Origin of the sequence: Paraburkholderia franconis (assembly GCF_009362735.1) — a bacterium.
Classification (GTDB): domain Bacteria; phylum Pseudomonadota; class Gammaproteobacteria; order Burkholderiales; family Burkholderiaceae; genus Paraburkholderia; species Paraburkholderia franconis.
Genome location: NZ_WHNP01000036.1, coordinates 1 through 55,862 on the forward strand (window position 1 = coordinate 1; position 55,862 = coordinate 55,862).

Here is a 55,862-nt window from a genome sequence, read left to right on the forward strand (position 1 = left end):
CCGTGAATCGATGAGGGAACCGGCGCCGCGCGCGGGAAGGCGCCGGAGCCCGGCAATGCGGGGGTTGTTGTTCATGGCCGCCTCGCAAACAAGGATAGAGCCGCATGCGCTCTGTCTGCGTGGTTACGCCTGGGGCGCACGTGCCATCACTTTCAAGGATAGGGAACAATCACGGAAATACAATTAGCCTTCCTCAGCGTTGGCTACCGCCTTTCCAGAAGCAAGACTGACCTGGGTAAAAGGCCCCGCGGCGGTAACGGTGGCAATCTGCGGCGCAGAAATGCTCCGACAAATGAAGCGCGGCTTCGACAGCCTGAGTCCGCGTCGCCAGCCTCACCCACGTACCAGGTCGTAATGATGCCGGATACTCGAGATGATCTTCGACGCGCTTTACGCATGGCAGGCCGTCGGCCGTGGTCAGGACTGCGCGGCACGCTCCTTCCGATTCGATGACACCCCAACAATGGACGACACTGTCGCTGACGATGAAGTTCTCCCGCGCAAAGGCCGAGGAAGCAACATTCGACTGCGCCAGTTGGACGGCCGTTTGCTGGATTGAGTCCGACGTCTGAGTGTCATAACGGCCGAGCGCGCGAATGACGGATCATGGGCCGCACCCCGCCGTCCATCCGCAAGCCGCAGCATGAAACGATGTGCGACGTTAAATGCAATGCGATACCGTGCTATCCGTGCGTCGCTCCTTTTACATGATCCCGAGCAGCATTGACTACGGCCGACGGATCTGTTGCCAGGTTCTCACGAGGACGTTTGCCCTGGAGCATGCTGTTCGTCGACTCGAACCATGAGGCAATCCGGAGCGGCATGTAATCGTGAAAGACCTTCAGAATCTCTGCGACTTCGGGGATGGGATTGCCGAGTTCGTCAAAAATGTATTCTGGGTACAAAGTGCGTCCGGCCCGCTCAATGGAAAAGACCTTGCCCTCCTTCTCCCAACGGCTCGTCACCGCCTGCAGGTTCGAGGCATCGGGATTCTGTCGCCTGCCCACGGATTGAGCGGTCAACCATGTCGTTCCGTTGAGCACGGCTGCAACCGCCTTCGACTCCATCCCGGCGCGCGAAAGGGGCAACAGTCTGACCGGCGAAGCGTCGACGAGTCCTTGCAGGGCGCTATGCTCCTGCTCGTTGATGTGTTGCCGCACCTGGCGCGTCAGCTCTGCCCTGGCTCCCTGCGTGATTGCACTCCCGAGGTTTTCCAGCCCGTTGAGAATCACCGACGCCGCGGCACGCGTCGTATCCAGTGCCATCACGATCCGGCTGATATCAGCGACGGCCGTCGGGCCGGTATCGGGCGACGGGTCACCTGTGCCGGAGGCAGTCGTGCCGGCCCCGACTGCGGCGTTCATTGCCTCGACAGACACGGCTATCGGCATACAAAAAGGTCCGCACTTTTCAGTGCGGACCTTTTTGTATGCCGATAACTATCACCCCCATAGAGGGTAGGGCCTTGCTCGCATATCGTGAAAATACGATATAAGATTCGACCCATAGCGATGCAGATGCCGACTTCCCAGTCAGAGAGTCTGCCCGCCGTTTTGTCGTCCCGTTTGTCATCTGTTTCATGAGCACGAAGCCTAACCCGAAGACCATCGACGTCGACGCGATCCACAAGGCGCTGGCGAACCCTGCGCGCCGCGCGATTCTTGCGAAGCTGCGCGAACCGGAGAAGTACTTTCCGGACCAGGAGCTCTCGTACGAACACGGCGTTTGCGCAGGCCAGTTCGACGCGTGCTGCGCCTTGTCGCAATCGACTACATCGGCGCACCTCGCCGCGTTGCAGCGCGCGGGGCTAATCACGTCGAAACGCGTGGGCCAATGGGTTTTCTTCAAGCGCAACGAAGCCGTCATCGCGGCGTTTCTAGCGCACATGAACGCGGATCTCTGACGGGCGCTCACGCGTCTTCGCTTTTTCCCCGAATGCAGTTTTGACACATACACACGGGCTCGCTGCCCGCAAGGATTGGACGTTATGCCGACTCTTTTCGACCCGCTCCAGATTGGCGATCTAACATTGAAGAACCGCATCGTGATGGCGCCGCTCACACGCCAGCGCGCCGGCAAGGTGCGCGTGCCGAATGCGCTGATGGCGAAGTACTATGCCGAGCGCGCGAGCGCCGGACTGATCCTCTCTGAGGCGACGTCCGTGACGCCGCAAGGCCTCGGTTACGCCGACACGCCCGGCATCTGGTCGGACGCACAGGTGGAAGGCTGGAAGCTCGTGACGGACGCCGTCCACAAGGCGGGCGGCAAGATATTCCTGCAACTGTGGCACGTGGGCCGCGTGTCGGACCCGATCTTCCTGGACGGCGAACTGCCCGTCGCGCCGAGCGCGATCGCGCCCCAAGGACACGTGAGCCTCGTGCGTCCGCAGCGTCCTTTCGTGACTCCGCGCGCGCTCGACATCCCGGAGATTCCAGGCATCGTCGCCGCCTATCGCAAGGGCGCGGAGAACGCGAAGAAAGCGGGCTTCGACGGCGTCGAAGTACACGGCGCGAACGGCTATCTGCTTGACCAGTTCCTGCAAGACAGCACCAACAAACGCACCGACGCCTACGGCGGCCCGATCGAAAACCGCGCGCGCCTGCTGCTCGAAGTGACGGACGCCTGTATCGACGTATGGGGCGCGGATCGCGTCGGCGTGCACCTCGCGCCGCGCGGCGACGCGCACACGATGGGCGATTCCGATCCGGCCGCGACGTTCGGCTATGTCGCGCGCGAACTCGGCAAGCGCAAGATCGCGTTTATCGCGGCGCGTGAAGCGGTCGGCGACGATCGCCTCGGCCCGCAACTGAAGAAGGCATTCGGCGGCGTCTATATCGCGAACGAAAGCTTCACGAAGGACAGCGCGCAGAAGCTGCTGGACGCAGGCGACGCAGATGCCGTCGCGTGGGGCAAGCTGTACATCGCGAATCCCGATCTCGTGCGCCGCTTCGAACTGGACGCGCCGCTCAACGAGCCGGTCCCCGCGACGTTCTATGCGGAAGGCGAAACGGGCTACACCGACTATCCGGCGCTGGAAGCAGTGAACTGATGCGTCAGTTGCACGCGCAAGCGGAATAGCGGTAGCAACGACAACGCGGCCGGAAATGTTCCGGCCGCGTTTTTTCATATCGGGTGCGCTGCGTCTGGCGGCATCAGTCGACGGGCTTCACGGCGCGACGCATGAACACGCGCTTCGTTTCGTCGACGCCACGCGCAATCCGCAGCGCGCGGATACGCTTCAACGCGGCATCGAGCTCGTGATCCTCCAGTACGCCGAAACCGAGCCGCCCGTAGTACGGCGCATTCCAGGGCACATCGCGAAACGTCGAGAGCACGAGATGCGTCGCGCCCCGTTCGCGTGCGCGCGCATCGACGTGATCGAGCAGGGCCGCGCCGATGCGCCGCCCCGCATGCTCGGGCAGCACGTCGAGCGCTTCGACGTAAATGCGCGCGCGCAGCATCGCGAACATCACGAAGCCGACGCACGCGTCGCCGCACTCCGCGACGATCACCTCGGCGGCGCGCACCTTCTTCAGCACGAACGGCGCATCCATCGGCCGCGCCGCCGCGATGCCCGTCAGGCCGACGCTCACGAAGCGCTGCGCGGCCTCGTATTCGACGAAGCGAATCGACGCGACATCGTCGGGCACGGCGGGCCGGTAGCGGACAGCTGACGCTTGCATCGGACTATGGGGTTGCATGCGACGGTTGCAGGTGAACGGTTGCGTACGAAGGGACATATTGACACCACCGACCCTCGCGAAACAACCCGCCCGTCACGCCGATATAATGCCCAGCACGACAGCATGCTTGTCAGGAGTCGCTCGATGGCACTTTCAGGTCTTCTCGTCTTTGCGCTCGCGCTGATCGTCGCCGCGGGCTCTCCCGGTCCGAGCATCGCGGCGCTCGTCGCGCGCGTGCTCACCAACGGCTTGCGCGACGTGCTGCCCTTTCTCGCCGCGATGTGGCTCGGCGAAGCGCTATGGCTCACCTGCGCGGTGGCCGGGCTCGCCGTTGTCGCACGTACTTTCGCGCTCGTCTTCATCGTGCTGAAGTTCTCGGGCGTCGCCTATCTGCTGTTCCTCGCGTGGAAGATGTGGCTCGCGCCCACGGACGTGCACGAAAGCACGCTGCCGAGCGGCCAGTCGCCGTGGCGCATGTTCGTCGCGGGCATGATGGTCACGCTCGGCAACCCCAAAATCATGGTGTTCTACCTCGCGCTCCTGCCGACCATCATCGACCTGTCGCGCGTCGGCACGCTCGCGTGGCTCGAACTCACGCTGACGATGCTCGCCGTGCTGATGACCGTCGACTTCGTCTGGGCGCTGCTCGCCGTCAAGGCGCGCGCGCTGCTGACGAGCCGCCGCGCCGTGAAGATCGCGAACCGCGCCAGCGCGACGATGATGGCGGGCGCGGCGGCCGCGATCGCGACCCGCTGATTTTCCTTCTTCCGCACGGAGCCCGCGCATGCGCGCCCACCTCTTCCGGCAAACGGGCCGCGACGCGCTGCTCGCACTTGGCCGCGAACTGAAGGCCTGGAAGCCCTCCACCGAACGCGCGCTGTTCGGCATCGAGGCGATGATCTCGGTTGTGCTGTCGGTGGCACTCGCGCATCTGCTGGATCTGCCGAACACGTGGTGGGCCGCGATCAGCGGATTCTCCGTCATGCAGACGCGCTTCTCCGCGTCGGCCGAGCGCGCGCTGCATCGCGTGCTCGGCACGATACTCGGCGCCCTGTTCGCCGTGCTCGCGGGGCCCGTCATCGGCGATCGTCCGTGGCTCTTCGTTCCCGTGCTGGGCGTGATCGGCGGCGTGTGCGTGTATCGCGCGAACGGCTCGTCGGCATCGTATGCGTGGGTGCTCGGCGGCGTCACGTCCGTGATGGTCCTGTATCAGGCGCACGAACTGCTCAGGTTCGGCCCGACCGCGTCGTTCGCGATGCTGCGCGTCGCTGAAGTGTGCGTCGGCACTTTCGCGTGCCTCGTCGTGTCGGGCGTGTTTCATCTCGGCATCCGCTGGTACGAGCGACGCCGTCCTGCATCGAAAGTCGTGGCGGCCGCCGCCGCATCCGCCGACGCGGAGCGCCCCACGTTCGAAACGCTGCGCCACGCGCGCATCGTGCTCGCCGTGCAGGCCGGCATCACCGTGTCGATCCTCGCCGCACTGACTTACGCGTTCTCGCTGCCGGGCTTCGCGCAGGCGCTCGTGACAGCCATCGCAGTGCTGATCCTGCCGCCATCGTCGCTCGTCGTGCGTTCGCAAAAGCCCGTCGCCGACAAGATGGTGCAACGCGTGGTCGGCTGCCTGATCGCGGGCGCTGTCGGCATCGCGCTGCTTCCGCTGATGCACGGCCAGATCGTGCCGTGCCTGCTCGCCCTGGCGGCGGGCGTGTGGGCGGGCTGTCACGTGCAGACGGGCAAATAGGGCGCAAGCTACATCGGCCGGCAGTTCACGATCGCGTTCATCATGGTCTTCGTGCAGGATCGCGCGTGGTCCGCCGATCCGCATCCCGCGCTGCTGCGGCTCTCGGGCATCCTGATCGGCATCGCAATTCTCACTTGCGTGATGCTCGCCGCCAGCCGCTTCTCTTTTCTGCCGCAATCCGAAGAAGCCACGCCTTGAGCGCGACGCTTTCTTCGTTCACGGCCCGCATCTGCGGTTCGCATTCACGGCTCGCCGAACAGCGCCTCGCAGAGTTCAAGCCCTTCGGCCGTCAGCGCCGCCGAGCCGCGCCCTTCCTCGTCCATCTGCACGTCCACGACGCCCGCCGACTGCAACTGCGTCAGATAGCGCCGCAGCGTGCTCATCGGCAGATCGGCGCGCTTGCTGAGCTTCGCGAGCGACCATGATTTGCCCGACGATTCGCGCGCCGCTTCCCACAGCAGCATCAGCAGCTGCTCGACGATGGGATCGAGTTCGCCGTCCTCTTCGGTGTCGTCGCAGTGCTTGTCGTGTGCCGGGTCATTCGGGTTCAAGTCGAATCTCCTCTGGTCCGTCTGTGGTCCGTTACTCATTGCCGCAAGCTCGCCGCCGCCAGCTTGCCGATCGTCGCCAGCGCGCGTTCGATTTCCGGCGACCATGCGTAACTGTAATTCAAACGGATGCAATGACTGTACCCGTTCGTCGTCGAGAACATATAGCCCGGGCCGACCGTGATGCCGTGCTCCAGCGCGAGCTTGTACAGCTGCATCGAATCGACGCCGCGCGGCAGTTCGACCCACAGCACGTAGCCGCCCATCGGATGCGACACGCGCGTGCCTTCGGGAAAGAAACGCGTGACCATCGCCGTCATCAGCCGCGCGCGCTGTGCAAAGCCCTTGCGCAGCCTGCGCAGATGATGCTCGTAGCCATCCTGCTTCAGATATTCGGCGATCGCGAGCTGCGGAATCGACGGCGTAGTTAGCGTGTTGAGGAACTTGAGCTTCTCGACCTGCTCGCGATAGCGCCCCGGCATCGCCCAGCCGATCCGGTACGCGGACGTCAGCGTCTTCGAAAACGACGCGCAATGCAGCACGAGCCCTTTGCGGTCGTAGTTCTTCAGCGCGCCGGGATGCACGTCGCCGAAATACAGTTCGTGATAGACGTCGTTCTCGATCACGGGCACGTCATACCGCACGAGCAGCTTGACGAGTTCGCGCTTTTTCTCGTCGGGCATCTGGAAGCCGAGCGGATTCTGGAAGTTCGGCATCACCATGCACGCGGCGATGCGGCGCTTGTCGAGTATCTGCGCGAGCGCGCCGAGTTCGATGCCCTCGCGCGGATGCGTCGCCACTTCGATCGCGCGCATGCCCATGCGCTCGATCGCGTGCAGCATCGCGTAGAACGTCGGCGACTCGACGGCCACTGTGTCGCCCGGCTTCGCGACCGCCTGCAGACACAGATTGATGGCCTCGGTTGCGCCGACCGTGACGACGATCTCGTTCGGATCGACGGCGACGCCGTTCTCCAGATAGCGCCGCGCGATCTGGCGTATCAGGTCGGGATTGCCCGGCGGCAACTCGTCGGTGACGCCCCATTGCGTCTTGCGCCGGCCGACCGCATGCGCGTAGCGGTTGATCTTCTGGAACGGAAACAGCGCGGGATCGGGATACGGCGAGCCGAGCGGCACGGCCTCGTCGCTGCCGATCGAGCGCAGCGTCGACAGCACGAGCCGGCTCACATCCACCTGCGCGGACACGGCGATCGGCTTCGACACATCCAGTTCCTGCACGGGCGCGGCGTCGTTCGCGCCGAGCCGCACGAAATAGCCGGACTGCGGGCGGCTCTGGATGATGCCCTTGCTCTCCAGCAGCACGTAGGCGCGCAGCACAGTCGTAATCGAAATCTGCCGGTGCTGGCTGGTCTGCCGCACGGAGGGCACGCGCTCGCCCGGACGGAACACGCCGCGCCTCACCTGCCCTTCGATCTCCTTCGCGAGTTCTTCGTAGAGCTTCAACGGATGCCTTTGATGTGAGCGAGGCCGCCTGGCGTCGAACGCATGACGGACACGCGCGATGAACGAACCGCACAAAACGAGCCACACAAGACACGCGAACGACAGGAACCACATGTACCGCGATTGTGCGCGCCGCCCGCTTTTTAAGCACAGTTCATCGTGATTGATCATTTTCGTCGATAACAGTCGAAACTGTACTCTTTTTCTTTCGCGCATTGTGTACATGCCGGCTACGTGTAATCCCCACTACGCTTGATCCACATCACGCACCACCGGACGCATCATGGACAAGACCACCAAGCCAGGCCGCATCGAACCGTACACAGGACCCGCCGCGGGATGGGGCGCGCTGAAATATGTGGCGATCAACCTGATCAAGGAAAAGGTCGCGGGCGGCAACTACAGGACGCTGTTCAGGCAGAACCAGCCGGACGGCTTCGACTGCCCGGGCTGCGCGTGGCCGGACCGGCAGCATGCGTCGACCTTCGAGTTCTGCGAAAACGGCGTAAAGGCCGTCGCAGCGGAAGCGACCACCAGGCGCGTGACGCCCGGATTCTTCGCGCAGCACACGGTCGACGAGCTGATGAAGCAGGACGACTACACGCTCGAACAGCATGGCCGGCTCACCGATCCGATGGTGTTCGATCCGCTGACGGACAAGTACAGGCCGATTTCGTGGGACGACGCGTTTCAGTTGATCGCGAAGCATCTGAAGGGACTCGACAGCCCGCATCAGGCCGCGTTCTATACATCGGGCCGCGCGAGCAACGAGGCCGCGTTCCTGTACCAGCTGTTCGTGCGCATGTACGGCACGAACAATTTCCCCGACTGCTCGAACATGTGCCACGAAGCGACGAGCCGCGGCCTGCCCACGACCGTCGGCATCGGCAAGGGCACGGTGACGCTAGACGACTTCGAGCACGCCGATACGATCCTGATCTTCGGCCAGAACCCCGCGACGAACCACCCGCGCATGCTCGGCGAACTGCGCGAATGCGCGAAGCGCGGCGCGACCATCGTATCGATCAATCCGTTGCGCGAGCGCGGGCTGGAACGCTTCGCGAGTCCGCAACATGTGACGGACATGCTGTCGCCATCGGGCGTGAAGATTGCATCGACATTCATCCAGCCGAAGATCGGCGGCGACTTCGCGCTGCTGAAGGGCGTTGCGAAGCGCGTGCTGGAACTGGACGATGCCGCCATCGAACAGAACGCGGAGCGCGTGCTCGACGTTGCGTTCATCGAAGCGCACACGGCCAACTTCGAAGCGTTCGCCGTCGATCTGCGCGAAGAAAGCTGGGAAGCGCTCGTCGAAGAATCGGGCGTCGCGCGCGAAGACATCGAAGACCTCGCGCGCATCTACGCGAGCGGCAAACGTGTGATCTCGACGTGGGGCATGGGCCTCACGCAGCACAAGAACTCGGTGGCGACGGTGCACATGCTGTCGAACCTGATGCTGATGCGCGGCAATATCGGCCGCCTGGGCGCGGGTCTGTGCCCCGTGCGCGGCCATTCGAATGTGCAGGGCAACCGCACGGTCGGCATCGAGGACAAGCCGGCGCAGGAGTTTCTCGACCGCCTCGGCACGGTGTTCAATTTCGAGCCGCCGCGCATGCACGGTTACGATGTCGTCGAGACGATCGAAGCGATGCTCGAAGGCCGCGTGAAGGTGTTCATCGGACTGGGCGGCAACTTCTCGATTGCGACGCCCGACACGCCGCGCACATGGGATGCGTTGCGCGCGTGCGATCTGACCGTGCACATCACGACGAAGCTCAACCGCAGTCATCTCGTGCACGGCAAGGACGCACTGATCCTGCCGACGCTCGGGCGCACCGAAATCGATCTGCAAAACGGCGTGCCGCAAGGCGTGTCCGTCGAGGACTCGATGAGCATGGTGCACGTCTCCTACGGCATGAACAAGCCCGCTTCCGGGAACCTGATGTCGGAGACGCGCATCGTCGCGCAGATCGCGCACGCGACGCTCGGCAGCACGAAGGTCGAATGGCTCGCCTATGCGAACGACTACCCGAAGATTCGCGACGCGATCGAATGGTCGATCGACGGCTTCTACGACTACAACAAGCGCATCGCGCAGCCGGGCGGCTTCCATCTGCGCGTCGCTTCACGCGAGCGCGACTGGAAGACGGACACGGGCAAGGCGAACTTCGTCGTGCATCAGATCCAACGCGACACGCCGATCACGCGCGCGCGCAAGCTGCACGGCGAACGCGCGATGACGCTGATGACGACGCGCTCGCACGACCAGTACAACACGACGATCTACGCGCTCGACGATCGCTATCGCGGCGTCTACAACCAGCGCCGCGTCGTGTTCGCGAACGCCGCCGATATCGCGATGCTCGGCTTCAGGCCCGGCGACTGGGTCGACATGGAAACGATCTGGGATGACGGCATCGAGCGCCGCGCGGCGCGCTTCCTGCTGGTCGAGTACGACATTCCGCGCGGCTGCCTTGGCGCCTACTATCCGGAGACGAATCCGCTCGTACCACTGTCGAGCGTCGGCGATGTATGCAATACGCCGACGTCGAAGTCGATTCCCGTGCTGCTGCATCCGTCCGCTGCACCCGCTGCTGCCGCGTGACGAAACTGCGCAACAGGCCAGGCCGACTACTTTACGCGGAGCGCTCGACCAGCCGGCGGATCACGGTTTCCACCGTCACGCTGCCCTTCAGCGACGACGCGGGCACCTCGAACTCGATCCAGCCTTCGTTGAAGCCATCGAGCATCTGCATGCGCGGCAACGGGTTCTTCATCCCTTGCGCGCGAAAGAGCGCTTCCCATTCGCCGCGCGGCACGATCTGCATGCGCACCGGCCTGTCGAGCGCGCTCGCGAAGGCGGCCGCGATTTCATCCGGCGTCACGCGGCGCGGGCCTTCGAGTTCGACGACGCGCGCGCCCGTCCACGTGTCCTGAAACAGGTGCGCGGCGACAAGTCCGATATCGTCGGTAGCGACCATCGGCACGGGCTTATCGAGCGGTTGCAGAAACGCGGGGATCACGCCCGACGTGCGCGCCGGCTCGACATCCCACGCGCAGTTCTCGAAGAACCACGCGGCGCGCAGAAACACGACGGGCATGGGCAGCGTGCGAAGCTCCTGTTCCATGATGCCGAGCTGGTTCAGGAGATTCGGCTGTGTGGCTTGCGCGCCGATCGTTGACAGCACGACGACGCACGATGGCTTCGCCGCGTTGAGCGCCGCACGCAACGCGGCGATATTGCGTCGCGACTCCGCGAAATCCGGCGACGGATCGAACACGGGCGGCAGCAGCACGAACACGCCCTCGGCGCCTTCGAATGCGCGGCGCAGCGCCGCTTCGTCATGCATTTCGGCAAGCGCCACTTCACAGCCGCGCGCCGCCCACGGCGCGCCCTTCTCCGCGCTGCGCACCACCGCGCGCACCAGCTTGCGCTGCGCGAGCAGCGTGTGCGCGACCACGCCGCCGACTTGACCCGTAATACCCGTAATAGCGAACATCTGCAGACTCCCGTTCAATTGAAAATGCTTGCGACGGGATGCATTCTGGTCGCCGGCAGCGCTTTACACCATGACATGAATATCATTTGACTCATGACACGATGGCATCATGAGCAACGTCACGCATAACGCGGAAGAAAGGAGCGCGCGATGTCCTTCGACGAACGTATTCTCAACGGCATGGGCGTGCTGACGGCGATCGTCGACAGCGGGTCTTTCGCGGGCGCGGGCGAACGGCTCGACATGTCGCAGTCGGGCGTGAGCCGCTCGGTCGCCCGGCTCGAAGCGCGGCTCGGCATACGCCTGTTCGACCGCACGACGCGCACTGTCACGCTGACCGACGAAGGCCGGCGTTTCTACGAGCAGATCGTGCCGCTGCTGGGCGGGCTCGAAGAAGCGGCGGCCTCGGCGGCGGGCGGCGCGACGGCCGTGCGCGGACGGCTGCGCGTGAATGTCGATCCGTTCTTCTCGAAGATCGTGCTGAGTCCGCAAGTGGGCCAGTTCGTCGAACACTATCCGGAACTCAGTCTCGATCTGATCACGCGCGACCAGCTGGGCGACATGATCGCCGACGGCTTCGATCTCGCCGTGCGTTTCGGCGAGCCGCGTCCGTCGACGCTCGTCGCGCGCAAGCTGCTGGAAACACGCATCGTGACGGCCGCGTCGCCGGGCTATCTGAAGAAGTATGGGCGTCCACTCAAGCCGACCGATCTGGAGCGCGAGCCGCACAACTGCATTCACTATCGCGACCCGGAAACGGGACGTCCGTTCGTATGGGAATTTCACCGGCCGCGCAAGAAAATCATCATTGCGGCACGCGGCCGGCTGGTGGTCAACGACGTTTCGACGATGCACGGCGCGTGTCTCGCCGGACACGGCATCGCGCAGATCATGGCGCTCGGCACGCAGCCGCTGTTCGACAGCGGCCGTCTCGTCGATCTCTTTCCCGACTGGCCCGACGAGCGCTTTCCGCTCTATGCGCTTTATCCGTCGCGGCGTCATCCGTCGGCAAAAGTGCGCGCGTTCCTCGACTTCATCGTGAAGATCACGGGCTCTGCGCTCGCCGATACGCCGTGGTACTGACGCATCGGCGAGCGCCGGCTCATTTGCCGTTCTTCGCCCGCGCCTGCTCGGCGATCGCCTTGTAGTCGTAAGTCGGGTAGAACTCCGTGTGATAGCCGCCCCACGCGGTTTCCTCGATCGCGCGGTTCACTTCGCGCAGCCGGTTGGCGGGCACGCGCAGCGTGACGACCTGGCCGACGCCCATCATCACGTACCACGACACGACCTCGATGCCGGCGGCGGAAACGCCTTGTAGAAGCCCTGATCGGCAAGCGCCTGGTTGATCTTCGGCAGCGGCTTCGACTGGTCGTGCTTGAGGAAGATCGTCAGCAGGAACGTGCCGTCGGCGGGCGGCGGCGGCATCGCACCGGCGTTCGTCTGCGCGGCGGCGTGCAACGGAGCCATCGCGGCGAGCATTGTCATCAAAGTGACTCCTGTAATCCATTTGCGAACAGCATGCATCGGTTTCCTCCTTGGCTTCGATGGAAAACGGAACGACGGATGAAAACGGGCCCGTTGCATTCATCATGCCATCGCCATCCGGCGCGCACACGACCGCGCGCTTTCGTGAACGGTCGGACGCCCGCGGCATTAAGGGTTAAACATATGTTGCAATTAATTTTGTTGTGGCAACATCTGTGCACAACCGCTCCGGACCGCGCTTCGCCCGTCCAAAACCGACCGATCCAGATTCAACAGGGGACTTGCAATGAAACGACTGAACTCGCTCGCGCTGGCCTTGTGCGTCGCAGCGACCTGCCTCACTTCCGCAGCGAATGCCACCGCGCAGGAATCGCAGCCCACGCTCACCAAGATCGAGTCCGCGAATCTGATCGCCATCGGCCATCGCGAGACGTCGGTGCCGTTCTCGTATGTCGATACGAACAATCAGGTAGTCGGCTTTTCGCAAGACCTGTGCAACAAGATCATCGACGCGGTAAAAGCAAAGACGCATAAGCCGAACCTGCAGGTGCGCTTCATTCCCGTGACGTCGCAGAACCGCATTTCTCTGGTGCAGAACGGCACCGTCGATCTCGAATGCGGCGTGACGACGAACCTGACGTCGCGACAGAATCAGGTCGCTTTCGGCGACACGTTCTTCGTCGCGACCACGCGCCTGCTCACGCGCAAGGACTCCGGCATCAAGGACTTCCCCGATCTCGCCGGCAAGACGGTCGTGACGAACCAGGGCACGACGTCCGAGCGCATTCTGCGCAAGATGAATGAAGACAAGAAGATGAACATGCAGATCATCAGCGCGAAGGACTACGGCGAAGGGCGCATGACGCTCGAGACGGGCCGCGCCGTCGCGTACATGATGGACGACGTGCTGCTCGCTGGCACGCGCACGCTGACGGCGAAGCCCGCTGACTGGGTGATCGTCGGCACGCCGCAATCGTCCGAAGCGTACGGCTTCATGCTGCGCAAGGGCGACCCGGAGTTCCTCAAGGTGGTCGACGAGACGCTCGCGCACGTGATGAAGAGCGGCGAGATCAACGCGATGTACGACAAGTGGTTCATGAAGCCCGTGCCGCCGAAGAACATGAACTTCGACTTCCCGATGAGCGATAACCTGCGCACGCTCTACAAGAATCCGAACGACAAGGCTTTCGAATAACGTCTGTATCCAAGGCTCGCCAAACGCGCACCGGAGGCCTTGCCAGCCGCCCTTGCGGGCGGCTTTCAGGCCGGTCCGGTGCGCCGCTCGCGTAGCGCCGAACGCACGCTGCCGGAGTAGAATTGTACGAATCGAAACTCGTGACGATCTGCTCCGGAGCCGCAATGACATCGCCCCCGCCCAACGAGGAACACAAGCGCTGGAAACCGTCGCCCACGCTGCTGAACGTCCTCACCGCGCTGATCGGCATCGGAACGCTGTGCGCCGGAATCGGCTGGCTCGTGTATAGCTGGTTCGTCGATCTCGAAGTGCCTTACTTCGCGATTCCGCTCGTGTTGTGCGTGCCCGTCATCGTGGCCGTCACGTTCAGGAATATGTTCGACTGACGGGGTTCGGTTCGCGCGAACCCCAACCTGATTACGCCGCCTTCGCGGAAGCCATACCCTCACCGAGCTCGCCGCCGAGCGCATCGACAATCCCTTCCAGCAACTTCGCGAGTTCCCCTGTCATCAACATGACGTCGGAATCGAACTGCTCGTCGTCGTTGAGCGCGGTCGGATCGGCGGCTTCCTTGATCACGTCGAGCGGCGTCACGCGCTTGATCGTCAGCGACGGCGTCAACACGAACGACACGCGGTCGTTCCATGTCATCGCAAGCCGCATGCACTGCTTGCCCGCTTCGATATGGCGGCGCATGTCATCCGCTTCGAGCGCGTGGCCGACGTATCGCACCGTCGCGTTGCCTTCGGCGGGCGAGCGCAGTTCCGTATCCTGATCCAGCGTGAAATTGGCAGGCCCTTCACCCGCTAGCAGCCAGTTCGTCATCGCCGAAACGGGCGCCTGCGCGACGCGCACGCTGCTGATCGGCAAGCGGTCGATCGACTTGACCAGCAGCCCGAGCACATCGTCGCCGAGCGCCTGCGACGCGGCATCGATCACGAGCCAGCCGTTGACGGTGTCGATCCATACGCGCGTGTCGCGCTGGATGCTGAACGCGCGCGGCAGCAGTTCGTCGGTGACTTGCTCCTTCAGATCGCGCATCTGCTTGCGGCCGGGCTTGAAGCCCTGCTGCTCTTCGAGTTCCAGCGCACGCGCCTTCGTCACCTGCGTCACCACCGATGCCGGCAGCAGTTTCTTTTCCGCACGGAACGTGAGCAGCATCTGCTTGTTGATCGAGTAGACGAGCGCGCCGTCGTTGCGCGGCGACGCCCAGCCCTGGCGCTGCACCTCGACGCTATTGGCAGGCTGGAACGCATGCGGCGCGAGCCATTTTTCCATTTGCTCGACGTTCACATTCCACGGAGCGGGAAGACGGTGAAGCTGCAGATTCTTGAACCACATGGCGAGATCGGCAAAAGCGCGTCATTCTATATGACGGCGGGTCTCCACGTGGGGTTTGTCCGGATCAGCGGCGATCAGCGCGCCTGATAGCAGAAGCCATAGTCCTCGCAACCGGGACAGCCCGGCGCGGGCGCAGGCGCGCGGCCCTCCGCGAGCGCCAGTTCGCGCGCGAGGAATTTCTTCCAGCGCAGGCCGTCGACATTGCGCGCGACGCGCTGCGGATAATGGCGCGTGAGAATGTCCGTCACATCGTCGCGCCCATCGAGACCAAGATCGCGCCATAGATGATCGGGGCGCAGACACGCCGTCGCGATGATCGTCGCGAGACATTGCGCGTCGTGGTCGGCGGCTGGAAGCGCCGCTTCATGGCGCAGCAGCAATGCGCGCATTGCATCGACGAAGCGCTGATGTTCCGATGAGGCGATGTGTTCGGATGCGGAGTGCAACGGCCGTGCACCAGGAAAGTGACGCGAGAGCAACGCGTCGAGCGCATCGCGCGTGAGGCCGAAATGCAGCAGCTCTCCGCTCGCGAGCTTTGCACCGATCAGGCGCGCGAACATCACGGTATCGGCTGCATCGCGATGCAGTGCGTGATCGAGCAGACGCGCTACTGCTGTATCGCGTGCGCCAATCGGATCAGACGTCATGTCATTGCTCCCGTTCGTGTCCTGCCTCGCGCACTTCCACGTGCGCGCCTTCATTTTCACATGAGCGAGCTTCGCATCCGCACGCTTCGGCGCTTGCCGGCCATGTCGAACCGCTGGTATGACCACCTCCAATTGATCGCCGCGTTCCTGCGACCACACGGCGTCAATCGTTACGCGTACTGGTTGAGTGTCCATCGAGTCATCCGCACCTTCGCACAAACTGGTATTACCACGTCCGCAGCGGATAGACACTGCACGGCGATGCAGTAAAAATGCGCCAGGTTTGGGGCACTGCGGAATCGAATTACACAAAGAAAGCAAGCTGCAAACGCAGCTCACCAGGCGCCCATGCGGTAAAGACACTGCGGTTCCCAGACCAGCAACAAATCGAAGACCCAGTTCGCCGATCCCGGGAACGGACATAGGAGACAGAGACAATATGGCATTACCAACCGCCGTACCGCCAGGAGTACTTTTCGCACAGCCGCTGACGCCCGTCGGCAATTCGCTTCTCTTTTCGTTTCTCGTTGCGGCCGTGCCGATCGCGGTCGCACTCGTCATGCTCGGCGTGCTTCGCCGGCCCGCATGGCAGGCGTCGCTGGCGGGCCTGATCGCCGGTCTCGCGATTGCGACAGGCGTATGGGGCATGCCCGCCGGCATCGCGTTCGATGCGGTCGGCGCAGGCATGGCGCTCGCGCTCGTGCCCGTGATGTGGATCGTGGTCAACGCACTGCTGCTCTACAACATCGCGGTCAAGTCCGGACGCTTCGAGCAGTTCCGTCAGTGGATGCTGGACCATCTGCCCGACGACAGGCGTCTCGTGCTGCTCGTCGTCGCGTTCTCGTTCGGATGTCTGCTCGAAGGCATTTCCGGCTTCGGCACGCCCGTGGCGATCACGAGCGCGCTGCTCGTCGGCCTCGGCTTTCCCGCGCTGGAGGCGCTCACTTTCACGCTGATCTTCAACACCGCGCCCGTCGCATTCGGCGCGCTCGGGGTGCCGATCACCGTGCTCGGCGCCGTGACGTCGCTGCCCGCCGCGACCCTCGGCGCGATGGTGGGCAGGCAGTTGCCGTTCTTCGCGCTGCTGCTGCCGTTTTACGTCGTCGGCATCTACGGCGGCTTCCGCTCGATCCGGCAACTGTGGCCGGCGCTCCTCGTGTCGGGCGGCAGCTTCGCGCTCGCGCAGTTCGTCACGTCGAACTTTCTCGGCTACCAGCTCACGGACGTGCTGTCGTCGCTCACGTCGCTGATCGTGACGATCGCCTTCCTCAAGGTCTGGCGCCCCGAGCCCGACCCTAAGTTCGCCGTCGTGCGCAGCGCCGGCATCGAGAAGAACGGCGCGCGCGTCGGTTACGGCGGCTGGCTGCCGTGGATCATCGTCTCCGTGGTGGTGATCGTCTGGGTTCATGCCGACATCGCGTCGATCGGCGATATCAAGATCAAATGGCCGGGCTTGCACAACACTGTCTATGTGACGCTCTACAACAAGCCTTATGCCGCCGTCTGGGATTTCCAGCCGCTCGGCACGGGCACGGCGATCCTGCTCGCGGCCGTGATTACCGCCGCGTGGACGTGCTCGGGCGTCGGCAGCTTCTTCGAGTGTGTGTTGAAGACGTGGCGTCAGACGCGCATTGCAATCGCGACGGTGATGATGATCGTCGGCCTCGCGTATCTGCTGAACTACTCGGGCATGAGCTACACGCTCGGCATGGGCGTCGCGTCGACGGGTGCGCTGTTCCCGCTCGTTTCTGCAACGCTCGGCTGGGTGGCCGTGTTTCTGTCGGGCAGCGACACGTCGGGTAACGCGTTGTTCGGCAACCTGCAGGTCGTGGCCGCGCGCCAGGTGGGCCTGGACCCGGTGTTGATGGCGGCGACGAACTCGTCGGGCGGTGTGATGGGAAAGATGATCTCACCGCAGAACATCGCAACGGGTGTCTCGACGACGGAACTGAAGGGCCAGGAAGGCGTCGTGTTTGCCCGCACGTTCTGGCATAGCGTGTTCCTGACCCTGCTGCTCGGCCTGCTCGTATTCCTCCAGCAACACGTGTTGAGCTGGATGATTCCGACTCTGCCGCATTGACGGCTGGCACTGCATTCAATTCAGTCTGTCGAACGGGGGTGCATCAGTTGTGGCCCTCGTTCGCTCTCTTGCTGTTTTCTTCCTGCTTTCTTACTGCCTCCCTCCTGCTTCCTTCGCTGCCGGTGGCTGAGTTCTATCGGCCGAAAACCTCGGCGCGCCACAGGACGCGGCGAAGATGGCCGACGCCGTGCTCGAATGGATGCGCAAGGGCATCGACACGGCAAACCAGACGCTGCAGATCATGCCGAGCATCGGCATTGCGCTCTATCCGCAGGATGGCGATTCCGTCGACGAGTTGTTGAAGCACGCCGACGCCGCGATGTACGAAGCGAAGCGCGGTGGCCGCAGCGCGTATTGCTTTTTCGAAGCGCACATGAACGAAGCGGGCATGCGCACGCTCAAGATTCAGAGCGCGCTGCATGAAGCGCTCGACAGGGGCTATTTCTCGCTACATTTCCAGCCGAAGTTTCGCGGCGACAGCGGCGACGTGGCAGGCGCGGAAGCGCTGATCCGCCCGAATCACCCGGAGCTCGGCGCGCTCGTGCCGATGGACTTCATCCCGGTCGCCGAGCGCTCCGGGCAGATCGTGCAGATCGGCTATTGGGTGCTGCGCGAGACGTGTCGCCAGATACGCAACTGGGAAGCGTGCGGCCTGCCGTCGACGAAGGTCGCGATCAACCTGTCGCCGCGGCAGATGGCGCAGCCGGATCTCATCGAGAAGATGCTGGAGATCGTGCACAGCGAAAACGTCGATTGCAGCCAGATCATGTTCGAGATCACCGAATCGGTCGCGATGCAGGACGCGGCGAGGACGACCGACATGATCCGCGAATTCCAGAACAGCGGCTTCGAAATTTCAATCGACGATTTCGGCACCGGCTATTCGAGCCGCGCCTATTTGCAGCGCTTCCGCGTGAAGCAGCTGAAGATCGACCGCTTTTTCACGAACGGGCTCGACGCACACGGCCATGAAGGCAGCGCGATCGTGCAGGCGATCATCGCGCTCGCGCACTCGCTGGAAATGGACGTGGTTGCGGAAGGCGTCGAAACGGTCTCGCAACTCGACAAGCTCAAGGACCTGCAATGCGACGAGATGCAGGGCTTTCTGCTCGGCAAGCCGCTCACGGCCGACGCATTCAGCGAACTGCTTCACGACCGCATGACGGCTGCCTGATTCGCGCTTGCGCATGGCTTGCCGCCTTGCGCCACGAGTGACAAGCGGCAAGCCTTTGCGGACCACGTTATTGATCGACGGCTTGCGATTCGATGCCTGCTTGCGGCGCATGCTCTGTCGCGTGCCCGATGCATGGGCTCGTGACTGCGGGCGTCACTTCGCGGCGAGTCAGCTTGCCGTCGACGGATGCGCCGACATCCATCCGCAACTGCTGGTAGTAGATGTTGCCCGTGATGTGCGCGTTCTCCTGCAACTCGACGAAGTGATCCGCGATCACGTCGCCCGTAATGGTGCCGTTGATGATCACGTCGTGGCCGTACACGTTCCCCGTGATCGAGCCGCGATTGCTCAGCACGAGCAGCGTCTCGCATCCCGCCTTGCCCGTGACGTTGCCTTTCACATGACCGTCCATGCGCAGGCCTTCGCTGAACTCGAGGTCGCCCGTCAGATACACGTCGTGCGCGATCAAAGTGGCCAGTTTGCTCTGGGTGACGCCGGGTGACTTCTTCTTGCTGAACATGATCGATATCGGATTGAGGTTGAGAACGCGCCGGGCCGCGGCGCACAGCGCGCCGCACTAACGGCGCGAATGACTCTGGCCTTGCAGGAACAGCACCTGAGCCTTGAGCCGGCCGACTTCGACAGCGAGTGCGTCGGCCGACTTCTGCACCGTCGCGCGCGATGCCACTTCCTGCTTCAACGCAAGTTGCGCGCGCATCAGTGCGTCCTGCATGTCGTCGCGCGAAGCCGGCGTCGTGGGCGTCGTCGCTGTCACGCACGACGCGTGCGTCGCCACGATGTGCACGTCGTACCCGCGCACCGCCGCTCCGCCCGCCACGAGACACGCGATGCAAGCGAGCGTCCACGTCGCGATGCGCGCGGCCCGCGAGCGCACGGGCTGCAGCACGTATGCGCGCTGCGTGATGCCGCGCCCGGGCAACCGGCGCAACGGGCGCGCCGGGCGCAATGAGCCGATGCGATCAGCCATGAGACGGCTCCATGAAAAGTGCGAGATAGTCGGCGGGATCGACGGGCGCGCCATTGACCAGCACCTCGAAGTGCAGATGCGGCCCCGTCGAACGGCCCGTCGAGCCGATGTCGGCGATATGCTGGCGCGGCAGCACGAGGTCGCCTTCCTGCACGTCGAGGCGCGATGCGTGCCCGTAGCGCGTGATCAGGCCGTTGCCGTGATCGATTTCGACTGCGTTGCCATAGCCGTTCTCCGGGCCCGCGTGGATCACGCGGCCGCCCGCCGCGGCGAGAATCGGCGTGCCAGCCATCGCGACGAGATCGACGCCCGGATGAAAACTGAGGTGATGTGTGAACGGATCGACACGATTGCCGAACGGCGATCCGAGGCGCGCGCCGTCGACGGGCATGCGGCCCGGAAACGACTCCCAGTTCGCGACATGCATCGTCGTTTCCTGCTCCAGCGCGGCGAGCGTCGCGACGAGACAGCCGATCTGCTGATGAATCGCGACGGCATCGCGCGCCCGTTCAGACGCAAGCTCGTCGCAGCGGCGCGGCGGCAGCGACGGACCGCCTTCGCCCGTTATCGCGGCGGCGTCGCTGGCCTTGCCGTTCTTTGTTTCGCCGGGTTTGCCGGGGGATGCGGGATTGTCGTCGTTGTCCTCGCCCGCTTTTGCCCGGACTTCGCTGGCGGCTTCGTGATCTTTGCCGCCGCCCGCCTTCCCGGCGCCTTTCGCCGCCTGTGCGCGGTCCGCCTTCTTGCCGGCGCCGTCGACGAACACATCGTCGCCGAGCACATCGCTCGCGGAAAGCACCGGCGATGCGAACACGGGACGCGGCAAGGTCTTGATCGTCTTCAGCCGCGTTTCGAAATCGTGCAGCGTCGCGACCTGCGATGCGAGCCGCGTCAGGCGCGGCTGCATCTGTTCGATTGCCGCATTCAGCTTGCCGAGCTCGGCGATCGTGTAGTCGCGCCGGACGCGGCTGTCGCCCGACTGCGCGGCTGCGTCGCGCTTCGGCCACGCGCGGCCGATCATCACGCCCGCCGTCAACGCCAGCGCGCAACTGCCGCACGCGACCAGCACCGCGATCACGAACGCCGTGCGCCGCGTGACGAAACGCACCGCGCCGTTCGTCAGATTCCGGCCCGTGCCCCAGATGAACGACATCAGAACGCGCCCCTCGCCGGGCTCGCATTTTGACGCGGCACGCACACGCGATGCAGTGCATGAGACGTCGGCGGACGCACGATGAGTTGAACGATGAATTGCACAGCAAGTGGCACGGCGAAGCGATGAATCAGCATACGCAGGATGACGAATCGATCTGAGTGTGATGAAAAACGGGTGGCGCGAATTATCACGCCGCCCGCCAAACGCACATCTCAAATTGGAGGACATCGGATTCGTCGCAGTCCGATGCCAGGCCCCCGACGCGCGCGACTCGCAGCGCCCAGACAGCCGAATCGCAATCCGGCGAGTGTCACATGCCCGTCATCGGCCGATCATGTCGGCCAATCGCTCGCGCAAGGTTTCGCTTGCACGCGTCATCGGCGCGCGCAGCTCGTTTTCGATCAGGCCCAGCGCGGCGAGCGCGGCCTTCACGGGCGCGGGATTCGGCTCGAACGTCAGCGCACGGATCAGCGGCAAGAGTGCATGAAAGAGCGCGCGGCCTTCGTCGAGGCACCCCGCCTTCAGCGCACGGTCGAGCGCGACGAAGCGCTCCGGCCACACATGCGCGGACGCCGCGATTGCGCCGCTGCCGCCCATGCAGAGCGTGTCGAAGATGCGGACGTCGTCGCCGGCGAGCACCTGCAGGCGGCCGTCGAGTATCAGCGTGTGCGTCGCGTCGAGCGAGCCCGCGCAATCCTTGACCGCCTGAATGCGCGGATGCGCGGCGAGCGAGAGCAGCGTGTCCGGCTCGATGCGCACGCCGGTTCGCGCGGGAATGTCGTAGAGCACGACGGGATGCTCGCTGGCGTCGGCGAGCATCTCGAAGTGCGCGGCGATGCCCGCTTGCGACGGCCGCACATAGTACGGCGCCGAGATCAGCAACCCCGCGAGCGGCAGGGCGTTCAGGCGCAACACGCGCTCGCGCATGCTGCGCGCGTTGTTGCCCGACACGCCGACGATCACGGGCAACGCGCCACGCACGGCATCGAGCGTGGCTGCGAGCACGGCTTCCTGCTCGTGCGCGTCGAGCGACGACGGCTCGCCCGTCGTGCCGAGCGCCACGATGCCGGCGACGCGCGCTTGCGCGTATAGCTTCACGAGCCGGCTGAGCGCGCTTTCATCGACTGAGCCGTCAGCGGCAAACGGCGTGACAAGGGGAATCCAGATACCCGAAAAATTGGACATGACTTTTCTCGAACGCGACCGTATGGAACCGTTCAGCGGCGAGGAAGCAGTATCAGAGCGGGAGTTTGAAAACCGGGCTGGATAGGACTGTTCCGTCGCACATCTGACGGAACAGCAGCTCCGGTCAGATGAGCGGCTGTTTTTTGGCTTTGGAAGCGGCGCATGCCTGTGCAGCGGCGACGCGCGCGAACGCAGCGGGCAAAAGCGCGCTGGTTTCGAGATGATCGCGGAGCATCGAGGCCGTTTCCATGGACGGCAGTTTAACCGCAAAGCGGCGCGGTTTGCTGCCGCCGTTGCATCCGGCGTGCCCGAGCGCCGCACGCCGGGCGAATCGATACACGAATTTGCTTGACTTCCTCGCACAGCGAATTAATATACGCACCGCGTATATCGATCAATCTCACGACGAAAAAGAGGCAACCCATGAGCGTCCCGCAACAAGCCTTTCTCCGTGACGCGATGCGGCGTCTGAACCTCACCCGCGACGGCTTCGCGACGCGCATCGGCGTGTCCAAGCGCGCGCTCGACACGTGGCTCCTGCCCGACGACTCGCAGGAATCGCGGGCGATGCCGGAAATCGTCGAGCGTTTCGTGTCGGAGATCGTCGTCAATGGGGCGCCGGCGGAAAAATATACGCAAAGCGTAGATTCGCAGTCGCTCGCCAGCCAGATGCTGTTCGAAGGCAAGCCGCAGTTGCTTTCCGTCGATCAGTTCTCGCGCGACTCCGTCGAGGCGCTGTTTCGCGTCGCGGACATCATGCAGCCGATCGCGCGCCGCCGCAAAATCTCGCGCGTGCTCGAAGGCGCGGTGCTCGGCAACCTGTTCTTCGAGGCGAGCACGCGCACCCGCGTGAGCTTCGGCGCGGCGTTCTGCCGCCTCGGCGGCTCGGTGTGCGATACGACGGGCTTCACGTTCTCGTCGATGGCCAAGGGCGAATCGATCTACGACACGAGCCGCGTGATGGCCGGCTACGTCGATGCCCTCGTGATCCGTCATCCGGAACAGGGCTCCGTGGCCGAATTCGCGCGCGCGACCAACATTCCCGTGATCAACGGCGGCGACGGCCCTGGCGAGCACCCGAGCCAGGCGCTGCTCGACCTGTACACGATCCAGCGCGAGTTCTCGCGGCTCGGCAAGATCGTCGACGGCGCGCATATCGCGCTGGTCGGCGACCTGAAGTACGGACGCACCGTGCACTCGCTCGTCAAGCTGCTCGCGCTCTATCGCGGCATCAAGTTCACGCTGATCTCGCCGCCGGCGCTCGAAATGCCCACGTACATCGTCGAGCAGATTTCGCGCAACGGCCACGTGGTCGAGCAGACGCACGATCTCGCGAACGGTCTGCGCGGCGCGGACGTCGTCTACGCGACGCGCATCCAGAAGGAGCGCTTCGCCGACGAATCGTTCGAAGGCTACACGCCCGACTTCCAGATCAACCAGGCGCTCGTCGATACCGTGTGCGGCCCCGACACGCTGATCATGCATCCGCTGCCGCGCGACAGCCGCCCTGGCGCGAACGATCTGAGCACGGACCTGAACCACGATTCGCGCCTCGCGATCTTCCGCCAGACGGACAACGGCATTCCCGTGCGGATGGCGATTTTCGCGGTGCTGCTCGGCGTCGAAAAGCTGGTCCAGCATTCGATGCGCGATGCGGCCTGGCGTCCGCCCACCTATCTCGGCCCGGACGATGCCGTGTTTCATGGCATCGACTGAGCGAACGCCGGGTTCGAAGAAAAACGCGCCTCGAAGTTGGAGGCGCGTTTTGTTTTGGTCGCTATGGTCGCCGTGGATCAAGCCCTGACGCTAATTTGCGTTCATCGAACCGTTGCGCCTCGTCATCGAAACCGCCGGCTCTTGTCGGCGGTTTTGGTTTTTCGAAAAACGTTCTATGGTTAAACGTGCGTCGGCTTTTACACGCACGGGGCTCACCGGCCCATGACGATTCTTCGGGTGCTTCTGTCACCTCGAACGCCACACACGTCTCGCAGCTTCGCCTGTTGCCAAAGCCAAAGTCCGAGCAAGTTCTCAAACGCGATTCGGCAGTAAAGGAGAGTGAGTCATGAAGATCGTTGTCATCGGCGGAACGGGCCTGATCGGCTCGAAGACCGTCCCCATTCTGCGCGAGGCGGGCCACGAGGTCATCGCGGCGTCGTCAAGAAGCGGCATCAATGCAATCACCGGCGAGGGGCTCAACGAGGCCATGACGGGCGCACAGGTCGTGATCGACCTCGCCAATTCGCCGTCGTTCGAAGACAAAGCGGTGCTCGAATTCTTCGAGACATCCAGCCGCAATCTTCTCGCCGCCGAAGCAGCAGCGGGCGTCCGGCATCACGTCGCGCTCTCGATCGTCGGAATCGAACGGTCGCCAGACAATGGCTATTTCCGCGCCAAGGTCGCGCAGGAAAAACTGATCGTGACCTCCGGCGTCCCTTACACCATCATCCGCTCGACACAATTCTTCGAGTTTCTCGGCGGCATCGCCGATTCGAGCACGGACGGAAACGTCGTCAAACTTTCGCCTGGCCTCTTCCAGCCCATCGCATCGGATGACGTGGCTGCCGCCGTCGCCGATGTCGGGATCGTGCCGCCGCGCAACGGCATCGTCGAGATCGCGGGCCCCGAGCGCGCGCCGTTCGACGAATTCATCGCCCGCTATCTGAAGGCCGTCGGCGATCCGCGTGAAGTCGTGAGAGATTCCAACGCGCGATACTTCGGAGGCCTCGTCGAAGAGCATTCGCTCGTGCCACTGGGTGAGGCGCGCCTGGGCCGCATCGGCTTCGACGAATGGCTGCGCCGCTCAAAGGGAGCGAGCTGATCGCGCAACCGCCGGCGATGGCGGGATGACACGCATGTGACATCCCGCCCAGCATCGAACGGTCGACTTCGAATGCTCGACTTCGAATGCTCGACTTCGAATAGTCAATTTCAAACGGTCAATTCGAGGCCCGGTGATAGGTCGCGACGTAGCGCGCTTGCGCGATCACTTTCCCATGCATCTGATAAGCGACGAGCGCGGGACTCGACGCCGTCTTCACGTCGATCTGCGGAACCGTGAGCGCCGATGCCGTGACGACATATCGATGCGTCTCTCCTTGAGGTGGGCAAGGTCCGCCGTACTTCGACTCGCCGAAATCCGTCAGCGTTTCGATAGCGCCCGTCGGCAACGCGTTGGGATTGCCGGAAGCGCCCTTCCCGATCGACGATTCCGACGCGGGTATGTTGACGACTTCCCAATGCGTCCAGCCGAGTCCGCCCGTCGGCGCATCGGGGTCGTGGATCGTCACGACGATGCTCTTCGTTCCGGGCGGAACATTCGACCACGAGATGTGCGGCGAAACGTTATCGCCATGACAGCCGAATCCGCCATACACCTGTTCGTTCCCGAAGCGCCCATGGTTCAGGTCATCGACTTTGACCGTGAACGGCCCGGCAATCGCCATCGCCGGCATGATCGTCAGAAGCACTGAAGAGCAAAGAGTCGTTCGCAATAGGACGTTCAATCGCATGGTGCGCTCCGTTGAGGGATAAGAGTGAACTTGCGATCGAACGATAGCGATCAACGGAACGTTGCGGAAGCGAGCCTCGCGAATCATCGCGTTGTCTTGCGCGCAACGTCCCGATACGATACAGGCCGTATTCGAACTCGCTTCGCGCGAACTCATATCAGGCTTCGACAATGGACAACAATGCGCAGCCCCAGGTCGGCGTCGGGGTCATCATCGTTCGTGATGGATTGGTTCTTCTCGGGAAGCGGGCCGGCTCGCATGGCGCGGGCACCTGGGCGCCGCCCGGCGGACACCTGGAGTTCGGCGAAAGCATCAAGTCTTGCGCACAGCGTGAGGTGCTGGAGGAAACAGGCCTCACATTGGAAGCGGTCTATCCGGCGCCCTACACGAACGATGTGATGCCCGATGTTCACAAGCACTATGTCACCTGCTTTGTCGAGGCTTCGATCTCGATTGACGCGCAGCCGCAGCTCATGGAGCCGGACAAGTGTTCCGCGTGGACGTGGTTTCGCTGGACCGACCTGCCGGAACCGCTTTTTCAACCGATGAAGAGCCTCGTCCGGACGGGATTCGTACCGACTGTCGCGAGCACGACCGAAAACCGTACGGATCGGTCGGGCCATCGCGGCACGCAATGACCGTCTTTATCCGCCTGATCGCGTCGTTACGATGATGCGCGCCCGCGCATCGCTTCGGCATGGCCGTTGCTTTATTAAGGACAGGCACGCCTGATTTCGATTGCGCGCCGTTGGATCAGAGACAAAGCGGAAAGGAGACGGCCATGAAAGGCGATACGCATTCGCTGCGCGCACAGATAGAGAAATGGTTCGGCCCCGCGCAGCCGATCTCGATTCACATCTCGCGCACACGGGGCCAACTGCACGCGATGTCGGGCTGCAAATGCGTCAGCGTATCGCAGACGTCCGGGCCGTACGCGATCGTCTTCTTTCGCCATGGCGACAAATCGTGGCGCGTCTATCCGCCCACGGCAACGCGCCCCACATTGAATGCCGTTTCGCGCGTCGCGTGAACGGCCACGACGTCGTCAAAGAACAGACGAAGAACCCTATGCTCCGCGCCGGCGCACATCGCTCACTGCGGCAAGCAGGTCGTATCGGCGCAACTTCTCATACAGCGTGCTTTTCGCAATGCCCAGTTGCGCGGCCGCTTGCGTGAGATTGCCGCGATGCCGCGCCAACGCCTGGCGGATATATTCGGCCTCGGCCATCCTCAGCGATTCGCCCGTTGCCGCAACCGCTTCGTGCGACTCCCGTTGCTCGATCTGCCCCGCAGGCGGACACGCTGCGCCCACTTCGGCAGGCAGCTTGTCCGCTGTGATCGCGGGACCATCGGCGAGCAGCAGCGCGCCCTCGATCGCATTGCGCAACTCGCGCACGTTGCCGGGCCATGCGTAGTTCAGCAGGCACGCGTACGCTTCGTCGTCGAATGACCTGGGCGGCAGGCCGTAACACTCGCACAGGTGCCTGAGCCAATACGCGATCAGCGCGGGCAGATCCTCTCTGCGTTCGCGCAGACTCGGTATCGACACCGTCGTCACGGCGATCCGGTAGAACAGGTCCATGCGGAACGCGCCCTTTGCGATCGCATCCTTGAGGTCGCGGTGCGTCGCGGCGACGAGCCGGAAGTTCACCTTGCGCGGCGTGTTCTCGCCGAGCCGGTAAATCTCGTTCTCTTCGAGCACGCGCAGCAGATGCGGCTGAATGTCGAGCGGCATTTCGCCGATCTCATCGAGAAACAGCGTGCCGCCATCTGCCGCCTCGATCTTGCCCGCCGCGCCCGACTTGCGCGCGCCTGTGAAGGCGCCCTCCGCGTAGCCGAACAGCTCGCTCGCCAGCAGGTCTCTCGACAGCCCGCCGCAGTTGAGCGCGACGAACGGCCCATCGGCGCGTTCGCTCGCCTGATGGATGCCCTGCGCGAACAGCTCCTTGCCGACACCCGTATCGCCGAGCAGCAACACGGGCACCTTCGATGGCGCAAGCTGGCGCGCCTTGTCGACGGCCGCGCGCAACGTACCGCTGTCGCCGACGATGCGCCCAAATGCACTCGACGCATCACGCGGTCTGTCACGTCCGCGCACGGACGTCGCCGACGTGATTGCGCCACGCACGTGTGCCGTCCCCGGTATCACGACCATGAACCCCAGCACGACGGACCCTTCGCGCAGCGTCTCGACGTGCGCGTAGCGCAACCACGCGGGCGCATTTGCCGTCACGGGATGATGGGCCTTCGGATCGATTCCGGGCAGCATGAAGCTCGCATCGAGTTGCACGTCGAAGCCGAGACGGCGCAGCGCGGGCACGACCTGAGCGTTCGCCTTGACGAGGCGCCCTTCGTCGTCGACGACGAGAATCGCGTCCGACGCATGCGAAGCGAAGCCCGACGTGCAGCGATCCAGCAGCCGTAGACGCCGCTCCATCGCGTCCTTCGCGAGACGGCTTTCGATTCGCCCCGCAAGCGATACGGCGAGCGCAAGACTGTAGCGGCTATACGTATCGGCGAGACCCGACACGTCGATCACGCCGAGCACGTGGCCGTCGATGGGATCGCGTATCACCGTCGCGGAACAGGTCCACCGTTTGATCCCCGCGCAAAAGTGTTCGGCGCCGTGTATCTGCACCGCCTGCTTCAGCGCGAGCGCCGTGCCGATCGCGTTGGTGCCGCAGTTGAGCTCGGTCCAGTTGCAGCCGGGTATCAGCCCGACTTCGCGCGCGGGCTCGACGATGCGCATCTCGCCTTCCTGTTGAAGGATCGCGCCATCGGGGTTGGCGAGCAGCATCACCGTGCCCGTCTGCGACAGCAGTTCCCGCGTTTGCTGCATCAGTGGCACGCTCGCGTTGAGAAGCCGCACGTTCGTCTCGCGCCACTGCATCAACTGGTCTTCGCCGACGGGCGGCGGCGCGTGATTGGCGGCGGGATCGACTCGGCTCACGAGGCAGCGCTGCCACGAATGATCGACGACGCTGCGCACGTCGGTTGAATGCCATTCGTCTCCGCCCACCAGATGCTCCCACGCGGCCATGATGCTGGCATCGTGCTGCGGACTGGAAAACCAGTCCATCGGCGTTCCTGTCTGTTGCATGCGTGTCTCCTGACGGCCCGCGAGAATGCGAGCCGCGAGGCCGTGTGATCGGCCTTTTGATCGAATTGTGAGGTTGCCCGGCTATCGTCGAGCGGATCTTCGCTCTGCATATCCTACTCCGATAGCGGCCGCCTCCGGGCGCGGCGGCGAAGTCTGAAAAGCAATGGCCGCGCCAGCCGGTCGACGCATGCAGGCGACCGGCATGTCGTTACATCACGCGTTGACAGTGCGCATTTGCGGCGCCCGAAAACAAACCGGCCGTCCGAGAATCGAACGGCCGGAAATCGAACGCGCTGCTTCACGCCCCACTTCAAAAGCGGAAGCAGCCGCTGCGACGCGTCAAACAGCAGACTAATCGACCCGCTCGGGCACAGGCAGCTTGACCCATTCCGAGTAGAACGCGTCGATGTCGGGCTCGAAGTCGTGGATCACGGGATACCACGGCGTCGGTGCTTCGACATCGTGCATCGCGCCGCACGTGGGGCAGTAGTACTCGCGATACACCTGCCATTGCGTGTCGGGCGACATCAGGCGCGGATAGACCTCGTCCATCGCCTCTTCCGATTCGCGCACGAAGATGTTCGCGTGCAGCTTCCAGTTCTCGCGGTAATCGCAGAACACGTGGCCGCAGTCGCACTGCGTGACCCACTTCTTCGTCGCCGACTGCTGCACGATGTACAGATGCGGCCCGAGCGGCAGCACGATGCGGTCTTTCCAGCCGAGCTTCTGCTGCAACGAATCGACGTACATCTGGAAGCGCTCGCTGTCCTTGGGCATCGACAGCATGCGCAGCGTCGTGTCCCAGTCGAGCTTGCCGTCGACCATGTTCCTGATCTGTTCCTTGGTGTAAGTAGACATCTCCAGCCTCTCTGATGGTTACGGTTGGATCGCGTGGCTCATTCCTCGACGAGCACGACGGTGCTGACATCCGGCATCTTCGACAGGTCCATGCGGAACTTCGAGCCATAGGTCGGCACATCCAGTTCGTCTTCGGTCAGCGTCCACGAATCGGGCAGCTCCCAGAACGCGCGGAAGTGCTGTTCGAACTTCTTCGACAGACCGAAGCTCGTCGCGAACATGTGCTGCACCTGCGTCGACGCGTGCTTGAGCAGAATCCGCTCGCGTTCGCCCTTCATCCATTCCTGGGTGGGCTGCGAGCGCGCGAGGCGCTGGTTGCGGATCTCGATACGCAGCAGCGCCGTCTGCTTCGCGTCGACCTTCCATACGCCGTGCGCGTCCTTCGTCGCGATCGCGCCGTACACCTTCTGCGCGTATTCGGGCAGCAGCAGCACGTTGTTCAGGTCGCGCTCGATCGACTCGATCTCGCGATCGAGCGGATCGCCGAAGCCGGGGCCGCCGCGCAGATAGTTCAGGTACAGGTCGTAGTTGCTGTAGCAGTCCTCCGTGGTCATGCACTGCTGGTCACGCTTGATGACGGCGCCCGCGTTCAGGTGATTCTCGTAGTCGGGGAACTCCGGGTTCGTATCGCCGCCGAGCGGCAGGCTCTCGTTCAATGCGATGCGTTCCTTGAGCCCCGTGCGGTGTGCCTCGAAGCGGTAGCCGGTCGCGGGCGGATAGCCGCCCATCAGCCCCCAGTCGCTGTTCATGTAGCCGTTGCCCATGAAGAACATCGTCCAGTCCTGCGCCTTCCAGACCATCCGCAGCGTTTCGAAGCCGCAGCCGCCGCGATACTTGCCGTAGCCGCCGGAATTCGCCTTCACGTTGCGGCCGAGGTACAGCAACGGCTCGGCCATTTCCCAGATCTCGATGTCGCCCATGTCGCCTTCGGGATTCCAGATCGCGGCGGCATGATTGAGGCCGTCCTTGATCGCGCATGCGCCCGTGCCGCACGACGACGCCTCGAAGCTGTTGACGGCATGGATGTCGCCATCCTGATTGATGCCGCCGCCCTGCAGCCAGTTCGACGTATTCGCGTTGCCCGCATTCACTTCCTCGAGATAGCCGCGGCTGAAGTACGCCTGCGACAGGCCGCGCCACATCGCGCTCCAGCCCGACACCAGGAAGTGCCATGCGTACGCGTGCCCTGTGCGGCGATCGTCGGGGTTCATCCACGCGCCCTTGGGCAGATGGAATTCCGTACCGTAGTACGCGCCGTCGTTGATACGCTGCGTGGGCACGAGCGTCTGCGTCATCATCACCCAGATGCCGCTCGTGAACGCGACCTGATGCGCGTTGTACGAGTGCCAGCCCCAGCGGCTAGCGCCGTCGAAGTCGAGCCGCCACGAGCCGTCCTTGCGGATTTCCATTTCGACGGGCGAGTGCATGATCGAATCGAGCTTCGCGAACGCCGACGACGTCTGCACATCGGGATGGTTGTACGGCACATCGACGAACGCGACCTTGCGATACTTGCCGGGCAGCGTCATCGCCTTGATGCGGGTCTGCAGGCCACGGCGGCCTTCCTCGATCACCTCGTAAGCGAACTTCTCGTACGCGTCGAGCCCTTCGTCTTCGATCACTTCTTCGATCAGGCCGCGAATCATATGGCAGCCGGCGATGCGCGTGCGCTCGTCGAGAATCCAGTACTTCGGCGTGCGCACCGAGCGCTGGCTTTCGTGCAGCCAGTCGCGCAGTGGCGTGTCGTTCACGCCCGTCTTGCGGCAGGTGATCATGTAGCCATCGCCGAAACGCTGCACCTGTCCCGTCGACATCGAGCCCGGCGTCACGGCGCCCGTGTCGATCACGTGCGTCACGCCGCCGACCCAGCCAACCAGCTTGCCGTGCGCGAAGATCGGCACGATCGTGGCGATATCGCAAGGGTGCACGTTGCCGATCGAGCAGTCGTTGTTGGTGAACATGTCGCCGGGGTTGATGCCGGGATTGGCTTCCCAGTTGTTCTCGATCATGTACTTGATTGCGGCGCCCATCGTGCCGACGTGGATGATGATCCCCGTCGACGTCAGCACGCAGTCGCCCGCTGCGTTGTAGAGCGTGAAGCACAGTTCGCCTTCCTGCTCGACGATCGGGCTCGCGGCGATCTTCTTCGCGGTTTCGCGCGCGTGAACGAGGCCACCCCGCAGCTTCGAAAACATCTTCTCGTAGCGGATGGGGTCGCTCTCGCGCAGTTCGAGCCGTTCGAGACCGTTGTAGTGGCCCGTCTGCTCGGTGCGCGACAGGATTGCGTCGCGGAACTGCTTGAGCGTCTGGCCGTTCTTCAGCAGATCGGCAAAGCCGACTTCCTTGCTGGACATCATGTTCATCGCATGTCTCCTTGTGTCGTCGTTACTTGACTTCCCTGAGATGGAAGAGGCGGTGCTTGTCGAGCGTGGTCGCGAATCCCTTCGGCACCACGAACGTCGTCGCATCGGACTCGATGATCGCGGGGCCCGCGATCTCATTGCCGGGCTTGAGCGACTCCATCTTCCACAGCGCGGCGTCATGCCATTGCTTGTGCCGGTAGAGCGGTCGCGTGCCGATGCGCGCTTCCTTCGGCGGCGTGCGGCCGCCTTCGGGGTCTTCGGGCAGCACGGGCTTTTGCGTGACCACCATGCCGCGCATGATCGCGCCCGTGACCGAGAAGCCCAGCTCCGGAGACCGCGCCGCGCTCGCATAGACACGGCCATAGGTGTCTTCGAATGCTTCGACGATGCGGTCCCAGTCCTGCGCGGTCGATGCGCCCGCAATCGGCGATTCGATTTCGAGGTCGTTGAGCTGGCCCATGTACTGCATGCGGAAACCGGGGCGCAAGATCACGTCCTTCTCGTCGAACCCGTTGATGCGGAATTCTTCGATCACCTTCGCGGCCAGTTCGCCCCACGCCTTCTGGATCGTCCGCGCGGCTTCCGTCTTGTCGTCGTCGGACGCGAGCTGCGGCAGCGCGAGATCGACGCTCTTGTCGTAGCGGTATTCGAAGTCCGCGCACGCGCAGCCGAACGCCGAGAAGCCGGCGGCCCACGCGGGCACCACGACGTCCTTGAAGCCGAGACCTTCCGTGTAGCCATACGTATGCACGGGACCTGCGCCGCCGTACGAGAAGCACACGAACTCCGTCGGGTTGTAGCCCTTCGCGCTCACATTCGAGCGCAGGTATTCGCGCAACTGAAGGTCGAGCAGTTCGATCACGCCTGCTGCCGCGTCTTCGACGGAGAGCCCGAGCGGATCGGCGACTTGCACCTTGATGTGCTCGCGCGCGCGGTTCACGTCGAGCTTGATCTGGCCGCCGAGGAAGTTGTCCGGGTTCAGATAGCCGAGCACCACGTGACAGTCGGACACCGAGACCGTCGTGAGTCCGCTGTCGGGCCAGCAGGTGCCGACGCGATAGCCGGCGCTGTCCGGCCCGAGCTTGATCGCGCCGCTGTACGGGTCCAGCCGCACGAAGCTGCCAGCGCCCGCGCCGACCGAATCCATCGTGACGAGCGGCAGCGACAGGACGAGACGCGCCATGTCGGGGTCGGAGGCGATCGCGAAGTTGCCTTTCGTGATCAGCGCCATGTCGAACGACGTGCCGCCGATATCCGAACACGCGATGTTGTCGTAGCCGAGCGCCTCGCCGAGCAGCTTCGAGCCGATCACGCCGCCGATGGGCCCCGACACGATGGTCCGCGCAAGCTCTTTCGCTTTCCAGCTGATCGTGCCTCCGTGCGTCGCCATCACGCGCAGATCGAACTTCGCGCCGTGCTTGCGGAAGCGGTCGCTGACCTTCTTCAACGTCTGCCGCGACGGCTCGGCCGCGTACGCTTCGAGCACCGTCGTATTCATCCGGTGGCTTTCCTTGCGCTGCGGATAGTAGTCGACGGATGCGAACACGGGGATGTCCGCACGCAATGCCTTCAGCTCGTTGCGCACGATGTCGCGTGCCTGCTGCTCGCTCGTGCCGTTCTTGTGCGATTGAAGCAGGCAGATCACGATCGCCTTCGCGCCGGATTCGACGAGCTCGCGCGTCGCCTGCCGTACTTCGCCCTCGCGCAGCGGAATGACGATTTCGCCCTGCACGTCGGTGCGCTCGGTGATGCCGCGCGTGCGCGACAGCGGCACGAGTGGTTCGTCGTAGCGGTGCGTGTTCAGGTGAATCCGCTCCTCGAGCGCATAGCCGAGGTAGCTCTGGATCGCGCGGCCCATCGAGTGAACGTGCTCGAAGCCCTTGTTCACCAGCAGCCCGACCTCGAGGCCCTTGCGCTGCACGACGCGATTGAGCATCGCCGTGCCGGAGTACACGCACGTGACGAGCTCGGGGTAGACCTGATCGACGTCGCGCTTCCAGTGAGCGAGCGCATCCTGCGACGAATTGAAGATCGCGAGCGACTCGTCCTCGGGATTGCTCTGTGCCTTGCCGACCACGAACCGTCCGTCGTCGCGCACGAAGAAGGTATCGGTCATCGTGCCGCCCGCATCGATGCCCAACACCTGGACTTGCGAATGCCCTTCCATGTCGTTGTCTCCTGTAGTCGAAGTAGTCCGGACCGGATGCGGCCGCGAGGCCGGGTGCGCCGCATCGTGGACGACGGTCCGCGCCCAACATTGCAATGGCTATGCCATTCGTGCAGCGAGCACGCGCACAAGTCCGTGCAGCAAGGCTGCGGGCGACACAGGGAGATCGTTGAAATGCATCGGATGGGGGCTTGCGAAGCGGCGAACGACCGGCTTTCGATCAGCGTCGGCGTTCGAATGCCGGACGGCGCGATTGGCTTTTCAGAATCGAAGCCGCTTCGATGGCTTCGAACGAATCGGTTGATGCAATGCGAAAAGATGAGCGCGCAAGCAATACAACCGGCGATCGAGCAGGAACAGGCCATCGAGGCAAGATCGCCATGACCGTGCCATGTTCGCGCCATCTGCACGCCATGTCGGCGACACGCATGACATGCATCGATGAAGATTCGCTTTCAACCCTGCAAGAAAGACGCCTCACCCATTTACTTTGTTCTCCGTTAAGTGCAACGTGAAGCAGTGACGCGTGATGCATATCGTTTTTGCAGCACTTCTTTTGTCGCGGAATAGCGCGTGTCGGGTCATCGTTCGTGAGAGGAACGGGCCGCCGTCGCGGGTCGTTTCGTGTTCCACGCGCTCGCGGCATCGAAATTGATCATTGAAAAGGCTTTGCCTGCATCGAATGCCGTAAAAGCTTCGCTGCGGCGCAAGCCTGCATCGACCTCTGCGACGGCCCTTCGCGCCGACATTATTTGGAGCAAGCAGAACATCATGTCCAGACACACTGACTGTCCGGGTTCGTGCTCGCATCATGACGCGCACGCGCCCCATCGTGACGAGCACGACGCTGCGCCTTCCAGTTCGTCACGCCGCCGCTTCCTGCAATCGGCCGCGGCCGTCGCCGCAGTCGGCAGCGCGCCCTATGCTCAGGCGCAGACGCAGACACCACCCGCAGCCGAGCCTGTTGCGCGTGCAACGGTGCCGCCGCGCGCCGTGACGCTCAACATCAACGGACGCGACTACACGATGCAACTCGAACCGCGCGTGACGCTGCTCGACGCGCTGCGCGAATACGCAGGGCTCACTGGCACGAAGAAAGGCTGCGACCGCGGACAATGCGGCGCATGCACCGTGCTCGCGAACGGACGCCGCATCAATTCCTGCCTCACGCTGGCCGTGATGCACGAAGGCGAAACGATCACGACGGTCGAAGGGCTCGCGAGCAACGGCAAGCTGAGCCCCGTGCAACGCGCGTTCATCGAACAGGACGCGTTCCAGTGCGGCTACTGCACGCCGGGACAGATCTGCTCGGCGACCGCGCTGCTGTCGGAGTTCGATGCCGGCGCCGCGAGCACGGTCACGGCCGACGTGCGGCGCCGCCCGTCCCAACTGACGGACGAAGAGATTCGCGAGCGCATGAGCGGCAACATCTGCCGCTGCGGCGCGTACGTGAACATCGTCGCGGCCGTGCAGTCCGCGCATCGCGGCACGGTCGGCAGCGGCACGGGCGATACATACACCACGTTCGTCATCAAGACGAGCGAAGTCGCGTAAAGGAGGCCACGATGGATGCGATCTCCTACGAACGCGCCGCCGATATCGCGGGCGCCGTGCGCGCCGCGCAGCAGCCGGGCACGATGTTCATCGGCGGCGGCACCAATCTGCTCGACCTGATGAAGGGTGGCGTCACGCGCCCCGTGAAGCTTGTCGATATCACGCGCATACAAGGGCTCGATACGGTCTCGACGCTGCCCGACGGCGGCCTGCGCATCGACGCGCTCGTGCGCAACAGCGACGCCGCGAATCATGCGCTGGTGCGCGAGCGTTATCCGTTGCTGTCGCAAGCGCTGCTTGCGGGCGCATCGGCGCAGTTGCGCAATATGGCGACCGTCGGCGGCAATCTGATGCAGCGCACGCGCTGTCCGTACTTCTACGACACCGCGTTCACCGCCTGCAACAAGCGCGATCCGGGCAGCGGCTGCGCGGCAATCAGCGGCCACAACCGCATGCATGCGATTCTCGGCGCAAGCGCGCAATGCATCGCCGTGAATCCGTCGGATATGAGCGTCGCGCTCGCGGCGCTCGATGCGAACGTACGCGTGAGCGGTCCGCAAGGCGAGCGCGTGATTCCGTTCAGCGAGTTTCACCGGCTGCCGGGCGAGCGCCCCGATCTCGACACGACGCTGCGTCCCGGCGAGCTGATCACGGCCGTCGATCTGCCGCCTTCCGTCTATGGCGAGCACGCGCATTACCTGAAGGTGCGCGACCGCGCGAGCTACGCGTTCGCGCTCGTGTCCGTCGCCGCTGCGCTGCAGATGGACGGCCATACGGTGCGCAGCGCGCGCATCGCATTGGGCGGCGTCGCGCACAAGCCGTGGCGCGCGAGCGTCGCCGAGCAGATGATCACAGGCCACCCGCTCTCCGACGCGACGCTCAGGCACGCGGCAGCCGCCGCGCTGAGCGAAGCGAGGCCGCAGCGCGACAACGCGTTCAAGGTGCGCCTCGCGCAAAACGCGATCGTGCGCGCGGTCAATCAGGCAGCGGGACGCGTGGGAGGTTTCGCATGAGCACGATGATCGGTCATCCACTGGACCGCACCGACGGTCTGCTGAAAGTCACGGGCGAAGCGCGCTACGCGGCCGAGTTTCCCGAAGCGCGTCTTGCGCATGGCGTGCTCGTCACGAGCACGATTCCGCGCGGCACGATTCAGGCAATCGACACCGGCCGCGCGGCATCGCTGCCGGGCGTGCTGCTCGTGATGACGTATCAGAACGCGCCGCGTCTGCCGAACGGCGGACGCCCCTCGCTCGCGCCGCCTGCGGGTCGCCATCTGTCGCTGCTGCAGGACAACCAGGTCCACTACAGTAACGAGCCGATCGCGGTCGTCGTCGCCGATACGCTCGAACATGCGACGGATGCCGCGCGCCAGTTGCACGTCACGTATGCCGCGCAGCCGGCGACGCTCGATTTCTCGCAGGCGAAGCCGAACGGGCACGCGCCGGACAAGCCGCAGGGCCGTCAGACGGACACCTCGCGCGGCGACTACGACGCGGGGCTCGCGGCGGGTGTGGTGCGCGTCGACGCCGTCTACACGACGCCGATGGAGCATCACAACCCAATGGAGCCGCACGCGACGATGGCCGTCTGGGACGGCCCGCATCTGACACTCTACGATGCGACGCAAGGCGTCACGGGTACGAAGACGGCCGTCGCGAAGACGCTCGGCATGTCGCCCGACGATGTGCGCGTGATCTCGCCGTTCGTCGGCGGCGGCTTCGGCTGCAAGGGCTCCGCGTGGTCGCACGTGGTGCTGTGCGCGATGGCCGCGAAGCAGACGGGGCGGCCCGTCCGACTCGCGCTCGAGAGGCCGCAGATGTTCGGCCCCGTCGGCGGCCGGCCGTACACCGAGCAGCGTATGGTGATCGCCGCGAAGCACGACGGCACGCTGACCGCGATGCGTCACGACAGCTTTTCGAACACGTCGATGATCGAAGACTGGACGGAGACCTGCTGCATGGTCTCGCGGATGATGTACGCGGTGCCGAACCAGGTGACGACGCACCGGATCGTGCCGCTGAACGTCGGCACGCCGACTTTCATGCGCGCGCCGGGCGAGACGACGGGTTCGTGGGCGCTCGAAACGGCGATGGACGAACTGTCGTATCAGTTGAAGATGGACCCGGTCGCGCTGCGTCTGAAGAACTATGCCGAGGTCGATCCGCAGGACAACAAGCCGTGGTCGAGCAAGGTCTTGCGCGAGTGCTACAGCATCGGCGCGCAGCGTTTCGGCTGGTCGCGGCGCGAGCAGCAGCCGCGCTCGATGCGCGACGGCAACACGCTGATCGGCCTCGGCATGGGGACGGCGACTTATCCGGCGAACCGCAGCGAAGCGTCGGCGCTTGCGCGCATCCTGCCCGACGGCACGGCGACGGTCGTCTCCGGCACGCAGGACATCGGCACGGGCACGTACACGGTGATGACGCAGGTGGCGTCCGACGCGCTCGGCATCGCGCCGGAGAATATCCGCTTCGGCCTCGGCGATTCGTCGCTGCCGAAGGCGCCTGTGTCGGGCGGCTCGCAGTCGGTCGCGAGCGTGTCGCCTGCCGTGCGCGACGCGTGCGAGCAGGCGCGCGCGAAGCTCGTTTCGATGGCGCTCGCGGATCGCGGCTCGCCGCTGTACGGCCTGTTCGCAAGCGACGTGACGGTGCAAGGCGGCTGGGCGATGAGCAAGTCGGACCAGACGAAGCGCGATCCGATCGCGGCCATCCTCGCGCGCGCGGGCGGCCAGCCGATCGAAGCGAACTCCGACACGAAGCCCGGCGACGAGAAGCAGCGCTACTCGTTTCATTCGTGGGGTGCGATTTTCGCGGAAGTGCATGTCGACGCGGACCTCGGCACGATTCGCGTGGCGAAGATCACGGCCGTCTATAACGTCGGGCGGATGCTGAACGTGAAGACGGCGCGCAGCCAGCTGATGGGCGGGCTGGTGTGGGGCATCGGCGCGGCGCTCGAAGAGCAGACGATGCTCGATACGCAGTACGGCCGCTTCATCAACGCGAATCTCGCCGAATACCATGTGCCCGTGAACGCGGATGTCGGCGCGCTCGATGTGGTCGTGCTCGATGAGCCCGATCCGCATATCAACTCGCTCGGCTCGCGCGGGATCGGCGAGATCGGGATTACGGGCGTGGTGGCTGCGATCGGCAATGCCGTGTATCACGCGACGGGCGTGCGGGTGCGGGATTTGCCGATTACTTTGGATAAGGTGATGCGGGTTTAGCGCCGCGCGGGCTGGTGTTTGGTTTTTTTGGCTCGCCGCTGGCATCCGCGTATGCGGTTTTGTTGTCTCCGACGGTTCTTTTGTGGTGGTGCTTTTGTCTTTGCGTTGGCATCCGCGAGGCGCATACGCGGATGCCGGCAGCACGCCAAGACAACCACAACAGAAAAACCGTCGGAGACACAAACCGCATCGCGGATGCCAGCAGCACGCCAAGACAACCACAACAGAAAAACCGTCGGAGACACAAACCGCATCGCGGATGCCAGCGACAAAGACAAAAAACCAACCAGCGTCGCAGACAAAAAAAATGAACCCTTGCCTGCCACTCCGTTGCGCCGCACAATCTCTGTTCACTCCCCTTCTGGTGCCGCCCATGGCTTATGCTTCGCTCGCCACCGGCGTGCTGCTCGCCGCCGGGTATGGATCGCGTTTCGATCCGGAAGGCGTTCACAACAAACTGCTCGCCCGATTGCCCGACGGCACGCCCATCGCCTATGAATCCGCGCACCGGCTGCTGCTCGTCGTGCCGCATGTGATCGCGGTCGTGCGCCCCGGCTCCGAAATGCTCGCCCGCGCCCTCAACGACGCCGGCTGTCATGTGATCTTTTCCGCCCACGCCGAGCGCGGCATGGGCGCGACCCTCGCGGCCGCCATCGAGGCGAGCGAAGACTCGGACGGCTGGATCGTCGCGCTCGCCGATATGCCGCGCGTCGCCGCATCGACAATCGAGGCCGTCGCGCGTGCGGCCGACACAGGCGCGTCGATCGTCGCGCCGTACTATCGCGGACAGCGCGGGCATCCCGTCGGCTTCGGCGTCGAACATCGCGACGCGCTGCTCGCGCTCGATGGCGACACGGGCGCGCGCGCGCTCTTCGCCACGCACGCAGTGACCCACATCGACGTCGACGATCCGGGCGTGCTGAGCGATATCGATACCCCCGAAGACTTGCGCAGCCTGTAGCGCGCTCGACTGTCCGCCCGCGTTTACCGAAGACGCGCCGCCCGCGTACACGTGAGAAGGTTCCTTCGGTTGAGAGGCTCCGCCTGCGGCGACACCTACCGGCTTCCTCGACACGGCCGTATCCGACCTGCGGGGATCGCGATGCGCCTCCGGTAAGCGCATGCGGGAAGGCTGCCTCGCCGGCTTTCGACACCGGCATGCAAGCGCAACCGGGCCCCAGGCGTGGCACAAGCAAGCACCGACCAGGCACGCCACTTGCTGCCCGCTGCTGCGCCGCGAAACGGGCGAGCAGGCTTTGCATCGTTGGTCTAAGCTGTCCACGATGACGTCAGCTCTCGCCACCGCGCAGCGAACGCGGCACGCCGCCGACCGCGCCAGCCGCATCCGCCACGAACCCGCCGCACTCTTCTGCCAGGACCTCATGAGCGAAACCAGCCCGCGTCTGTTCATCGTGTCGCCGCATTTCGACGACGCCGTCTTCGGATGCGGCGCACTGCTCGCGTCGCATCCCGACGCCGCCGTCTGCACCGTGTTCGCCGCGCCGCCCGAACAGGAAATGCATACCGAATGGGACGGGAAAGCCGGCTTCGCGAGCGCGCACGAGTCGATGCGCGCGCGCACGATCGAGGACAACCACGCGCTCGCCGTGCTCGAGACGATTCCCGTGCGGCTGCCGTTTTGCGGCGCGCAGTATCACGACTCGCCGTCCGTCTCGAAGCTCGCGGCGACACTGGAAGAAACGATCTACGGCTCGACGGCGAACACGCTGCTGATGCCGCTCGGCCTCTTCCACGACGATCATTGCCTCGTGTTCGAAGCGTGCTGCGAAATCCTGCCGCGCATGTCGCATCTCGAGTGGTTCGCTTACGAAGAGGCCATCTATCGGCAGATTCCGGGGCTCGTGCAGCAAAGGCTCGTCGATCTCGCCGAACGCGGAATCGTCGCGACGCCTGCGAGCCCGTCGACCGATCATGCGCCCGACCACGAGCGTCAGACGCTGCTCAAGCGCGAAGCTGTGTGCGCGTACGAGAGCCAGTTGCGCGCCTTCGGGCCGCACGGCTACGACGACGTGTTCGCCGCCGAGCGCTACTGGCGCCTGACCGTCGACCGGCAGCACAACCGCAGACACAGGCACTGATCCGCCCGACAACGCGCGGACATGCGCCGTGCCCATCGAGCCAGCACGCTCGCCCGTCATCGCCTACGCTAATGTAAGCAGGACGCTTCGCACCGTGCCGCCGAGCCGGCGAAAGGGTCCGCCATCCACTGCCACGAGGTCATGCCATGCACACGAGTCCGATTCCCGACCCGCACGCCGATCCCACGCGCGATCCCGAGGGCGATCCCCTCACGCCGCCGTCGCCGGGCCACCACAACGACGAGCCGCAGCGTCCCGAAGGTCCGCCCGACAAGGACCCCGTCACGACGTGACAGTGCAGTGATGGCGTACGCTCGCCAAAGCACGCACGTCGTCGGCCATGCGTGGCTCGCGCGCGTTCAGTCCAGCTCGATCGGCTGGCCGTGTGGCGTGCGCCGCGCCGCCTCATCCCATGCGTTCTTCCGGTCGATCAGCCCGTCGCTTGTCACGCATCCCTTCGCCGTCGCGATGCGTTCGAGCGCGGCCAGCCAGTGCGCGTAGTATGTGTCGCCGTGATCGGGGTCGCCTTGCGCCTGCGCGTCGCGGATCGCGTCCGCCAGTTGCGCAGCCCATTCGGACCACGTGAATACGCCGCGCTCATGCAGCGCGAGCGTCATCGCAAACGCCGCCGCCTGCCAGGGCGCGGCGAAGACGGGGCCGGCGTCGTCGCGCGGCAAGCCGGGCAATGCGTCGAGCAACGCGCGAGGCGCAGTCGTGAAAGCCCGCGCGCTCATGCCGGGCTCTCCGCTTCCAGATACGGCTCCCAGCAATCGACGCACACGCAAGCCGCCGTCGTATCGCGGCCCCACAGTTCGGCGGCGTCGAACCGTACCGTGTACAGCCACTGCGGATCTTCGCCGCGTCCGAGCGCATTCGAATCGGGAAATACATGCGCGCCGTGCACGGCGACGATCTGGCCGCGCTTGTCGCGGCAGTAACGCGGCAGGCGCGTATGCGTCGGCGGATTGATGATCTGCGTGCGCACGGTATCGCCGACGGCAAAGCGCGCCGCCCGGGGCGCGGGCCGGGACGCGGCGCTGCCGCGAAACAGCATCGGCTCGACCTGATCGGCGGCAAGCACGCGCGGCAACGGCGCGGCAGGATGCCGGGACTTGCCGCTGTCGATCTCGTCGGGCGTCGCGAGGCTCGTGTTGATCAGCAGCTTGCGCAAGCCCGCGAACCAGATCTGGTAATAGCTGCTCGACAGATACTGCGCGGGCGGAAGGCTCTCGCGCGCGGCGCGCGACATGTCGATGTTCCATTTGCCCGTTGCGCCCATCGCGATCGTCAGCGCGAGGACGTGCCGTTCCCAGTCCGCGTGGAAGTACGGCTCGTCGGCTTCGTGCACGACGGGCCCGAACGACTGCATGCCGCCCAGATCCTGTGCGCCGTTCATGGCCGGCCTCCGCTGCGCGCTGCGGCTTCGTGCGGCGAGAGCGGCAAGCCCGTGCCGATCATCGAATCGCGCGTGACGAGACCAGCGAGTTCATCGTCGCTCAGCGCCTGGGTGCCGGGCGGGCACATCGGCAGCACCAGATAGCGCACTTCGGCCGTCGAGTCCCACACGCGGATTTCCGTCTCGTCCGGCAGCGCGACGCCGAATTCTTCGAGCACGCCGCGCGGATCGATCACGGCGCGCGAGCGGTAAGGCGCCGACTTGTACCAGACAGGCGGCAAGCCGAGCACAGGCCACGGATAACACGAGCACAGCGTACAGACGACCATGTTGTGCACGCGCGGCGTGTTCTCGAGCGCGACCATGTGCTCGCCCTGCCGCCCCGTGTAGCCGAGCGACGCGATGGCCGCCGTCGCGTCGTCGAGCAGCCAGCGGCGGAAGTCCGCATCGCGCCATGCCTTCGCGACCACGCGCGCGCCGTTGCGCGGACCGACCTTCGTCTCATACGTTTCGATCAGCACGTCGAGCGCTTTCGGATCGACGTAGCCCTTCTCGACCAGCAGCGATTCGAGCGCGCGCACGCGCAGATCCATCTCGGGCAGCGCGCTGCCTTCGTGCGCGTGACGGTGATCGTCGTGATCATGCGTGGCGTCGTGGCTCATCTGCTTTGCCTGAAGAATGCGACATCAAACCAGTATGGTCGGGCAAAGCAGCGAATGCAAACGGGCGCCATCGCCATGCCGCAAGGCCTGCTCGGAATGCGCGCTGCCCCACATATTTCTGTTCTGCTTAGGGAAGTGGATTGACTTGACTTCCCGAGCAGGCATAAAATTCTCCTATCTCAATTTGAGGGGCGTTGCCTTGGACAGTTGCAGTAGTACGTTTTCGAACAGATTCGCCGCCTGAGCGGCAAGACGTCCGCGCTTCTCTCATCTAGCCGCCGTCTTGCCAGCAGGTAGACGGTGCGCGTCGCAGTTTCATTCCTCGTGCATCCTGTTTAGCGCCATTGGCGCGTAGCGCATTCGCGCACGATCGCGGTCGCCCGTTGCGGCGTCGCGTTCGCGTGGGGCGCTTGCGCTCACGTGCGCGTACGCCGGCGCATCGCGGCCATTCGCATCCGGTTTGGCCGTGCATGTCCGCCGCGCCGTATGCGTCGCGTGCGCGGGGACAGGCATGCATGCGCGTGTCCCGACGCAATTCGCCGCGAGCCGTTCGAAATCGTGCGTCCTGTGTGTGTCCGTTGTGCCGCGCGCATTACACGGCGTCTCGCGACGCCGTCAACGGATCATCAACGATAGTGGAGCCGCCATGCCCGACAGTGACAGTCAGCCGATGAACCCAGATACGCCTTTACCGACCTGAGGCAGGCACGCCGAGCGCATTCGATCACCTCGATTCTCCGGCCCTTGCCGCCTCGCATGCACGAGCCTTCGTGCTGGAGAACCGACATGCACTTCCTGCTTCTTTCGACATTGCCGCAAACCCGCGAAGCACGCGCGCACTACGACGCGTTCCTTTCGCTGAAGGATGGACGGTGCCGCGTATTCGCGACGGCCGTTCGCGCGTTTGACGAGATCGTTGGCCGCCTGAGCGGGCGGTCAGCGGTTTAAACGGAAATCATTCGACCAATATCCGTTCAAGGGAGAATAAAAATGGCTACTCCACCACAAGCCCTGCCGACGCGCACCGCAGTTCTCGACGACGCGCACATCGGCGACATCCGCGGCGCGTTCGGCACGATCGCGCATCACGACACCGCCCCGCGCAATAGCTGGGGCGCGCGTCTGCGCACGCTGCTCGCGATCGTCGGGCCCGGCCTCATCGTGATGGTCGGCGATAACGACGCGGGCGCCTTCGGCACCTACACGCAAGCCGGACAGAACTACGGCACCACGCTGCTGTGGACGCTGCTGCTGCTCGTGCCCGTGCTGTACGTCAACCAGGAGATGGTGCTGCGTCTGGGCGCCGTCACAGGCGTCGGTCATGCGCGCCTGATCTTCGAGCGCTTCGGCAAGTTCTGGGGTGCGTTCAGCGTCATCGACCTGTTCATTCTCAATGCGCTCACGATCGTCACCGAGTTCATCGGCATCACGTTCGTGCTCGACTTCTTCGGCGTATCGAAGATTGCGGGCGTGTGCATCGCGGCCGCATTGACGATGGCAGCCGTCAGCACCGGCGACTTCAAGCGCTTCGAACGCTTCGCGATCGTGCTGTGCGTGATGAGCCTGCTGCTCGTGCCCGTGCTCGTGACGATCCACCCGCCCGTCTCGCAGATGGCGCATCACCTCTTCATGCCCGCATGGCCCGCGCACGCGAAGCTCTCGGATGTGATGCTGCTCGTGATCGGCATCGTCGGCACCACGATTGCGCCGTGGCAACTGTTCTTCCAGCAGAGCTACGTGATCGACAAGCGCATCACGCCGCGCTTCATGAAGTACGAGAAGGCCGACCTGTGGATCGGCATCGTGTTCGTGCTGATCGGCGCGATCGCGATGATCTCGTTCAGTGCGGCGCTGTTCGGCGGCAAGCCCGAGCTCGGCCAGTTCACCGATGCGGGCGGCATCATCGCCGGCCTCGAAAAGTATGCGGGCCGCACGCCCGCCGTGCTGTTCGCAGTTGCGCTGCTGGACGCGTGCATCATCGGCGCGGCGGCTGTGTCGCTGTCGACGGCCTATGCGATCGGTGACGTGTTCAAGATCCGTCACTCGCTGCATCGCGGCGTCGGCGACGCGAAGGGCTTCTACCTGGTGTACTTCGGCATCGTGGCCGCAGCTGCGGGACTCGTGCTGATTCCGGGCAGCCCGCTCGGCCTGCTGACGGAAGCCGTGCAAACGCTCGCGGGCGTGCTGCTGCCGAGCGCGACCGTGTTCCTGCTCCTGCTGTGCAACGATCGCGACGTGCTCGGGCCGTGGGTCAACTCGAAGCGGCTGAACCTGTTCACGGGTTCCGTGGTGTGGGCGCTCGTGCTGCTGTCGATCGTGCTGACGGCGTCAGTCGTGTATCCGGACATCGGCGGACACGCGATCATCGACATTCTCGTCGGCGGCACGCTGCTCGCTGTGATCGTGCTCGCGGCGACGACGGCGTTGCGCCGCTTGCGCGGCGTGCTGCCGGCCGCTGCGACGGCCGGCATCGTCGGCAAGGTTGAGCGTGACGCGTGGCGCACACCGCCACTCGCCGATTTGCCGAAGCCCGTGCTGACGCTGTCGCGGCGCATCTGGATGGGCGCGTTGCGCGGCTATCTGGTGGTGGCCGTCGCGCTCGTGATCGTGAAGGTCGTGCAGCTCGCGATCGCTTGAGCAGGAAGCTTCTCGCGCTATTTTCGAAGAATCCTGATACTCGCTGACAGGCGGTTGTGACACAGTATCGACCGTCGGTCCATGGTGCAGGTCACTGCCGGCGCGATGCGGAGCGACAGCACAAAGCCATGAGCGTCGCATCGCGGTTGATGGGACGTGGACCGGCGCCGATCGCTTGATCGAATACGACCACGCATACGAAAACGAGGCGAGCCGCGCTGCGGACTCGCCTCGTTGCATTTGCGGATCAGTTCTGTGGACAACGCGCCATCATTGCAGACGCGGGTCCTGCGGCATCGGCCCATCGTACGGCATGACGACCGGATGCAAGGGCAGCGTCACGTGGGCGGGCATCGTCACGTCGGGGAGCTTGAGCCATGCCGGCGGTTCCGGCGCTTTTATCGTGAGCATGCCGCCACGCACGGTCTTGGCGGTTTCGCGATCGAGTTCATCGACCCTCGGCAGGTCTTTCACAAGCAATGTGTTCATGATGTGTCTCCGGCAACGGTATGTGGAATGGTGAGCGCGAGCGGCGCCGTGCTCGGTCCACTTGCTGCACGCACCATGCCATCACGCGGTGAAGCCTTATGCGACGGGGTTTGCGTCGACTTCATCACGCGAGGGTGATTGCTGCGGACCAACTGTCGCTTGTCGAAGTGTTGTCTGGCGGACGGATGCGGGCGTGCTGCCCGCATGGGCCCATTCATCCGATGTGATGCCGATAAAACAGCGCGCTAATTGAACGGACTCGAACGGGCGCGGCGCGGATTTTTCGCGCGTCTATCGCGGCAGCCACCCAAGCGGATCGACGGGCTTGCCGTCCTTGCGCACTTCGAACTGGATCGACGGCACGCCGTTGTTGTCCGTGCCCACCTCGCCGATTGGCTGGCCTTGCGCGACGGCATCGCCTTCCTGCACGAGGAGCCGGCTGTTCTGACCATAGGCGGTGATCAGCGTGTCGTCGTGCTTGATGATGACGAGCGGCCCATACGCCTCGATGCCCGTTCCCGCGTAGACGACACGTCCCGCGGCGGCCGCTCTCACCTGATCGCCCGGACGTCCGCCGATCACGATGCCCTTGGTCCTGCCGGGCACGAACGGCTTGAGAATCGGCCCGCGCAACGGCCACACGAGCACGCCCTGGACGGGCCCGGCCGGCGCGGCGGCGGGCGGCGGCACGGGTGTCGTCGATGGCGTGGGCGTCGGCACAGGCGTCGTCTGCGCGAAGGACGGCGGCCCGACGCGCAGCACCTGGCCGGGCGCGACGGGCGATGACAGCGTCAGCCCGTTCCACGTCGCCACGTCCTGCGCATGCTGACCGAACGCGCCCGCGACGCTTTGCAGCGTATCGCCTGGATTCACGCGATAGAAACCGGCGGGCACGCCATTGGCCGCGGCACCGCCCTGCGTCCGGTACGTGGGCGCCGGCGCCTGCGTCGCTTCCCACGGATACGTCGTGCACGCGCCGAGCATGCTCGCGGCGGCGAGCGGCACCAGAAGCTGCGTGACGACGTGTTGCCGTTTTACTGTCATTTTTGTGGCCCTCGACGCGGTATGAGACAGCGGCTCTCGAAAGCCTGCCGTCGTTTGAACGTGTAGCGGGATCGAAAATGCAATCTGCGGTGCAATTATTATGCCTCGCTCATCGGTCGGCAAAATGACGATCGGCCGACGTCAACGTGTCGGGATTGCCCGACTCGACGCATCCGCCGCCGCGTCCATTCCGTTTGCAATCCCAATCAATTTACGCGATCCGGCGAGCGGTCATACGCTGCCTTCCGACTCGATCACCAGAATGCGCGCCTCGCCGATGGGATGCGCAACGTGCTCGGTGCCGATCGATGCATGGAACACGTCGCCCGTCTCCAGCACCGTCGAGTGCTCGACGCCCGCTTCGCGATAGCGCATCTCCACGCGGCCATCGAGCACGGCGAACACTTCTTCGCCGTCGTTGACATGCCACTTGTACGGCTGATCGGTCCAGTGCAGACGCGTCGTGATGCCGTTCATGTTCGCGATATCGAGCGCGCCCCACGCACGCTCGGCGGTGAAGGTTCTGCTGCGGACGATTTTCATGACCTGCTCGCGCGATGTCGGTGTCGGGAGGGTCATTATAGTGGCCGTCCCCATCGTGCACGCTGCTTGCTCGCATCCCGCAGACGACCGTTTCATGCGGTTCGCAAGCCATTGCATAGCTGAAGTGCTCGTCTATACTGAACCTGGTGTCCTGTCAGACGAATAGGCGTGCGCGGATGGCAATGCGCGGCGAGACGGTCGGTCCACCATCAGTGGTTCGATGCCAGCGAGGAGGTCCGATGAACAAAGCCCTGTTTCTTGCCGTGCAATTGAACGTCGACGAGATGACGGCGTCGCCCGCGCTGGTCGAATTGCTCAATGCGCATCTCGTGTTCGCCGTCGATGTCGCCGAAGCCGCCGATGCCCTCGTGCAACTGGCGAGCGTACGCAAGCTGTCGAGCGGCGTCGAAGCGAGCGTCGAGATTCCCGCCGTCGCCGTCGAGCAACTGCGGCAAGCGCTCGAAACCCTCAGCGAATACGACCAGTCGTGGCTCTTCGCGCTGGAACCCAACCATGCGCTATTCGACGATTTTGCGCGTCCGCAACGCACGCTGCATTGATGCGCCCGCAACCCTGAAGAGGTCGGGCATTTCGCCCGCCTATCGAGGATTCATCGTGAAAAGTCTTCTGCACATGCGTCGCGCGCCGGCCGGCAATGGCGCCGCGCATCAGTTTCACTTCGAGGCGCCCGACGTCCCGCACAGCCAACCCGCCCAGATCGACGAGGAACCGATGAGCGACAGCACGCCGTCCGACACGCTCGGCCCATCGCCCGTCAATCCGCCGTTGCGCCCTGTGACGCCGCTGCATGCAGTACAGCTCGCGCCCGTTCAGCCCAACGGACGCGCCGTGCAACTGGCGGACGCAGCCGAAGTCGAGCGCATGCTCGACAACGAAGAGCTCACCGTGTTTCATGTATTTCGCACTTTTGACTATTCGGTGAACCTGCTGTTCTATCCGAGGGAACTGAAATACTTCGTCGCGCTGTTGCAGGACGATCAGTTGTGGCGCGTGCTGACCACGAGCGATCTCAACATGGCGAAGCAGCTCTTTCACCACATGCAGGAACAGGCGACACGTCTCGCCGACGGCCAGACCCGGCGCTTGCAGCTCGAAGCGCAGAACGAACAGCTGAAGCGCCTGATCGCCGAATCCGAGACGCAGGCCGAGCGTCTGCGCCAGAGCCTGCAACGCACGGCCGCGCAGGATCAGACCGTCACGAGCCGTCAGCATCAGTTGCGCAAGGAAGTGGCGCAGCTCGAAGCGCAGCGCACGGCCGCGCAGGCCCAACTGAACAAGATGCATCGCCAGGTGCATCAGCTGAACGTCGCGAGCAACGAGGCGATACCGCATATGCCGCGTTGAACGTCGGCTTTTCGTTTTCTTCTCTTCAGGCGTCAGACGCGGCAACGCCGGCCAGGACAATCCTGGCCGGCGTTTTCTTTTACCGCCTTGCGACGGTCGATGTGTTCAGTCCGGCTTAGTTGCCGAAGAACACCGAGCGCGGACCCTTTTCATCGGCCAGCGAACGAGCCGACGCTTGCGACGTGCCGTTCGTCTGCGCGCCATAGCCGGTCGTGTCGGCTTGGGCGACCGTGTCTTGCGCGTGGACGCGCGCTTCGGCGGCCTGGATGTGCTTCGGGTATTCCGTGCGATCGGACAGCGGATCGTAACCGGCCTTTTCCAGACGGACCAGATCGGCGCGAACTTCAGCGCGCGTCAGCGGCTGCTGGTTCGATTGTGCAAACGACGCGACGGGAGCGGAAACAGCGGCAGCGAGAACGACTGCGGAAATCAGGGCTTTCATGGACAACCTCCGAAAACTTGTTTTTTGATTCGCTTCGAACACCGTGTTCGTTTCAGCGTTGAGGCAAGTTTAAGGAGGTAAGCGACCTAGGGAAATCCCTTATTTAACGAAACTCTATTGTTGGAATTGCAACAATTAGGCGAAATGCGCGTGAAGCGCGTTTTTGAGACCATCAAATCGCAACACTGTGTTCCAAAATTCGTGCAACAGCGCCAGCAAGCCCAATCGATGCGAGGCGCAAGAAAGAGAAACGCCCCGGCGCCGCACGTGCGCCGGGGCGTTGCAGGAACAGCCGCTCTGCGAAGCGGAAGCGAACCGAAAGGCGGCTGGCCGTTCCGTCAGGACCAGTTCGCGTGGAAGCTGCCCGGCTTGTCGACGCGCTCGAACGTATGCGCGCCGAAGAAATCGCGCTGTGCCTGAACGAGGTTCGCGGGCAGACGTGCCGAGCGGTAGCCGTCGAAGTACGCGATCGCCGACGAGAACGCCGGCACGGGCACGCCCGCCGTCGTCGCGGCGATCACGACGTCGCGCAGCGCGCCCTGGTAGTTCGCGGCGATGTCGCGGAAATACGGATCGAGCAGCAGGTTCGCGAGCGCCTTGTCCTTCGCGTACGCATCCGTGATCTTCTGCAGGAAGCGCGCGCGGATGATGCACCCGGCACGGAAGATCTTCGCGATCGTGCCGTAGTCCAGATCCCACTTGTATTCTTCCGATGCCGCGCGCAACTGCGCGAAGCCCTGTGCATACGAGATCACCTTGCTGAAATACAGCGCGCGGCGCACGGACTCGATAAACGCGGCGCGGTCGCCGGAAAACGGCTTCGTCGCCGGCCCTTCGAGCACCTTGCTCGCCGCGACGCGCTGATCCTTCAGCGACGACAGCACGCGCGCGAACACGGCTTCCGTGATCAGCGGCAGCGGCGCGCCGAGGTCGAGCGCGTTCTGGCTCGTCCACTTGCCCGTGCCCTTCTGCGCGGCGCGGTCGAGGATCACGTCGACGAGATCTTTGCCCGTCTCGTCGTCCTTCTTGCTGAAGATCTTCGACGTGATCTCGATCAGATAGCTGTCCAGCTCGCCGTTGTTCCACTCGGTGTAGACGGTGCCCAGCTCTTCGTTCGACAGGCCGGCCACCTGCTTGAGCACCGAGTAGCTTTCGGCGATCAGCTGCATGTCGCCGTATTCGATGCCGTTGTGCACCATCTTCACGAAGTGGCCCGCGCCGTCCGGCCCCATGTACGCGACGCACGGCTCGCCGTCGGGCGCCTTCGCCGCGATTTCGGTGAGGATCGGCGCGACGAGATCGTATGCGTCGCGCTGGCCGCCCGGCATGATCGACGGGCCTTTGAGCGCGCCTTCCTCGCCGCCCGACACGCCCGTGCCGATGAAGTGCAGCCCCGACTTCGCGAGGTCCTGGTTGCGGCGGATCGTGTCGGTGAAATGCGTGTTGCCGCCGTCGATCAGAATGTCGCCCTTGTCCAGCAGCGGACGCAGCGCGGCAATCGTCGCATCGGTGCCTTCGCCTGCCTTCACCATCATCAGGATGCGGCGCGGCTTTTCCAGTGAATCGACGAATTCTTCCAGCGTATAGGTCGGAACCAGCTTACGGTCGGGAAACTCCGCGATCAGTTCGTCGGTTTTCTCGCGGGTGCGGTTGAACACCGAAACCGCGTGACCGCGGCTTTCGATGTTCAGAGCCAGATTCCGGCCCATCACCGCCAGCCCCACTACGCCGATTGCCTGTTTGCCCATGTGAATTCTCCAGATTCCAGTAAGTCGTGAAGCCGCGCCAGCCATCGAGGCGCGGCGTCGAGGATGAAAGAATAAAAGAAATGCCCGTATGACGCTCGCGTGCTACCGGTTCGCCGCCGTCCATCCTCGTCCGGCATGGACGATGCGAGCGCCTTTCGACGCGCTTTCGCGTCGACGGCGCGCGATGCCATGCGGCCGATACCGTCTGCCCGTTGCCGTCCGTTCGAACGTTTCAGTGTTAGTGCGCTCGTTTTCGCAGCGCTGTCGTTGCCTTCGCGTCATCACTATGCACGCTGGCGCGCGCGGCACGCCTCTCAAGCTTAGTCCGCGAAACGCGGCGCGGCGGAGCGCATCGGCTGCGTGGATCAGACTTTCGCCGACTGCTGACGTTTCCGGAACACGAGACTGAAGTTGTTCGCGGGCATCGCGATCGGTTCGTCGCACGCGAAGCCTGCTGCGTCCGCGAGCGCGACGACGTCCTCCATGTCGCGCACGCCCCATGCCGGATTGCGGCTCCTCAACTGCTCGTCGAATGCCGCGTTGCTCGGCGCCGTATGCGCGCCGCCGCGCCGGTACGGCCCGTACAGATAGAGCACGCCGCCCGGACCCATGAGCCGCCCCGCGCCGTCGATCAGCGCCTGCGCCGATGACCACGGCGAAATATGGATCATGTTGATGCAGACGATCGCGTCGGCGACATCGATGCCCCATTGGGCATTGCGCACATCGAGCGCGAGTGGCGCGCGCACGTTGGACAGACCGGTCGCCGCCGTCCATGCGGCAATCGACGCGCGCGCGCCGTCGTCGGGATCGCTCGGCTGCCAGACGAGTTGCGGCAGCGCCGCGGCGAAGTGGACGGCATGCTGGCCCGTGCCGCTCGCGATTTCGAGCACGGTGCCCGTAGCCGGCAGCACGCGTTCGAGCACGGCAAGGATCGGCTCGCGGTTGCGCTCGGCGGCAGGCGCGTATTGACGCGCGTTGAGATCAGGCATGGTCATCGTGGTTCAGTACATCGTGGTTCAGTACATCGTGATGCAGGACGGACGGTACGCATTCGTAACGCGAGGCCGCGATCATACGCGAGCGCATCGAACGTCTCATGGGAAATCGTCCACGCCGATTCGTCAGCGCGCGGCAAGACTCGCCGCCAGCACCGCGAGCGCATCGCCGCACGGCGCCGGCACTTTCAGCGACAGCAACGGATCGGCGCGCGTGCGCCCGAGATTGATCGCGGCGATCGGCTTGCCCATCTTCTGCGCCCACACGCAGAAACGATAGCCCGAATACACCATCAGCGACGAGCCGACGACGAGCACGGCATCGGCGGCCTCGAGCGCATGCGTCGCGGCTTCGACGCGCGGCTTCGGCACGTTCTCGCCGAAGAACACGACGGCCGGCTTCAACAGCCCGCCGCAATCGGGGCACGCGGGCACGCGAAACGCGCCGAGGTCATGCCATTCGAGATGCGCATCGCCATCGGCGGCGGGTTCGGCGATCACGTCGAGCAACGCGGGGTTCTCGTCGATCAGCCTCTGCTGGATCGATGCGCGCGTATGCTGCGCGCCGCAACCGAGACACGCCACGGCGCCGATGCTGCCGTGCAGCTCGATCACCTCGCTGCTGCCCGCGCGCTGATGCAGGCCGTCGACGTTCTGCGTGACGAGCGAGCGCACGTGGCTCGCGGATTCGAGCCGCGCGAGCGCGCGATGCGCGGCGTTCGGCTGGGCCTGCGCGACGACGGGCCAGCCGACCGTGCTGCGCGCCCAGTACCGCTGACGCGACGTGACGGAGCCGAGAAATTCCTGCAGCGTGATGGGCGGCGAGCGCTTCCATTCGCCGTTTTCGTCGCGATAGCCGGGGATGCCGGAATCGATGCTGATGCCCGCGCCCGTCAGCACGAAGAGCCGCGGATGGCGTTCGACGAAATCTTGCAGCGCGGCGAGCGCCTGCGGTTCGATCAGCGGGGGCGGGATGTCTTTCATGAGTCGGTCATGAAGTTGCGCGGGACGGTGTTCGGATGTGGACATGCGGCAGGCTTATCGCTTTGCACGCGGCTTTTGCGGCTTGCGCGGCTTGTTTGTGACCGCAGGCGCGGGCTCGGACGGCTGCGCATGCCGGGCCTCCCATGCGGCCAGTGCCGCGCGATACCGTGTGAGCTCGTCTTCGTACAGATCGAAAATGCACGTATCGCAGCCGCTATGACAGCACTCGTCGGGGTCGGGCCGCGTCGGTGGCGTGGGGCGCGGATCGTCGTCGGCCGGCTGACGCGCGGCCTCGTCTGCAGTCACATCCACTTCCAGAGTTCGGGAGAGCGTCCAGTATAAGTCGGGCGACACGACGGCGCTGTGTCACGCGATGTCGTGTCGCGGTACCGTCACGCGCTGCGCACGCGCCGTGTCATGCGTCGTGCTGCTCGCCGCATCGCTGGCCGTAATCGCGAACGTCATCCGCGCCCGACGAACGGCATCTTGCTCGCCATGATCGTCATGAACTGCACGTTCGCCGACAGCGGCAAATTCGCCATATGCAGCACGGCATCGGCGACGTATTCGACATCCATCAGCGGCTCGACGGCGATCGTGCCGTTCGCCTGCGGCACGCCGCGCGCCATCCGCGCGGCCATTTCCGTCGCGGCATTGCCGATGTCGATCTGGCCGCAGACGATGTCGTAAGGCCGGCCATCGAGCGACACCGACTTGGTGAGGCCCGTGATCGCGTGCTTGGTCGCCGTATAGGCGATGCTCAACGGCCGCGGCGCATGCGCGGAGATCGAGCCGTTGTTGATGATGCGGCCGCCCTGCGGCGTCTGCGCCTTCATCATCGCGAACGCCGCGCGCGTGCAGAGAAACACGCCCGTGAGATTCGTATCGACGACGGAGCGCCAGTCGTCGAGTTCGATCTGGTCGATCTCGACGGGCGGCGCATTGCGGCCCGCGTTGTTGAACAGCACATCGAGCCGGCCATAGCGCAGACGGATCGCATCGAAGAGCGACGCGACGCTCGCCGCGTCCGTCACGTCGCATGCGACGGCGAACGCGTCCTCGCCGCGCTCGCGGGCTTCGTCCGCGAGCGCATCGAGCGGCCCCTGTCTGCGTCCCGTCAGCACGACGCTGTAGCCGTTCGCGAGCAGCCTGCGCGCCGTCGCCTTGCCGATGCCGCTGCCCGCGCCCGTCACGAGCGCGACTTTCTTCGCTGCATGACCTTGTGCCTGCGGTTGTGCTTGTCCTTGTCCTTCTGCCTGCGCTTGCGCTTGTGCTTCCGGGTGTTGCGTCACGACATGTCTCCAGGTTGATCCGCCCGCGACACGCCGCGACGCATGCGCATCAATCGAGCGCGTGGTCGTTCGGCTTCGCGAACAGCTGCTTCATCTCCGCCGACAACGGGTATTTCAGGTTGATGCCCTTCGGCGGAATCGGTTGCGTGAACCACTTCTGATAGAGATTCGCCGCTTCGCCGGAAGTTTGCAAGCGCGCGATCACGCCATCGGCGAGCTTCTTGAAGCCAGGGTCGTCCTTGCGGAACATGCAGCCATACACTTCCGACATCGGCGACGTGCCCGTGATCAGATACTCGTCCGCGTTCGCCTCTTTCGCCTTCGCGCCGTACAGCAGCGGATCGTCCATCACGAAGGCGACGGCGCGCCCCGTCTTCACGTTGAGGAACGACTCGGCGTGATCCTTCGCGCTGATGAGGCGCATGTTCATCGATTTCTCCGCGTTCATCTGGCGCAGCAGACGTTCTTCGGAGGTGCCCGCCGTCGTCACGACCGTCTTGTTAGCGAGATCGCCGAAGTCCTTCACGCCCGAGTCCTTCTTCACGATCATGCGCACGCCGTACTGGAAGAAGCTGTTCGAAAACGCGACCTGGTTGTCGCGTTCCTTCGTGTGCGTGGTCGAGCCGCATTCGATGTCGATCGTGCCGTTCTGCACGAGCGGAATGCGGTTCTGAGACGTGATGGGAATCTCGCGAACCTTGAGATCGGGCAGGTTGAGTTCTCTCTTCACCTCGTCGACGATCTTCAGCGCGATCGCCTGCGAATAGCCGATCACTTGCTGCTGTTCGTCGTAGTACGAGAACGGCACCGACGACTCGCGCACGCCCAGCGAAATCGCCCCTGTTTCGCGGATCTTCTTCAGCGTCGCGCTCTGGTCTTGCGCCTGCGCGTGGCCGCATGCGAAGGCCGTCGTCATCAGCGCGGCAAGCACGGCTTTCGTCATCGTCGTTTTCATGTCATCTCCTGTCTGGTGGTGTAGCGGTTGTTGTTTATATGGCTGTTATTTGATGCAGGCTTTACGGATGCAACGGATTCAGCGGTCGTATGCATAGGCCGCCATGTCGATGGATGGCTCGCGCCCCGCGATCGCATCTGCGATCACGCGCGCGCTGCCGCATGCGAGCGTGAAGCCCAGCGCGCCGTGGCCCGTATTGAGCCACAGGTTTCTGTATGGCGTCCTGCCGATCAACGGTTTCGAATCCG

General features: G+C 64.2%; 56 protein-coding genes and 2 pseudogenes (1 of these 58 running past the window's edge). 26 read left to right on the forward strand and 32 right to left on the reverse strand.

Features of this window, described 5'->3' with window-relative positions:
- The first annotated feature begins 373 nt into the window (after positions 1–373).
- On the forward strand, positions 374–559 hold the full coding sequence (locus GCT13_RS29870; protein WP_152764254.1) for a hypothetical protein: 186 nt from the start codon (positions 374–376) through the stop codon (positions 557–559).
- Positions 560–683: 124 nt separating this feature from the next.
- Here the strand turns inward: GCT13_RS29870 and GCT13_RS29875 are convergent, their stop codons facing one another.
- Positions 684–1,391, reverse strand: coding sequence for a hypothetical protein (locus GCT13_RS29875; protein ID WP_152764256.1), 708 nt, complete (start codon positions 1,389–1,391; stop codon positions 684–686).
- A gap of 188 nt (positions 1,392–1,579) precedes the next feature.
- On the opposite strand from GCT13_RS29875, the gene GCT13_RS29880 reads away from it, so the two are divergent.
- Positions 1,580–1,903: an ArsR/SmtB family transcription factor gene (locus GCT13_RS29880; RefSeq protein WP_152764258.1), complete on the forward strand. Its 324-nt coding sequence runs from the start codon at positions 1,580–1,582 to the stop codon at positions 1,901–1,903.
- Between the two features lie 84 nt (positions 1,904–1,987).
- On the forward strand, positions 1,988–3,049 hold the full coding sequence (locus tag GCT13_RS29885; protein ID WP_152764260.1) for an alkene reductase: 1,062 nt from the start codon (positions 1,988–1,990) through the stop codon (positions 3,047–3,049).
- Between the two features lie 103 nt (positions 3,050–3,152).
- On the opposite strand, the gene GCT13_RS29890 is transcribed toward GCT13_RS29885, so the two are convergent.
- Positions 3,153–3,683, reverse strand: coding sequence for a GNAT family N-acetyltransferase (locus GCT13_RS29890; RefSeq protein ID WP_152764262.1), 531 nt, complete (start codon positions 3,681–3,683; stop codon positions 3,153–3,155).
- Between the two features lie 144 nt (positions 3,684–3,827).
- On the opposite strand from GCT13_RS29890, the gene GCT13_RS29895 reads away from it, so the two are divergent.
- Genes GCT13_RS29895 through GCT13_RS49615 form a run of 3 tightly spaced genes read left to right on the forward strand, consistent with a single transcriptional unit; the run spans position 3,828 to position 5,622 of the window.
- The gene (locus tag GCT13_RS29895; protein ID WP_152764264.1) at positions 3,828–4,439 is read left to right on the forward strand and encodes a LysE family translocator; all 612 of its coding nucleotides are present in this window, start codon (positions 3,828–3,830) and stop codon (positions 4,437–4,439) included.
- A gap of 28 nt (positions 4,440–4,467) precedes the next feature.
- On the forward strand, positions 4,468–5,424 hold the full coding sequence (locus GCT13_RS29900; RefSeq protein ID WP_227747077.1) for an FUSC family protein: 957 nt from the start codon (positions 4,468–4,470) through the stop codon (positions 5,422–5,424).
- Between the two features lie 42 nt (positions 5,425–5,466).
- A complete protein-coding gene (locus GCT13_RS49615; RefSeq protein WP_227747078.1) occupies positions 5,467–5,622 on the forward strand; it encodes a hypothetical protein in 156 nt (51 codons plus the stop codon).
- A gap of 44 nt (positions 5,623–5,666) precedes the next feature.
- Here the strand turns inward: GCT13_RS49615 and GCT13_RS29905 are convergent, their stop codons facing one another.
- Positions 5,667–5,975: a helix-turn-helix domain-containing protein gene (locus tag GCT13_RS29905; protein ID WP_152764266.1), complete on the reverse strand. Its 309-nt coding sequence runs from the start codon at positions 5,973–5,975 to the stop codon at positions 5,667–5,669.
- A gap of 35 nt (positions 5,976–6,010) precedes the next feature.
- Entirely contained in the window at positions 6,011–7,435 is a 1,425-nt protein-coding gene (locus GCT13_RS29910) for an aminotransferase-like domain-containing protein (protein ID WP_152764268.1), read from the reverse strand.
- A 283-nt stretch (positions 7,436–7,718) separates the two neighbouring features.
- Here GCT13_RS29910 and GCT13_RS29915 point away from each other — a divergent pair, with 283 nt between their 5' ends.
- On the forward strand, positions 7,719–10,040 hold the full coding sequence (locus GCT13_RS29915; RefSeq protein ID WP_152764270.1) for an FdhF/YdeP family oxidoreductase: 2,322 nt from the start codon (positions 7,719–7,721) through the stop codon (positions 10,038–10,040).
- Positions 10,041–10,071: 31 nt separating this feature from the next.
- Here GCT13_RS29915 and GCT13_RS29920 read toward each other — a convergent pair whose 3' ends face one another.
- Positions 10,072–10,935 carry an NmrA family NAD(P)-binding protein gene (locus tag GCT13_RS29920; protein WP_152764272.1) on the reverse strand — a complete coding sequence of 288 codons (864 nt, stop codon included), beginning with the start codon at positions 10,933–10,935 and terminating at the stop codon, positions 10,072–10,074.
- Between the two features lie 150 nt (positions 10,936–11,085).
- Here GCT13_RS29920 and GCT13_RS29925 point away from each other — a divergent pair, with 150 nt between their 5' ends.
- Positions 11,086–12,018 carry a LysR family transcriptional regulator gene (locus tag GCT13_RS29925; RefSeq protein WP_152764274.1) on the forward strand — a complete coding sequence of 311 codons (933 nt, stop codon included), beginning with the start codon at positions 11,086–11,088 and terminating at the stop codon, positions 12,016–12,018.
- A gap of 19 nt (positions 12,019–12,037) precedes the next feature.
- Here GCT13_RS29925 and GCT13_RS29930 read toward each other — a convergent pair.
- Positions 12,038–12,459, reverse strand: a pseudogene (locus tag GCT13_RS29930) (hypothetical protein).
- Between the two features lie 247 nt (positions 12,460–12,706).
- Here GCT13_RS29930 and GCT13_RS29935 point away from each other — a divergent pair.
- A complete protein-coding gene (locus tag GCT13_RS29935; RefSeq protein WP_152764276.1) occupies positions 12,707–13,615 on the forward strand; it encodes a glutamate/aspartate ABC transporter substrate-binding protein in 909 nt (302 codons plus the stop codon).
- Positions 13,616–13,779: 164 nt separating this feature from the next.
- The gene (locus GCT13_RS29940) at positions 13,780–14,001 is read left to right on the forward strand and encodes a hypothetical protein (RefSeq protein ID WP_152764277.1); all 222 of its coding nucleotides are present in this window, start codon (positions 13,780–13,782) and stop codon (positions 13,999–14,001) included.
- A 31-nt stretch (positions 14,002–14,032) separates the two neighbouring features.
- Here GCT13_RS29940 and GCT13_RS29945 read toward each other — a convergent pair whose 3' ends face one another.
- Positions 14,033–14,956, reverse strand: a complete 924-nt coding sequence (locus GCT13_RS29945; RefSeq protein ID WP_152764279.1) for a recombination-associated protein RdgC — start codon at positions 14,954–14,956, stop codon at positions 14,033–14,035.
- A gap of 74 nt (positions 14,957–15,030) precedes the next feature.
- Positions 15,031–15,798 (reverse strand): nitrogen fixation protein NifQ, encoded by a 768-nt coding sequence (locus tag GCT13_RS29950; protein WP_407670882.1) that lies wholly within the window; start codon positions 15,796–15,798, stop codon positions 15,031–15,033.
- Positions 15,799–16,042: 244 nt separating this feature from the next.
- Between GCT13_RS29950 and GCT13_RS29955 the strand changes: the two genes are divergently transcribed.
- Together GCT13_RS29955 and GCT13_RS29960 are read left to right on the forward strand one after the other, a co-directional pair.
- Complete coding sequence (locus tag GCT13_RS29955) at positions 16,043–17,683, forward strand: L-lactate permease (RefSeq protein WP_152764281.1); 1,641 nt, start codon at positions 16,043–16,045, stop codon at positions 17,681–17,683.
- Positions 17,684–17,813: 130 nt separating this feature from the next.
- Positions 17,814–18,857 (forward strand): annotated as a pseudogene (locus tag GCT13_RS29960) (putative bifunctional diguanylate cyclase/phosphodiesterase); the annotation flags it as partial.
- 67 nt (positions 18,858–18,924) lie between these two features.
- Here the strand turns inward: GCT13_RS29960 and GCT13_RS29965 are convergent.
- The 5 genes from GCT13_RS29965 to GCT13_RS29985 form a co-directional block, all read right to left on the reverse strand.
- Entirely contained in the window at positions 18,925–19,377 is a 453-nt protein-coding gene (locus tag GCT13_RS29965; RefSeq protein ID WP_152764283.1) for a bactofilin family protein, read from the reverse strand.
- A 57-nt stretch (positions 19,378–19,434) separates the two neighbouring features.
- Complete coding sequence (locus GCT13_RS29970; RefSeq protein WP_152764285.1) at positions 19,435–19,845, reverse strand: hypothetical protein; 411 nt, start codon at positions 19,843–19,845, stop codon at positions 19,435–19,437.
- Positions 19,838–20,995 carry a M23 family metallopeptidase gene (locus GCT13_RS29975; protein WP_152764287.1) on the reverse strand — a complete coding sequence of 386 codons (1,158 nt, stop codon included), beginning with the start codon at positions 20,993–20,995 and terminating at the stop codon, positions 19,838–19,840. The genes GCT13_RS29970 and GCT13_RS29975 overlap by 8 nt, the downstream gene beginning before the upstream one ends.
- Before the next feature lie 324 nt (positions 20,996–21,319).
- On the reverse strand, positions 21,320–22,183 hold the full coding sequence (gene dapA, locus GCT13_RS29980) for a 4-hydroxy-tetrahydrodipicolinate synthase (protein WP_152764289.1): 864 nt from the start codon (positions 22,181–22,183) through the stop codon (positions 21,320–21,322).
- A 124-nt stretch (positions 22,184–22,307) separates the two neighbouring features.
- Positions 22,308–22,523 (reverse strand): hypothetical protein, encoded by a 216-nt coding sequence (locus GCT13_RS29985; protein WP_152764291.1) that lies wholly within the window; start codon positions 22,521–22,523, stop codon positions 22,308–22,310.
- 83 nt (positions 22,524–22,606) lie between these two features.
- Here GCT13_RS29985 and GCT13_RS29990 point away from each other — a divergent pair, with 83 nt between their 5' ends.
- A complete protein-coding gene (locus tag GCT13_RS29990; RefSeq protein WP_152764293.1) occupies positions 22,607–23,899 on the forward strand; it encodes an aspartate carbamoyltransferase in 1,293 nt (430 codons plus the stop codon).
- Positions 23,900–24,245: 346 nt separating this feature from the next.
- The gene (locus GCT13_RS29995) at positions 24,246–25,001 is read left to right on the forward strand and encodes an SDR family oxidoreductase (protein WP_152764295.1); all 756 of its coding nucleotides are present in this window, start codon (positions 24,246–24,248) and stop codon (positions 24,999–25,001) included.
- A 118-nt stretch (positions 25,002–25,119) separates the two neighbouring features.
- On the opposite strand, the gene GCT13_RS30000 is transcribed toward GCT13_RS29995, so the two are convergent.
- A complete protein-coding gene (locus GCT13_RS30000; RefSeq protein WP_152764297.1) occupies positions 25,120–25,692 on the reverse strand; it encodes a YbhB/YbcL family Raf kinase inhibitor-like protein in 573 nt (190 codons plus the stop codon).
- Positions 25,693–25,862: 170 nt separating this feature from the next.
- Between GCT13_RS30000 and GCT13_RS30005 the strand changes: the two genes are divergently transcribed.
- A complete protein-coding gene (locus GCT13_RS30005; RefSeq protein WP_152764299.1) occupies positions 25,863–26,330 on the forward strand; it encodes a nucleotide triphosphate diphosphatase NUDT15 in 468 nt (155 codons plus the stop codon).
- Positions 26,331–26,473: 143 nt separating this feature from the next.
- Entirely contained in the window at positions 26,474–26,722 is a 249-nt protein-coding gene (locus GCT13_RS30010; protein WP_152764301.1) for a hypothetical protein, read from the forward strand.
- Between the two features lie 36 nt (positions 26,723–26,758).
- Here the strand turns inward: GCT13_RS30010 and GCT13_RS30015 are convergent, their stop codons facing one another.
- The 4 genes from GCT13_RS30015 to GCT13_RS30030 form a co-directional block, all read right to left on the reverse strand.
- Positions 26,759–28,792, reverse strand: a complete 2,034-nt coding sequence (locus GCT13_RS30015; protein ID WP_227747079.1) for a sigma-54-dependent Fis family transcriptional regulator — start codon at positions 28,790–28,792, stop codon at positions 26,759–26,761.
- A gap of 351 nt (positions 28,793–29,143) precedes the next feature.
- Positions 29,144–29,650 (reverse strand): acetone carboxylase subunit gamma, encoded by a 507-nt coding sequence (locus tag GCT13_RS30020; RefSeq protein ID WP_087737362.1) that lies wholly within the window; start codon positions 29,648–29,650, stop codon positions 29,144–29,146.
- A gap of 38 nt (positions 29,651–29,688) precedes the next feature.
- Positions 29,689–32,013 (reverse strand): hydantoinase B/oxoprolinase family protein, encoded by a 2,325-nt coding sequence (locus GCT13_RS30025; RefSeq protein WP_152764303.1) that lies wholly within the window; start codon positions 32,011–32,013, stop codon positions 29,689–29,691.
- Positions 32,014–32,035: 22 nt separating this feature from the next.
- The gene (locus tag GCT13_RS30030; RefSeq protein ID WP_152764305.1) at positions 32,036–34,180 is read right to left on the reverse strand and encodes a hydantoinase/oxoprolinase family protein; all 2,145 of its coding nucleotides are present in this window, start codon (positions 34,178–34,180) and stop codon (positions 32,036–32,038) included.
- A 281-nt stretch (positions 34,181–34,461) separates the two neighbouring features.
- On the opposite strand from GCT13_RS30030, the gene GCT13_RS30035 reads away from it, so the two are divergent.
- From GCT13_RS30035 to GCT13_RS48590, 7 genes are all read left to right on the forward strand, one after another.
- Positions 34,462–34,695 carry a hypothetical protein gene (locus GCT13_RS30035; protein ID WP_152764307.1) on the forward strand — a complete coding sequence of 78 codons (234 nt, stop codon included), beginning with the start codon at positions 34,462–34,464 and terminating at the stop codon, positions 34,693–34,695.
- 256 nt (positions 34,696–34,951) lie between these two features.
- Entirely contained in the window at positions 34,952–35,734 is a 783-nt protein-coding gene (locus GCT13_RS30040) for a (2Fe-2S)-binding protein (protein ID WP_152764309.1), read from the forward strand.
- Positions 35,735–35,745: 11 nt separating this feature from the next.
- Positions 35,746–36,747 (forward strand): FAD binding domain-containing protein, encoded by a 1,002-nt coding sequence (locus GCT13_RS30045; protein ID WP_152764311.1) that lies wholly within the window; start codon positions 35,746–35,748, stop codon positions 36,745–36,747.
- Positions 36,744–38,960: a xanthine dehydrogenase family protein molybdopterin-binding subunit gene (locus GCT13_RS30050; protein ID WP_152764313.1), complete on the forward strand. Its 2,217-nt coding sequence runs from the start codon at positions 36,744–36,746 to the stop codon at positions 38,958–38,960. The genes GCT13_RS30045 and GCT13_RS30050 overlap by 4 nt, the downstream gene beginning before the upstream one ends.
- Positions 38,961–39,333: 373 nt before the next feature.
- Positions 39,334–39,921: a nucleotidyltransferase family protein gene (locus GCT13_RS30055; protein ID WP_152764316.1), complete on the forward strand. Its 588-nt coding sequence runs from the start codon at positions 39,334–39,336 to the stop codon at positions 39,919–39,921.
- A 421-nt stretch (positions 39,922–40,342) separates the two neighbouring features.
- A complete protein-coding gene (locus GCT13_RS30060; RefSeq protein WP_152764373.1) occupies positions 40,343–41,059 on the forward strand; it encodes a PIG-L family deacetylase in 717 nt (238 codons plus the stop codon).
- Positions 41,060–41,205: 146 nt separating this feature from the next.
- A complete protein-coding gene (locus GCT13_RS48590; protein WP_162849268.1) occupies positions 41,206–41,352 on the forward strand; it encodes a hypothetical protein in 147 nt (48 codons plus the stop codon).
- A gap of 66 nt (positions 41,353–41,418) precedes the next feature.
- Here GCT13_RS48590 and GCT13_RS30065 read toward each other — a convergent pair whose 3' ends face one another.
- Genes GCT13_RS30065 through nthA form a run of 3 tightly spaced genes read right to left on the reverse strand, consistent with a single transcriptional unit; the run spans position 41,419 to position 43,117 of the window.
- Positions 41,419–41,793 (reverse strand): nitrile hydratase accessory protein, encoded by a 375-nt coding sequence (locus tag GCT13_RS30065; protein WP_152764318.1) that lies wholly within the window; start codon positions 41,791–41,793, stop codon positions 41,419–41,421.
- Positions 41,790–42,455 (reverse strand): nitrile hydratase subunit beta, encoded by a 666-nt coding sequence (nthB, locus tag GCT13_RS30070; protein WP_152764320.1) that lies wholly within the window; start codon positions 42,453–42,455, stop codon positions 41,790–41,792. The genes GCT13_RS30065 and nthB overlap by 4 nt, the downstream gene beginning before the upstream one ends.
- Positions 42,452–43,117, reverse strand: coding sequence for a nitrile hydratase subunit alpha (nthA, locus tag GCT13_RS30075; RefSeq protein ID WP_152764322.1), 666 nt, complete (start codon positions 43,115–43,117; stop codon positions 42,452–42,454). Before nthA ends, nthB begins: the two co-directional genes overlap by 4 nt.
- A gap of 990 nt (positions 43,118–44,107) precedes the next feature.
- Here nthA and GCT13_RS30080 point away from each other — a divergent pair.
- Positions 44,108–45,754: an NRAMP family divalent metal transporter gene (locus GCT13_RS30080; protein WP_152764324.1), complete on the forward strand. Its 1,647-nt coding sequence runs from the start codon at positions 44,108–44,110 to the stop codon at positions 45,752–45,754.
- Between the two features lie 270 nt (positions 45,755–46,024).
- Here the strand turns inward: GCT13_RS30080 and GCT13_RS30085 are convergent, their stop codons facing one another.
- From GCT13_RS30085 to GCT13_RS30095, 3 genes are all read right to left on the reverse strand, one after another.
- Complete coding sequence (locus GCT13_RS30085) at positions 46,025–46,243, reverse strand: hypothetical protein (RefSeq protein WP_152764326.1); 219 nt, start codon at positions 46,241–46,243, stop codon at positions 46,025–46,027.
- A gap of 291 nt (positions 46,244–46,534) precedes the next feature.
- On the reverse strand, positions 46,535–47,287 hold the full coding sequence (locus GCT13_RS30090; RefSeq protein WP_152764329.1) for a peptidoglycan DD-metalloendopeptidase family protein: 753 nt from the start codon (positions 47,285–47,287) through the stop codon (positions 46,535–46,537).
- 231 nt (positions 47,288–47,518) lie between these two features.
- Positions 47,519–47,830, reverse strand: coding sequence for a cupin domain-containing protein (locus GCT13_RS30095; protein WP_087737378.1), 312 nt, complete (start codon positions 47,828–47,830; stop codon positions 47,519–47,521).
- A 239-nt stretch (positions 47,831–48,069) separates the two neighbouring features.
- Between GCT13_RS30095 and GCT13_RS30100 the strand changes: the two genes are divergently transcribed.
- Both GCT13_RS30100 and GCT13_RS30105 read left to right on the forward strand, forming a co-directional pair.
- Entirely contained in the window at positions 48,070–48,390 is a 321-nt protein-coding gene (locus GCT13_RS30100; protein ID WP_152764331.1) for a hypothetical protein, read from the forward strand.
- A 55-nt stretch (positions 48,391–48,445) separates the two neighbouring features.
- Positions 48,446–49,195, forward strand: coding sequence for a DUF2968 domain-containing protein (locus GCT13_RS30105; RefSeq protein WP_321574712.1), 750 nt, complete (start codon positions 48,446–48,448; stop codon positions 49,193–49,195).
- Between the two features lie 115 nt (positions 49,196–49,310).
- Here GCT13_RS30105 and GCT13_RS30110 read toward each other — a convergent pair whose 3' ends face one another.
- The 8 genes from GCT13_RS30110 to GCT13_RS30145 all read right to left on the reverse strand — a co-directional run.
- Complete coding sequence (locus GCT13_RS30110; RefSeq protein WP_152764335.1) at positions 49,311–49,637, reverse strand: DUF4148 domain-containing protein; 327 nt, start codon at positions 49,635–49,637, stop codon at positions 49,311–49,313.
- A 338-nt stretch (positions 49,638–49,975) separates the two neighbouring features.
- A complete protein-coding gene (gene gndA / locus GCT13_RS30115) occupies positions 49,976–51,385 on the reverse strand; it encodes an NADP-dependent phosphogluconate dehydrogenase (protein ID WP_152764337.1) in 1,410 nt (469 codons plus the stop codon).
- Between the two features lie 365 nt (positions 51,386–51,750).
- Positions 51,751–52,383 (reverse strand): DUF938 domain-containing protein, encoded by a 633-nt coding sequence (locus GCT13_RS30120; protein ID WP_152764339.1) that lies wholly within the window; start codon positions 52,381–52,383, stop codon positions 51,751–51,753.
- Positions 52,384–52,509: 126 nt separating this feature from the next.
- A complete protein-coding gene (locus GCT13_RS30125; protein ID WP_152764341.1) occupies positions 52,510–53,367 on the reverse strand; it encodes an NAD-dependent protein deacetylase in 858 nt (285 codons plus the stop codon).
- Positions 53,368–53,421: 54 nt separating this feature from the next.
- Positions 53,422–53,673, reverse strand: a complete 252-nt coding sequence (locus tag GCT13_RS30130; RefSeq protein ID WP_321574713.1) for an oxidoreductase-like domain-containing protein — start codon at positions 53,671–53,673, stop codon at positions 53,422–53,424.
- Positions 53,674–53,828: 155 nt separating this feature from the next.
- Positions 53,829–54,560 (reverse strand): SDR family oxidoreductase, encoded by a 732-nt coding sequence (locus GCT13_RS30135; protein WP_321574717.1) that lies wholly within the window; start codon positions 54,558–54,560, stop codon positions 53,829–53,831.
- 148 nt (positions 54,561–54,708) lie between these two features.
- Positions 54,709–55,602 carry a glutamate/aspartate ABC transporter substrate-binding protein gene (locus GCT13_RS30140; protein ID WP_152764377.1) on the reverse strand — a complete coding sequence of 298 codons (894 nt, stop codon included), beginning with the start codon at positions 55,600–55,602 and terminating at the stop codon, positions 54,709–54,711.
- A gap of 90 nt (positions 55,603–55,692) precedes the next feature.
- On the reverse strand, positions 55,693–55,862 hold the end of the coding sequence (locus GCT13_RS30145) for a D-amino acid dehydrogenase (RefSeq protein WP_152764344.1). 1,090 nt of this gene lie beyond the right edge of the window; 170 of the gene's 1,260 nt are visible here — the last part of the coding sequence; its start codon lies beyond the right edge, outside the window; its stop codon occupies positions 55,693–55,695.

Coding starts and splice junctions, on each gene's coding strand:
- GCT13_RS29970 (WP_152764285.1), bottom strand. CDS start 19,845: ATGGCTGATCGCATCGGCTCATTGCGCCCGGCGCGCCCGTTGCGCCGG.
- GCT13_RS29965 (WP_152764283.1), bottom strand. CDS start 19,377: ATGTTCAGCAAGAAGAAGTCACCCGGCGTCACCCAGAGCAAACTGGCC.
- GCT13_RS30035 (WP_152764307.1), top strand. CDS start 34,462: ATGGCTTCGAACGAATCGGTTGATGCAATGCGAAAAGATGAGCGCGCA.
- nthB (WP_152764320.1), bottom strand. CDS start 42,455: ATGAACGGCGCACAGGATCTGGGCGGCATGCAGTCGTTCGGGCCCGTC.
- GCT13_RS29880 (WP_152764258.1), top strand. CDS start 1,580: ATGAGCACGAAGCCTAACCCGAAGACCATCGACGTCGACGCGATCCAC.
- GCT13_RS29895 (WP_152764264.1), top strand. CDS start 3,828: ATGGCACTTTCAGGTCTTCTCGTCTTTGCGCTCGCGCTGATCGTCGCC.
- GCT13_RS29885 (WP_152764260.1), top strand. CDS start 1,988: ATGCCGACTCTTTTCGACCCGCTCCAGATTGGCGATCTAACATTGAAG.
- GCT13_RS30100 (WP_152764331.1), top strand. CDS start 48,070: ATGAACAAAGCCCTGTTTCTTGCCGTGCAATTGAACGTCGACGAGATG.
- GCT13_RS30045 (WP_152764311.1), top strand. CDS start 35,746: ATGGATGCGATCTCCTACGAACGCGCCGCCGATATCGCGGGCGCCGTG.
- GCT13_RS30065 (WP_152764318.1), bottom strand. CDS start 41,793: ATGAGCGCGCGGGCTTTCACGACTGCGCCTCGCGCGTTGCTCGACGCA.
- GCT13_RS29925 (WP_152764274.1), top strand. CDS start 11,086: ATGTCCTTCGACGAACGTATTCTCAACGGCATGGGCGTGCTGACGGCG.
- GCT13_RS29920 (WP_152764272.1), bottom strand. CDS start 10,935: ATGTTCGCTATTACGGGTATTACGGGTCAAGTCGGCGGCGTGGTCGCG.
- GCT13_RS29870 (WP_152764254.1), top strand. CDS start 374: ATGATCTTCGACGCGCTTTACGCATGGCAGGCCGTCGGCCGTGGTCAG.
- GCT13_RS49615 (WP_227747078.1), top strand. CDS start 5,467: ATGGTCTTCGTGCAGGATCGCGCGTGGTCCGCCGATCCGCATCCCGCG.
- GCT13_RS29935 (WP_152764276.1), top strand. CDS start 12,707: ATGAAACGACTGAACTCGCTCGCGCTGGCCTTGTGCGTCGCAGCGACC.
- GCT13_RS29875 (WP_152764256.1), bottom strand. CDS start 1,391: ATGCCGATAGCCGTGTCTGTCGAGGCAATGAACGCCGCAGTCGGGGCC.
- GCT13_RS29940 (WP_152764277.1), top strand. CDS start 13,780: ATGACATCGCCCCCGCCCAACGAGGAACACAAGCGCTGGAAACCGTCG.
- dapA (WP_152764289.1), bottom strand. CDS start 22,183: ATGTCCAATTTTTCGGGTATCTGGATTCCCCTTGTCACGCCGTTTGCC.
- GCT13_RS30015 (WP_227747079.1), bottom strand. CDS start 28,792: ATGCAACAGACAGGAACGCCGATGGACTGGTTTTCCAGTCCGCAGCAC.
- GCT13_RS29890 (WP_152764262.1), bottom strand. CDS start 3,683: ATGCAAGCGTCAGCTGTCCGCTACCGGCCCGCCGTGCCCGACGATGTC.
- GCT13_RS30120 (WP_152764339.1), bottom strand. CDS start 52,383: ATGACCATGCCTGATCTCAACGCGCGTCAATACGCGCCTGCCGCCGAG.
- nthA (WP_152764322.1), bottom strand. CDS start 43,117: ATGAGCCACGACGCCACGCATGATCACGACGATCACCGTCACGCGCAC.
- GCT13_RS30090 (WP_152764329.1), bottom strand. CDS start 47,287: ATGACAGTAAAACGGCAACACGTCGTCACGCAGCTTCTGGTGCCGCTC.
- GCT13_RS30085 (WP_152764326.1), bottom strand. CDS start 46,243: ATGAACACATTGCTTGTGAAAGACCTGCCGAGGGTCGATGAACTCGAT.
- GCT13_RS29990 (WP_152764293.1), top strand. CDS start 22,607: ATGAGCGTCCCGCAACAAGCCTTTCTCCGTGACGCGATGCGGCGTCTG.
- GCT13_RS29945 (WP_152764279.1), bottom strand. CDS start 14,956: ATGTGGTTCAAGAATCTGCAGCTTCACCGTCTTCCCGCTCCGTGGAAT.
- GCT13_RS29995 (WP_152764295.1), top strand. CDS start 24,246: ATGAAGATCGTTGTCATCGGCGGAACGGGCCTGATCGGCTCGAAGACC.
- GCT13_RS30125 (WP_152764341.1), bottom strand. CDS start 53,367: ATGAAAGACATCCCGCCCCCGCTGATCGAACCGCAGGCGCTCGCCGCG.
- GCT13_RS29900 (WP_227747077.1), top strand. CDS start 4,468: ATGCGCGCCCACCTCTTCCGGCAAACGGGCCGCGACGCGCTGCTCGCA.
- GCT13_RS30140 (WP_152764377.1), bottom strand. CDS start 55,602: ATGACGAAAGCCGTGCTTGCCGCGCTGATGACGACGGCCTTCGCATGC.
- GCT13_RS30005 (WP_152764299.1), top strand. CDS start 25,863: ATGGACAACAATGCGCAGCCCCAGGTCGGCGTCGGGGTCATCATCGTT.
- GCT13_RS30080 (WP_152764324.1), top strand. CDS start 44,108: ATGGCTACTCCACCACAAGCCCTGCCGACGCGCACCGCAGTTCTCGAC.
- GCT13_RS30060 (WP_152764373.1), top strand. CDS start 40,343: ATGAGCGAAACCAGCCCGCGTCTGTTCATCGTGTCGCCGCATTTCGAC.
- GCT13_RS29915 (WP_152764270.1), top strand. CDS start 7,719: ATGGACAAGACCACCAAGCCAGGCCGCATCGAACCGTACACAGGACCC.
- GCT13_RS30010 (WP_152764301.1), top strand. CDS start 26,474: ATGAAAGGCGATACGCATTCGCTGCGCGCACAGATAGAGAAATGGTTC.
- GCT13_RS30020 (WP_087737362.1), bottom strand. CDS start 29,650: ATGTCTACTTACACCAAGGAACAGATCAGGAACATGGTCGACGGCAAG.
- GCT13_RS30000 (WP_152764297.1), bottom strand. CDS start 25,692: ATGCGATTGAACGTCCTATTGCGAACGACTCTTTGCTCTTCAGTGCTT.
- GCT13_RS30110 (WP_152764335.1), bottom strand. CDS start 49,637: ATGAAAGCCCTGATTTCCGCAGTCGTTCTCGCTGCCGCTGTTTCCGCT.
- GCT13_RS48590 (WP_162849268.1), top strand. CDS start 41,206: ATGCACACGAGTCCGATTCCCGACCCGCACGCCGATCCCACGCGCGAT.
- GCT13_RS30040 (WP_152764309.1), top strand. CDS start 34,952: ATGTCCAGACACACTGACTGTCCGGGTTCGTGCTCGCATCATGACGCG.
- GCT13_RS30030 (WP_152764305.1), bottom strand. CDS start 34,180: ATGGAAGGGCATTCGCAAGTCCAGGTGTTGGGCATCGATGCGGGCGGC.
- GCT13_RS29975 (WP_152764287.1), bottom strand. CDS start 20,995: ATGTCGTTCATCTGGGGCACGGGCCGGAATCTGACGAACGGCGCGGTG.
- GCT13_RS29955 (WP_152764281.1), top strand. CDS start 16,043: ATGGCATTACCAACCGCCGTACCGCCAGGAGTACTTTTCGCACAGCCG.
- GCT13_RS30050 (WP_152764313.1), top strand. CDS start 36,744: ATGAGCACGATGATCGGTCATCCACTGGACCGCACCGACGGTCTGCTG.
- GCT13_RS30055 (WP_152764316.1), top strand. CDS start 39,334: ATGGCTTATGCTTCGCTCGCCACCGGCGTGCTGCTCGCCGCCGGGTAT.
- GCT13_RS29950 (WP_407670882.1), bottom strand. CDS start 15,798: ATGGACACTCAACCAGTACGCGTAACGATTGACGCCGTGTGGTCGCAG.
- GCT13_RS30025 (WP_152764303.1), bottom strand. CDS start 32,013: ATGAACATGATGTCCAGCAAGGAAGTCGGCTTTGCCGATCTGCTGAAG.
- GCT13_RS30095 (WP_087737378.1), bottom strand. CDS start 47,830: ATGAAAATCGTCCGCAGCAGAACCTTCACCGCCGAGCGTGCGTGGGGC.
- gndA (WP_152764337.1), bottom strand. CDS start 51,385: ATGGGCAAACAGGCAATCGGCGTAGTGGGGCTGGCGGTGATGGGCCGG.